The organism is Rhodococcus sp. NPDC057014 (assembly GCF_042673295.1).
Taxonomy (GTDB): domain Bacteria; phylum Actinomycetota; class Actinomycetes; order Mycobacteriales; family Mycobacteriaceae; genus Rhodococcus_F.
Genome location: NZ_JBHUSF010000027.1, coordinates 1 through 50752 on the forward strand (window position 1 = coordinate 1; position 50752 = coordinate 50752).

The 50752-nt window shown below is 69.1% G+C and carries 43 protein-coding genes and 1 tRNA gene; 21 read left to right on the forward strand and 23 right to left on the reverse strand.

The window, feature by feature from the left end; translation table 11 throughout:
* Positions 1-132: 132 nt before the first annotated feature.
* Positions 133-1752 (reverse strand): PucR family transcriptional regulator, encoded by a 1620-nt coding sequence (locus tag ACFTZB_RS08485; protein WP_378431049.1) that lies wholly within the window; start codon positions 1750-1752, stop codon positions 133-135.
* A gap of 141 nt (positions 1753-1893) precedes the next feature.
* Here ACFTZB_RS08485 and ACFTZB_RS08490 point away from each other — a divergent pair, with 141 nt between their 5' ends.
* Complete coding sequence (locus ACFTZB_RS08490; protein ID WP_072946961.1) at positions 1894-2268, forward strand: UBP-type zinc finger domain-containing protein; 375 nt, start codon at positions 1894-1896, stop codon at positions 2266-2268.
* Here the strand turns inward: ACFTZB_RS08490 and ACFTZB_RS08495 are convergent.
* Together ACFTZB_RS08495 and ACFTZB_RS08500 are read right to left on the reverse strand one after the other, a co-directional pair.
* Positions 2234-3007 carry an SWIM zinc finger family protein gene (locus ACFTZB_RS08495; protein ID WP_378431050.1) on the reverse strand — a complete coding sequence of 258 codons (774 nt, stop codon included), beginning with the start codon at positions 3005-3007 and terminating at the stop codon, positions 2234-2236. The two genes, ACFTZB_RS08490 and ACFTZB_RS08495, sit on opposite strands and share 35 nt — an antisense overlap.
* Positions 3004-5805 carry a DEAD/DEAH box helicase gene (locus ACFTZB_RS08500; RefSeq protein WP_378431051.1) on the reverse strand — a complete coding sequence of 934 codons (2802 nt, stop codon included), beginning with the start codon at positions 5803-5805 and terminating at the stop codon, positions 3004-3006. The genes ACFTZB_RS08495 and ACFTZB_RS08500 overlap by 4 nt, the downstream gene beginning before the upstream one ends.
* Positions 5806-5894: 89 nt before the next feature.
* Here ACFTZB_RS08500 and ACFTZB_RS08505 point away from each other — a divergent pair, with 89 nt between their 5' ends.
* Positions 5895-6677 (forward strand): TetR/AcrR family transcriptional regulator, encoded by a 783-nt coding sequence (locus ACFTZB_RS08505; RefSeq protein ID WP_378431052.1) that lies wholly within the window; start codon positions 5895-5897, stop codon positions 6675-6677.
* Here the strand turns inward: ACFTZB_RS08505 and ACFTZB_RS08510 are convergent.
* Positions 6624-8225, reverse strand: a complete 1602-nt coding sequence (locus ACFTZB_RS08510; RefSeq protein WP_378431054.1) for an adenylate/guanylate cyclase domain-containing protein — start codon at positions 8223-8225, stop codon at positions 6624-6626. The two genes, ACFTZB_RS08505 and ACFTZB_RS08510, sit on opposite strands and share 54 nt — an antisense overlap.
* A gap of 36 nt (positions 8226-8261) precedes the next feature.
* On the opposite strand from ACFTZB_RS08510, the gene nucS reads away from it, so the two are divergent.
* Together nucS and ACFTZB_RS08520 are read left to right on the forward strand one after the other, a co-directional pair.
* Positions 8262-8936 carry an endonuclease NucS gene (nucS, locus tag ACFTZB_RS08515; RefSeq protein ID WP_378431056.1) on the forward strand — a complete coding sequence of 225 codons (675 nt, stop codon included), beginning with the start codon at positions 8262-8264 and terminating at the stop codon, positions 8934-8936.
* A gap of 17 nt (positions 8937-8953) precedes the next feature.
* A complete protein-coding gene (locus tag ACFTZB_RS08520) occupies positions 8954-9274 on the forward strand; it encodes an ATP/GTP-binding protein (RefSeq protein ID WP_378431057.1) in 321 nt (106 codons plus the stop codon).
* Here ACFTZB_RS08520 and ACFTZB_RS08525 read toward each other — a convergent pair.
* On the reverse strand, positions 9271-10371 hold the full coding sequence (locus ACFTZB_RS08525) for a hypothetical protein (protein WP_378431059.1): 1101 nt from the start codon (positions 10369-10371) through the stop codon (positions 9271-9273). The two genes, ACFTZB_RS08520 and ACFTZB_RS08525, sit on opposite strands and share 4 nt — an antisense overlap.
* Positions 10372-10439: 68 nt before the next feature.
* Positions 10440-10913: a methylmalonyl-CoA epimerase gene (gene mce, locus ACFTZB_RS08530; protein ID WP_378431060.1), complete on the reverse strand. Its 474-nt coding sequence runs from the start codon at positions 10911-10913 to the stop codon at positions 10440-10442.
* A 94-nt stretch (positions 10914-11007) separates the two neighbouring features.
* Here mce and ACFTZB_RS08535 point away from each other — a divergent pair, with 94 nt between their 5' ends.
* The 3 genes from ACFTZB_RS08535 to ACFTZB_RS08545 all read left to right on the forward strand — a co-directional run bounded on the left by ACFTZB_RS08535 (position 11008) and on the right by ACFTZB_RS08545 (position 13672).
* The gene (locus ACFTZB_RS08535) at positions 11008-12201 is read left to right on the forward strand and encodes an acetyl-CoA C-acetyltransferase (RefSeq protein ID WP_378431061.1); all 1194 of its coding nucleotides are present in this window, start codon (positions 11008-11010) and stop codon (positions 12199-12201) included.
* Positions 12202-12264: 63 nt separating this feature from the next.
* Complete coding sequence (locus ACFTZB_RS08540) at positions 12265-12636, forward strand: DUF3817 domain-containing protein (RefSeq protein WP_378431062.1); 372 nt, start codon at positions 12265-12267, stop codon at positions 12634-12636.
* Positions 12637-12754: 118 nt separating this feature from the next.
* Complete coding sequence (locus ACFTZB_RS08545; protein ID WP_378431064.1) at positions 12755-13672, forward strand: tetratricopeptide repeat protein; 918 nt, start codon at positions 12755-12757, stop codon at positions 13670-13672.
* Between the two features lie 54 nt (positions 13673-13726).
* On the opposite strand, the gene ACFTZB_RS08550 is transcribed toward ACFTZB_RS08545, so the two are convergent.
* Genes ACFTZB_RS08550 through ACFTZB_RS08565 form a run of 4 tightly spaced genes read right to left on the reverse strand, consistent with a single transcriptional unit; the run spans position 13727 to position 17900 of the window.
* Positions 13727-15040, reverse strand: a complete 1314-nt coding sequence (locus ACFTZB_RS08550; RefSeq protein ID WP_378431065.1) for an MFS transporter — start codon at positions 15038-15040, stop codon at positions 13727-13729.
* 20 nt (positions 15041-15060) lie between these two features.
* A complete protein-coding gene (gene dgoD, locus ACFTZB_RS08555; protein WP_378431066.1) occupies positions 15061-16209 on the reverse strand; it encodes a galactonate dehydratase in 1149 nt (382 codons plus the stop codon).
* A gap of 54 nt (positions 16210-16263) precedes the next feature.
* Entirely contained in the window at positions 16264-16890 is a 627-nt protein-coding gene (locus tag ACFTZB_RS08560) for a 2-dehydro-3-deoxy-6-phosphogalactonate aldolase (protein ID WP_378431067.1), read from the reverse strand.
* The gene (locus tag ACFTZB_RS08565; RefSeq protein ID WP_378431068.1) at positions 16887-17900 is read right to left on the reverse strand and encodes a 2-dehydro-3-deoxygalactonokinase; all 1014 of its coding nucleotides are present in this window, start codon (positions 17898-17900) and stop codon (positions 16887-16889) included. The genes ACFTZB_RS08560 and ACFTZB_RS08565 overlap by 4 nt, the downstream gene beginning before the upstream one ends.
* A 51-nt stretch (positions 17901-17951) precedes the next feature.
* On the opposite strand from ACFTZB_RS08565, the gene ACFTZB_RS08570 reads away from it, so the two are divergent.
* Positions 17952-18743, forward strand: a complete 792-nt coding sequence (locus ACFTZB_RS08570; RefSeq protein ID WP_378431070.1) for an IclR family transcriptional regulator — start codon at positions 17952-17954, stop codon at positions 18741-18743.
* A gap of 12 nt (positions 18744-18755) precedes the next feature.
* Here ACFTZB_RS08570 and ACFTZB_RS08575 read toward each other — a convergent pair whose 3' ends face one another.
* Genes ACFTZB_RS08575 through ACFTZB_RS08585 form a run of 3 tightly spaced genes read right to left on the reverse strand, consistent with a single transcriptional unit; the run spans position 18756 to position 24440 of the window.
* Entirely contained in the window at positions 18756-20207 is a 1452-nt protein-coding gene (locus ACFTZB_RS08575) for a neutral zinc metallopeptidase (protein WP_378431099.1), read from the reverse strand.
* Between the two features lie 16 nt (positions 20208-20223).
* Entirely contained in the window at positions 20224-22422 is a 2199-nt protein-coding gene (glgB, locus tag ACFTZB_RS08580) for a 1,4-alpha-glucan branching protein GlgB (protein ID WP_378431071.1), read from the reverse strand.
* Positions 22422-24440, reverse strand: a complete 2019-nt coding sequence (locus tag ACFTZB_RS08585) for a maltotransferase domain-containing protein (protein WP_378431072.1) — start codon at positions 24438-24440, stop codon at positions 22422-22424. The genes glgB and ACFTZB_RS08585 overlap by 1 nt, the downstream gene beginning before the upstream one ends.
* 160 nt (positions 24441-24600) lie before the next feature.
* Between ACFTZB_RS08585 and glgP the strand changes: the two genes are divergently transcribed.
* Positions 24601-27198 (forward strand): alpha-glucan family phosphorylase, encoded by a 2598-nt coding sequence (gene glgP / locus ACFTZB_RS08590; protein WP_378431074.1) that lies wholly within the window; start codon positions 24601-24603, stop codon positions 27196-27198.
* A 40-nt stretch (positions 27199-27238) separates the two neighbouring features.
* Here glgP and ACFTZB_RS08595 read toward each other — a convergent pair whose 3' ends face one another.
* The 5 genes from ACFTZB_RS08595 to ACFTZB_RS08615 are packed head-to-tail and all read right to left on the reverse strand — an operon-like array spanning position 27239 to position 33870.
* A complete protein-coding gene (locus ACFTZB_RS08595; protein ID WP_378431075.1) occupies positions 27239-28831 on the reverse strand; it encodes an ABC transporter permease in 1593 nt (530 codons plus the stop codon).
* Entirely contained in the window at positions 28828-29748 is a 921-nt protein-coding gene (locus ACFTZB_RS08600) for an ATP-binding cassette domain-containing protein (RefSeq protein WP_378431076.1), read from the reverse strand. The genes ACFTZB_RS08595 and ACFTZB_RS08600 overlap by 4 nt, the downstream gene beginning before the upstream one ends.
* Positions 29749-29803: 55 nt before the next feature.
* On the reverse strand, positions 29804-31852 hold the full coding sequence (locus ACFTZB_RS08605; protein ID WP_378431077.1) for an ATP-dependent DNA helicase: 2049 nt from the start codon (positions 31850-31852) through the stop codon (positions 29804-29806).
* A 9-nt stretch (positions 31853-31861) separates the two neighbouring features.
* Positions 31862-32494 (reverse strand): nicotinamidase, encoded by a 633-nt coding sequence (locus ACFTZB_RS08610; RefSeq protein WP_378431079.1) that lies wholly within the window; start codon positions 32492-32494, stop codon positions 31862-31864.
* Positions 32491-33870 (reverse strand): nicotinate phosphoribosyltransferase, encoded by a 1380-nt coding sequence (locus ACFTZB_RS08615; RefSeq protein ID WP_378431080.1) that lies wholly within the window; start codon positions 33868-33870, stop codon positions 32491-32493. Before ACFTZB_RS08615 ends, ACFTZB_RS08610 begins: the two co-directional genes overlap by 4 nt.
* Here ACFTZB_RS08615 and clpS point away from each other — a divergent pair.
* The 11 genes from clpS to rdgB all read left to right on the forward strand — a co-directional run bounded on the left by clpS (position 33869) and on the right by rdgB (position 42045).
* Positions 33869-34207 (forward strand): ATP-dependent Clp protease adapter ClpS, encoded by a 339-nt coding sequence (clpS, locus tag ACFTZB_RS08620; protein WP_072947001.1) that lies wholly within the window; start codon positions 33869-33871, stop codon positions 34205-34207. The two genes, ACFTZB_RS08615 and clpS, sit on opposite strands and share 2 nt — an antisense overlap.
* A 36-nt stretch (positions 34208-34243) precedes the next feature.
* Entirely contained in the window at positions 34244-34831 is a 588-nt protein-coding gene (locus tag ACFTZB_RS08625; RefSeq protein ID WP_124390065.1) for a DUF2017 domain-containing protein, read from the forward strand.
* Positions 34828-35898 carry a P1 family peptidase gene (locus ACFTZB_RS08630; RefSeq protein WP_378431082.1) on the forward strand — a complete coding sequence of 357 codons (1071 nt, stop codon included), beginning with the start codon at positions 34828-34830 and terminating at the stop codon, positions 35896-35898. The genes ACFTZB_RS08625 and ACFTZB_RS08630 overlap by 4 nt, the downstream gene beginning before the upstream one ends.
* 41 nt (positions 35899-35939) lie before the next feature.
* A complete protein-coding gene (locus ACFTZB_RS08635) occupies positions 35940-36416 on the forward strand; it encodes a Mov34/MPN/PAD-1 family protein (RefSeq protein WP_148222438.1) in 477 nt (158 codons plus the stop codon).
* A gap of 61 nt (positions 36417-36477) precedes the next feature.
* Entirely contained in the window at positions 36478-36750 is a 273-nt protein-coding gene (locus tag ACFTZB_RS08640) for a MoaD family protein (RefSeq protein WP_378431084.1), read from the forward strand.
* An 8-nt stretch (positions 36751-36758) separates the two neighbouring features.
* A complete protein-coding gene (locus ACFTZB_RS08645; protein WP_378431086.1) occupies positions 36759-37721 on the forward strand; it encodes a PLP-dependent cysteine synthase family protein in 963 nt (320 codons plus the stop codon).
* Between the two features lie 19 nt (positions 37722-37740).
* Positions 37741-38415 (forward strand): rhomboid family intramembrane serine protease, encoded by a 675-nt coding sequence (locus tag ACFTZB_RS08650; RefSeq protein ID WP_378431088.1) that lies wholly within the window; start codon positions 37741-37743, stop codon positions 38413-38415.
* 344 nt (positions 38416-38759) lie between these two features.
* Positions 38760-39710, forward strand: coding sequence for a PLP-dependent cysteine synthase family protein (locus tag ACFTZB_RS08655; protein WP_378431089.1), 951 nt, complete (start codon positions 38760-38762; stop codon positions 39708-39710).
* Positions 39711-39832: 122 nt separating this feature from the next.
* A complete protein-coding gene (locus ACFTZB_RS08660; protein ID WP_378431091.1) occupies positions 39833-40591 on the forward strand; it encodes a cyclic nucleotide-degrading phosphodiesterase in 759 nt (252 codons plus the stop codon).
* A 43-nt stretch (positions 40592-40634) separates the two neighbouring features.
* On the forward strand, positions 40635-41423 hold the full coding sequence (gene rph / locus ACFTZB_RS08665) for a ribonuclease PH (RefSeq protein WP_072947017.1): 789 nt from the start codon (positions 40635-40637) through the stop codon (positions 41421-41423).
* A 4-nt stretch (positions 41424-41427) separates the two neighbouring features.
* On the forward strand, positions 41428-42045 hold the full coding sequence (gene rdgB / locus ACFTZB_RS08670) for an RdgB/HAM1 family non-canonical purine NTP pyrophosphatase (RefSeq protein ID WP_378431093.1): 618 nt from the start codon (positions 41428-41430) through the stop codon (positions 42043-42045).
* 65 nt (positions 42046-42110) lie between these two features.
* Here the strand turns inward: rdgB and ACFTZB_RS08675 are convergent, their stop codons facing one another.
* From ACFTZB_RS08675 to ACFTZB_RS08695, 5 genes are all read right to left on the reverse strand, one after another.
* A complete protein-coding gene (locus tag ACFTZB_RS08675) occupies positions 42111-42476 on the reverse strand; it encodes a DUF3817 domain-containing protein (protein WP_378431094.1) in 366 nt (121 codons plus the stop codon).
* Positions 42473-42874 carry a transcriptional regulator gene (locus ACFTZB_RS08680; RefSeq protein ID WP_378431095.1) on the reverse strand — a complete coding sequence of 134 codons (402 nt, stop codon included), beginning with the start codon at positions 42872-42874 and terminating at the stop codon, positions 42473-42475. The genes ACFTZB_RS08675 and ACFTZB_RS08680 overlap by 4 nt, the downstream gene beginning before the upstream one ends.
* 131 nt (positions 42875-43005) lie before the next feature.
* Positions 43006-43090, reverse strand: a tRNA-Leu gene (locus ACFTZB_RS08685).
* A 47-nt stretch (positions 43091-43137) separates the two neighbouring features.
* The gene (locus tag ACFTZB_RS08690; protein WP_378431096.1) at positions 43138-43620 is read right to left on the reverse strand and encodes an HNH endonuclease; all 483 of its coding nucleotides are present in this window, start codon (positions 43618-43620) and stop codon (positions 43138-43140) included.
* Positions 43617-44276 (reverse strand): hypothetical protein, encoded by a 660-nt coding sequence (locus tag ACFTZB_RS08695; RefSeq protein WP_378431097.1) that lies wholly within the window; start codon positions 44274-44276, stop codon positions 43617-43619. Before ACFTZB_RS08695 ends, ACFTZB_RS08690 begins: the two co-directional genes overlap by 4 nt.
* Positions 44277-44732: 456 nt before the next feature.
* Between ACFTZB_RS08695 and ACFTZB_RS08700 the strand changes: the two genes are divergently transcribed.
* Positions 44733-50752 (forward strand): fatty acid synthase subunit beta domain-containing protein (locus ACFTZB_RS08700; RefSeq protein ID WP_378431098.1); only part of this gene is annotated, 6020 nt, incomplete at its 3' end.

A 50752-nucleotide genomic window follows, 5' to 3' on the forward strand; every position in this document is an offset into this window, starting at 1 on the left:
GCACCCGACAGGGTGTGGGAGAGTAGGACACCGCCGAACATCCGTTACCGAAAGCCCCCCAACACTTGTTGGGGGGCTTTCGGCATTCCCGGAACAGTTCTGCCGACGGCAGCCGTTGCCGCGCATGCCGTTTCACCCCGGTGCACCGCCGGACAGGACCTGCAGTGCCCGCGACGCCAGATGAAGATTCAGGCGTGTGTCCACACTGCGGAGGTCACGGCCGGTCAGTTCGTGGATGCGGGACATGCGGTACCGCAGGGTGCTGCGGTGGATCCGAAGGGCCTGCGCGGTCTCGTCGTATTTGCCACCGCATTCGAGGTATTGGGCGAGGGTGGCCGTCATCGTGCTGCGGTGTTCCCGGTCGTAGTTGAGCAGGGGGCCCAGCCATTCCTGCACGAATGCCTCGACATCTCCGGTGCTGCTGTGTGAGTCGAGAATGCGGTAGACGCCGAGTTCGTCGAACAGTGCCACGCCGCGAGGGGAGTTCGACTGTTTCCGGATTTCGAGGGCGCGCACAGCGTGGGTGTAGGAGTCGGGGAGTGTGCTGGGAGAGGTGCATTCGGATCCGACCCCGACGACGCCGATCGCGGGGCCGAGTGACTTCTCCAGTGCTGCGAAGACTGTGTTCACGTCCGTCTTCGCGTCCATGACCGCGGCGAGGACACCGGTTCGGTGCTCGTTGCCGTGAACGAGGAGCGCCGACGAGTCGGTGGCCGTCAGGTGGCGACGGAACGCTTCCGTGACGGACTCGACCGATGTGTCCGAACCCCAGTGGACGACCAGGACGCGCTGCGGTGTGTGCAGGTCGTAGCCGAGAGCGTCGGCCCGCGAGTAGGCGCTGTCGTCGTCGGTGCCGGCAAGAAGGTCGGCTCCCAGGTCGCGGCTCAGCCGTGCCTCCGTCTCGGCGAGCGACCTGCGGTGTGCCATGTCGACGGCGAGCATCGTCGCGGCGTGCTCGAGTGCGACGGTGTCGAGATCGGTGGCGCGGTGATCCGGGTCGGACAGGTACAGGACACCGAGAAGTGTCCGGCCGGGCCGGACCACCTGCACGATCCGGTTGTCGTCCCGCAGCGGACGCCCCTCCATCGCGGCCCGGCGTAGGACGTCGACCCGGTTTCCACCGCCGACCTTGCGGTACCGCGGTGTCGGGCCCGACGTGTCCGGCCCCGACCGGACGCGAAGGTTGCCGAACGCGTCCTCGATCCCGACGGCGAGTCCGGTCACGTCGTGGAGGGTCTCGGCGATGGCGGTTTCGTCGGCGCCGCTCGCAGCGAGTCGCCCGAACGTGCGGTGGATCTTCGCCTCCTCCTCGAGTCGCGCGGCCCTCGTGCCGATCGCGGTGATCTCGTCCGTGACCTCGCGCAGTTGACGTTCCTGGGTGGCGGCCCGGGAGCGGAGCGACGCGGCGCGCAGGGCCGACCCCGTGTGCTGAATCAACAATTCGAGGAGCGTCGCCTGCACCGGCGTCGGCGGATAGTCGGCCCGCAGTGTCAGCGACACCGGCCGGGACCACGAATCGTCGAGCAGCACGCGGTGTCGCCAGACGTCGTCGTCGGGGACGTCGCCCGTCAGGACGGTCACGGGTTCGACCGAGAAGGGGCCGAGTTCGGGGAGGGCCTCGGCGAGCAGGGACAGGATCTCGTCCCGATTCCCGCAGTCGTGCATGTGTGCGGTGACGGCCAGCACCGCCGACAGGTTCGTGGCCCGCGGGGTGTGATCCACCCTCGGGTCTGGGGCTGCATCCAGATCCATGGCATGGAACTACCCCGTTTTGCGCCGTCGAAACCGGGACGCTGTCCGGTGGGGCCGGATTTCGGAGGATTCTTTCGTTCCGCCGTGACCATGTGGCGAGACGGATCAGCCGCCAATCTTGGTAACTGAGGGGTGGCACTTATGACCCAATCCAATAACTGGCACGATCCCGATCTGAACATGATTCGCGATGTCGTCGCGCACACGTCGGACGGGTGCGAGGGCTGTCTCGCACTCGGTACCCGCTGGGAGCACCTGATGTTGTGCCTGACGTGCGGCTATGTCGGATGCAGCGACGGATCACCGATGCGGCACGCGCGACATCACGCGGAACGCAGCGGTCATCCGATCGTCCAGTCGCTCCATGCGGGGGACAACTGGCGCTGGTGCTTCGTGCACGACGTCCAGATCTGCACGCCGTATCCGGCGACCGGGGCCCGGGTGGTCGCACCCAGCCTGGTGCCCGGGCCGGCGGACGACCTCAGACATGGTCTCCGTATCGCGAAATCGCAGTGACGATCGCTGACCAGACCGCGTCGGCCCGAACTTCGGCGGGAGCGTCGTCGAGCCAGCACGGCCGGATCGGTGTTCCGCCGGGGCACGGCGGCGCCGGAAGCGGTCCGGGCACTGCGGCGTAGGCGTCCGCCGCCGGCACGGGGACGCACGCGTCGTCGAAGGACGACAAGGACGTCTCCGGGTACGCGCCGTGCCTGCGTTGCAGAATCTCCTGTCCGTCGCGTCCGCGGAGCAGGAAGAAGAGAAGCGGGTCGTCGTCGAGAATCCATGCGGCCTGATACAGCACCGCGGCGGCGTGGCGGCACGGCACGTCCCACTCCTCGCAGGTGCACGTCGCGTCGGCGTCGAACATCGACGGAATCAGTGACACGTCGACGGCCGCAAGATCCTCGTCCAGTTCGCGGGGAAGAATCCCACTCGACAACTGGGCGACGTGACCGCTCCGCGCCGCGAGGGTCGCGAGCACCTCGCCCCACTGGCGCTCGTCCAATGGGGCAACCCGTATCCGCACGTGCAGGCTCTCGTCGTCGGTGTGCACGTCCGCGGACACGAGGCCCGGCGCGAACGTGAGCGGACCGACCAGTCCGCCACGGGCAAAGGCGCGTCCGCGTTTCAGCGTGTCCGAGTCGAGCGCGGCCTGCTCGACGTCGTCGACCCAGCGCTGCGCCCACCAGGTCCTGCCGCGGGTGCGGCGGCCCTTCTGCACGGGGAAGCGGGGATGCGTGACGGCGTCGGTCACAGGTCACCTCCGAAGTCGTAGTCGGGGCTCAGGGCCACCAGCCGGGCGAGTTCGCCGTCGGTCAGCTCGCTGAAGGCGTCGGCTCCGTGCGACAGGACCGAGTCGGCGAGTTGCCGCTTGGACGCGAGCATGGCGGCGATGCGTTCCTCGATGGTTCCCGCGGTGACGAGCCGGTGCACGACAACCGGGTGCGTCTGGCCGATGCGGTACGCACGATCGGTGGCTTGATCTTCGACCGCCGGGTTCCACCAGCGGTCGAAGTGGACGACGTGATCGGCCCGGGTGAGGTTCAACCCGGTGCCTGCGGCCTTGAGGGACAGGACGAGGACGGGGATGTCGCCGTTCTGGAAGCGTTCGACGAGATCCTCCCGGGCCGCGACGGATGTGCCCCCGTGCAGGAACTCGCACGCGACCCCGCGCGTCGTCAGGTGCCGACGGAGCAGTCGTCCCATCGTGGTGAAGTGGGTGAACACGAGCGAACGCCCGCCCTCCGACAGGTTGGTGTCGATCAGCTCGTCGAGCAGACCGATCTTGTGAGAACGGCCGCCGAGCGCGGCGTGCTCCTGGCCGAGGTACTGGGCGGGGTGATTGCAGATCTGCTTGAGACCGGTCAGCAGCGACACGATGCTGCCGCGCCTCCCGATGCCCTCGCTCGTCGCGATCCGCTCCATGGCCTCGCGGACGAGCGCCTCGTACATGCCGGCCTGCTCCGGGGTGAGGGTGACGTCGAGGTCGATCTCGGTCTTCGGTGGAAGCTCGGGTGCGATCCCCGGATCCGACTTTCTGCGCCGGAGGACGAAGGGTGAGATCAATGCCGCCAATTCCGCCGCGCGGTCGGGCCCGGCCATCTCGGACAAGCCGTCGTAGCGGCGCCGGAACTGCGCGTAGGGGCCGAGGAGACCAGGCGTGACACCGTCGAGGATCGACCAGAGGTCGCTGAGCCGGTTCTCCACCGGCGTGCCGGTGAGGGCGACGCGCGCCTGTCCCGGAATCGTCCGCAGCGCCAGCGTCACGGCAGCGGCCCGGTTCTTCAGATGCTGGGCCTCGTCTGCGACGACCAGACCCCACTTCGAACCGGCGAGAACTTCGCAGTCGAGCCGCATCGTCGCATATGTGGTGAGGACGACGGTGTCGCTGCCCTCCTCGACCGTCTCGGCGGGAGACCGGCGTCTCGGACCGTGGTGGACGAGGATACCGGTGCCCGGTGCGAAACGCTCGATCTCCCGCCGCCAGTTCCCCAGCAGGGACGCGGGACAGACCACGAGTGTGGGTCCTGCCGTGTCCGGGCCCTGCTGACGGTGCAGGTGAAGCGCGATGAGGGTCAACGTCTTTCCCAGTCCCATGTCGTCGGCGAGGCAGGCGCCCAGGCCCCGTGACGTGAGGCCGGCAAGCCAGCGGAAGCCGGCCAGCTGGTAGTCCCGCAACTGCGCGCGCAGGGCAGCGGGAACCGGCACGGCCTCCGGATTCCCGTCCGACAGCTCCCGCGCCACCGCCGCGGCCGCGCCGTAGGAGTCGACGCGGACGTCGTCCTCGCCGCGCCTGACCCGGCCGGTCAGCGCGGCCCGCAGAGCGTCGACTGCCGTCATGGTTCCGGTCCGCCGCAGGAGGGTCTTTCGAATCGTCTCCGAGTCCGCGACGACGTACCGGTTGCGCAATTTCACGACTGCCCGCTTCGCCGACGCGAGTTCTTCCATCTCCTCGCGCGTGAGCACGTCTTCGCCCACGGCGACGCGCCAGTCGAAGTGGAAGGCGCGGTCGCCGCCGAAAGTGGCTGCGCCCTCGCGGGATCCGGGGTCGCCGAGGATGATGCGGGTCGACGTCTGGGCGACGAGTTCGCGCGGCCAGTGGATCTGGACGCCGCGCTCGCGCAACCGGCGGCCGGGGTCCCCGGCGAGGGAGGCCAGGTCGTCGTCCTCGAGCCGGATGCGGTTCGGCGCTTCCACCCGCAACAGATCTTCGAGGGGAGCCCAGTCCTCGGCTGCCCGCCGGAGGGCGCCGAGAACCTCGATCCGAGGGTCGGAAGCGAACGCGGATTCGGCGAGCGCCGGATGCCGCCACAGGTCGACGGCGTCGCACACCACTCCGGGCCGCGCGACGCCGTGCACCTGGACCGTGGCGTCGAATTCGCTGTCCGAGAGATCCACCGCGCCGGGATCGACGGGGTCGATCCGCAACGACAGCGCGATCGCCTCGGGTGCCAGGGCGTCCGCCCACGCCTGCAGTTCGAGGGAGGGTTCGGCATCCCAGGCCAGGTAGGGTCCGGCATCGGTGGGCGAGCCGAGTCGCGGGACGGTGTCGACGACCGCGGTGAGGAAGGCGCGCAGGACGTCCGCGGCGGCGGGGAGACGAACTCCCTCGGCAGGCGGATGCTCGAGAGGGATAGCGCGCGCCTCCGGCGGAAGCGCGGCGGTCAGCTGACTCAGGTGCGATACGTCCTCGTCGTCGAGGGAGCCGAGCCGCCAGGCGTCGCGGCCGTTCGGTGTGACCGAGGGGAGGACCTTGCCCGCTCCGAGGTAGCCGAGGGCGGTGTGAGCGGCGGCGGCCCAGAATGCGACCGATCGGTGGGTCGTGTCGCCGGGTGCCGGCGAGAGCAGCATCGGCAAGGCATCGGCGAGGCGAACGTTCTGCGTCGGAACGCTGTTCACCGCTCTGCCGGTGAAGACCCGGGTGCGGGAATCGGCACTCGGGGGCAGCGGGCAGTCCGGCGAGTCGCTCCAGAACACCAGGCGGGAGTCGCGGGGAGGATCGGCGGGGACGAACGTGGCCGCGTGGCTGGCGAGTGTGGGCTCTACTGTCACTGCTGCGCCTTTCGCCTGATTTACGGTACGCCGTACGTCAACGAGGGATCGGCCGGAATTGTTCCCGGGTGCCGTGGGAAGATCTCGGCATGGGTACAAGCGCGACACCGGAGAGCGGCCCCGCCCGCACCATGGAGTTGCTGTGGGGTGGCGGCAGCACGCCGGTCTCGCGTCCCCGCAACGGCAAGCCCGGCCTGACACTCGACCGGATCGTCGAGGCCGCCGTCTCCGTCGCGGATACGGAAGGGCTGGATGCCGTCTCCATGCGCCGGCTGGCAGCCGAACTCGGCGTCGGCGCGATGTCGCTGTACACGCACGTTCCGGGGAAGACGGAACTGGTGGAGGTGATGCTCGACCGGGCGCTGTCCACACTCGACCCGGGCGACGACACGGACGCGGGGTGGCGGGAGCGTCTCACGGCCGCCGCGCACGACTACTTCCAACTGCTGTGCGCCCACCCGTGGATGCTCGGAGTCGTCGCGCTGAGCCGGCCGGTCCTCGGGCCCGGCGGGATGGCCAAGTACGAGCGGGAATTACGCGCGGTCGAGGGGCTGGGACTGCCGGACCTCGACATGGACTCCGTCGTCACACTCCTCGACAGTTTCGTCGCGGGCGCAGCGCGGGCGGCGGTGGACACGGCCGCGCTCGCCGCCCGGGGTGAGGCGGACAGCGAGTGGTGGCACAGCGTCGCGCCGCATTTCGAGAAGGTCTTCGACCCCGAGCGGTTTCCGCTCGCCGCCCGGGTCGGGGCTGCGGCAGGGGCGCATCACAACGCGGCGTTCTCTCCCGCCCACGCCTTTGAATTCGGGCTCGCCCGGCTACTCGACGGAGTCGGCGCCCTCATCGTCGGCGGCGGAACCGGCGGGGAGTAGTTCCGCGGGAACGGCGAGCGTGGTCGGCTCCAGGCGTCCGCGCAGGGTCACGGTGTCGGTGCATCGCCACCGCGCGCCTTCGTCCTCCGATGCCGCGTCGATCGCCCGCTCGGACGCGACGACGTGTCCGGGAACATTCTTGGCGAGCTCGGACAACCGCGCCGCCTCGTTGACCGGATCGCCGATCACCGTGTACTCGAAACGTTCGTGGGCGCCGATGTTTCCGGCCACGGCGCGACCGGCCGCCACCCCGATTCCCGCATCGCATTCCGGAACCTCGGAGGTGAGCCGTTCGCGGAGGACCCGGGCAGCGGACAGGGCCGCACCCGTGTGGTTCTCGAGCGGCATCGGTGCCCCGAAGATGGCCAGTGCGGCGTCGCCCTCGAATTTGTTGACGAACCCGCCCCGCCGGTCGACCTCGTCGACGACCACGTCGAAGAACCGGTTGAGCAGATCCACGACCTCGGCCGGTGACCGGGTGGCCGCGATCGTGGTGGACCCGATGATGTCGACGAACAGCACCGCCACGTCGCGTTCCTCCCCGCCGAGTTCGGGGTTGTGCCGAAGCGCCTGCGACGCCACGTCCTGCCCGACGTGCCGCCCGAAGAGGTCGCGGATCCGCTCGCGTTCGCGCAGTCCCTCGACCATCCGATTGAACCCGGTCTGCAGCGCGCCGAGTTCGGTGCCGTCGTACACGACGACCTCGGCATCGAGATCGCCGTCGGCCACCTTCGCCATGCCCTGCGCCACCGAGCGGATGGGCGCCTCGGTGGCGCGCACACTGATCACCACCAGAAGCAGACCGAACAGCAGGATCACACCACCGAGCGCGAGGATCGACACCGCGAGGCTGGTCGGGCTCGCCGGACGGATGAAACTGAAGATCCCGATGAGCATCAGGCCCAGCACCGGAACGCCCGTCCCGAGGATCCACGCCAGCGCCGTGCGGCCGGTGATGCCGAGCGTGCGGCGGGGTTGCGGTCCGTCGGATCCCAGGGCGCGGGCGGCGACGGGCCGGAGCGCGAACTCCGTCAGCAGGTAGCAGAACGCGCAGACCGTGATGCCGGCCATCGCGATCGTGAACGCGACCTTCGGGATGGTCTGGGGATCGATGAGGCCGTACAGCGTCGTGAAGAAGACCAATCCGATGCACCACAGCGCCGCCTGGACGCGAGTCAGGCGCCACGGGGCGCGGAACGCCGCCGACCGGTCGTGGTCGGTGGGCACGTCGTCCTCCGTCGCCCATCGCAGATCCGACACCAGTCGCTTGGTGCCCCAGGTCACGCCGATCAGCACCGCGCACAGCACGAACACCGGCACCGCCACGAAATTGGCGATCGCGAACTCGCCCGACCACACACTCGGCCCGGGCACGACGACGCTGATGAGCAGGCAGGTGATCACCGCACCGACGAGATTGGTGAACACCAGTGGGGCGGTCAGCAGCAACTGGACACGGATCCGGCGCCGGCGGGGACTCTCGTCCGGCGATCCGAGCAACCACGACCCCAGCGGGGCGACGGATCGGCGAGGGCTGCGCATAGTCATTCGAGACTAGTCGGCACGATCCCTTAGGGTGGGCGGGTGCGCCTAGTGATTGCCAGATGCCGAGTCGACTACGTAGGCCGTTTGACGGCACATCTGCCCACCGCTCGCCGCCTGTTGTTGATCAAGGCCGACGGTTCGGTGAGCATCCACGCCGACGACCGCGCCTACAAGCCGCTGAACTGGATGAGCCCGCCGTGCTGGCTCGTCGAGGACTCCGTCGAGGACGCCGAAGCCCTGTGGGTGGTGACGAACAAGGCCGGTGAGGAACTGCGGATCACCATCGAGGAGATCGAGCACGACTCCCGGCACGAACTCGGGGTCGACCCCGGGCTCGTCAAGGACGGCGTCGAAGCGCACCTGCAGGAGTTGCTCGCCGAACACGTGGAAACTCTCGGCAGCGGCTACACACTCGTCCGGCGGGAATACATGACGGCCATCGGTCCCGTCGACCTGCTGTGCCGGAACGCCGACGGCGCGTCCGTCGCCGTGGAGATCAAGCGCCGCGGCGACATCGACGGTGTCGAGCAACTCACGCGGTACCTCGAATTGCTCAACCGCGATCCGCTGCTCGCACCGGTGAGCGGCGTCTTCGCCGCCCAGCAGATCAAGCCGCAGGCCAAAACCCTTGCCACGGACCGCGGAATCCGGTGCCTGGTGCTCGACTACGAAGCGCTGCGCGGCACCGAGAGCACCGAGTTCCGGCTCTTCTGAAGGCCTAGGCTGAATCCGTGCCCCGTCGTAAACCGAAGAACACGCGCCGCAGTGCGCCCCAGGACAATTCCGAGGGCTCGCTGTTCGGTAGCGCGCTGATGCGTCAGGAATCCGGTCCCGCGGGCGACGCGGACGAGAGCTACATCGTCCGCACGATCCCCGGGGCCCGGGCGACCAAGTCGTACCGGTGCCCGGGCTGCGATCACGACATCCGGCCGGGTGTCGCCCACCTCGTCACCTGGCCCGCCGAGTACGGCGGGGCCGAGGACCGGCGGCACTGGCACACCGGGTGCTGGTCGGGACGCAGCACCCGGGGCCTCACCCGCAGGTGGTCCTAGCTTCCGGTCTTCACCGTTCGCTGACCCGCAGGCCGGTTCGCCGGGGTCTTCTCGACGGTGGAGAGTACCGCGGTGTCCTCGTCCGAGTTGTCCGTCTCGTCCTCGGACTTCTTCCCTGACGCGTTCGACCCGGACTCGCCCGACTGGGTCTTGCGGTCCGCTGCGCCGTTCGGTGCCGACTTGCTGTTCGGGTTCTCGTTCGGGCGCTTCTCGGACTTCTGCGCCGCGGTGTCGGGCTGGGCGTCGAGGAGTTCACTCTCCCGGTTGACCGACGCCAGCATGGCGGGAACCGAATCGAGCTGCCCCCGTATGCCCAAGAGCTGAGCCAGGATCCGGCCGCGGAGCACGCGAAGCTCTTCCGCGAGTTCCTTGGCGTGGGCGATCTTGCGCTCCGACTGGTCGGTGGCCGCCTGCAGTCTGCGCTCCGCCTCGTGCGTGGCGTCCGCGAGACGACGATGCGCCTCGGCCTTGCTGGTGGACTCGAGCTCGTTCACCGCCGTGATCGTCTTCTGGCGGCGCTCGGACATCGCGAGGTCGAAGTCCTCCTGCACCTGGGAGCGGCGCAGTTCGGCCTCGGCGGCGAGGCGGTCGCGCTCGGACTGCGCGGCCTCGACGATCTTCGCCGCCTCCGTGCGGGCCTTCGCCATGGTCTGCTCGTGCTGAATCTCGAGCGCGCTGCGGCGGTCTTCGAGTTCCGCGACCAGCGACTCGTACTGGCCGCGGAGCTGCGCGCCTTCCTGCTCGGCGACGGAGATCATCTCGGCGGCGTCGGCCTCGGCCTTCGCGCGCACCTCGGACGCCTCGTCCGACGCGAGCCGGAGCATGCGCGAGATGCGGTCGCTCATCCCCTCCGCGGTGGTCGGCGGAACCGACAGGCGGTCGACGTCCTTGCGGAGATCGTCGATCTCGTCCCGCGCGTCGTCGAGTTGCTTGGCGAGATCCCGCGCCTGCGCCGCCGCGGCGTCGCGGTCGGCGGCAGTGACGCGGAGCTCGGCGTCGAATCGCTCGAAGTAGTTGCGTACCTCGTCCCGGTCGAATCCCTTACGCACGGTGGAGAAGGGAAGGGGGATCGAACCACGGTCCTGCTCGTTTACCATGGCCGCCAATCTACCTGGGCAAAGTAGAACTTGTCTCTGCGCCTGGTACCCGGCGGCCGGTCACAGCTCTAGTGGGTCGCCGACGGCTCGACCAGCTCGACGAGAACTCCGCCCGCGTCCTTCGGGTGGACGAAGTTGATGCGCGAGTCGGCGGTTCCGCGGCGGGGTGCGTCGTACAGCAGCCGGACGCCGCGCTCGCGCAGCTGGGCGGAGATGGCGTCGATGTCGGTGACGCGGTACGCCAGCTGCTGGAGACCGGGACCGCTGCGATCGATGAACTTGGCGATGGTCGAGTTCTCGTTCAACGGCGCGAGAAGCTGCAGCGCGGTGCTGCCCGCGGGAGCGCCGACGACGCTCAGCATCGCTTCGCGCACGCCCTGCTCCTCGTTCACCTCTTCGTGTGTCGACACCATGCCGAGGTGCTCGGAGTACCACGCGATGGCGGCGTCGAGGTCGGGAACGGCGATGCCGATGTGGTCGATGGCGGTCACCAGATCCGAGGACAGCGGCGACGTGGGCTGGGTGGGGGAGGACTGTGTCATGGTCCCGACGTTAGCGCTACCGTTTCGGTAGTTCTCGTCGGGATGTGACTTCCGTCGCCCGGCACCCGCCCATTCGTCTCACGCGGAGGAAATCGTGACCAGTTCTGTGATCGTCGCCGGAGCCCGGACCCCGATGGGCCGGTTGCTGGGTTCGTTGAAGGATGTGTCGGGTTCCGATCTGGGTGGGGTGGCGATTCGCGGTGCGCTGGAGAAGGCGGGCGTCGCCCCCGAACAGGTCGAATACGTGATCATGGGCCAGGTGCTCACGGCGGGGGCCGGTCAGATCCCGGCGAGGCAGGCCGCCGTGGCCGCCGGGATCGGGATGGACGTGCCCGCGCTGACGATCAACAAGGTGTGCCTGTCGGGGATCGACGCGATCGCGTTGGCGGATCAGCTGATCCGGGCCGGCGAGTTCGACGTCGTCGTCGCCGGCGGCCAGGAGTCGATGTCGCGTGCCCCGCACCTGCTGGAGAAGTCGCGGGAGGGGTTCAAGTACGGCGACGTCACGATGCGCGACCACATGGCCTTCGACGGGTTGTATGACATCTTCACCGATCAGGCGATGGGCAGCCTGACGGAGGCGAAGAACGCGGAGGACGGGCAGCGGATCAGCCGGGAGGAGCAGGACGCGTTCGCGGCGTCGTCCCACCAGAAGGCGGCGCGCGCCTGGAAGGACGGCGTCTTCGACGACGAGGTGGTACCCGTTCCGGTGCCGCAGCGCAAGGGCGATCCCGTGCTCGTCGGCTCCGACGAGGGCGTGCGGGGCGACACGACCGCCGAGTCCCTGGCCCGGTTGCGGCCGGCGTTCAGCAAGGACGGCACCGTCACCGCCGGGTCGGCGTCGCAGATCTCGGACGGCGCGGCCGCCGTCGTCGTGATGAGCAAGGCGAAGGCTCAGGAGCTGGGGCTGTCGTGGATTGCGGAGATCGGCGCGCACGGGGTGGTGGCGGGACCGGATTCGACGCTGCAGTCACAGCCGGCGCGGGCCATCGCGAAGGCGTGCGCCAAGGAAGGGATCGACCCGAAGGACCTGGACCTGGTGGAGATCAACGAGGCCTTCGCGGCGGTCGGGATCGCGTCGACGCGGGAGCTGGGTCTGGATCCGGAAATCGTGAACGTCAACGGCGGCGCGATCGCGATGGGGCATCCGCTGGGGATGTCGGGTGCGCGGATCGCGCTGCATCTGGCTCTCGAGTTGCGCCGTCGCGGCGGCGGCGTGGGCGCGGCGGCGCTGTGCGGCGGAGGCGGTCAGGGTGACGCCCTGATCGTCCGCGTCCCCACGGCGTGACCTACGACGGTCCGTGGTGGTGTCCCTCACACCACTACGGACCGTCGTAGATGGTCGGGCACAATGGTCGGCATGGCGAACGTCTTCGATCTCAGCACCACGGCCAAGCGCTTCCGATTTGTCGCAATTCTGGAGGCATTCACCTGGCTCGGCCTCCTCATCGGCATGGCCTTCAAGTACCTGCCCGCCGACGGCAACGAGATCGGCGTGAAGATCTTCGGCCCCATCCACGGTGGCGTCTTCGTCCTGTACCTGCTCGTCTCGCTGTGGACCGCGCGCAAGCTGAGCTGGAACCTGGTCACCGTCTTCTGGGCGCTCGTCGCCAGCGTCCCGCCGTTCGGCACCGTCGTGTTCGAGCTCTGGGCGGTCCGCACCGGCCGCATGGCCGAACTGTCCCGGACCAGCGCGGCGAAGAGCGAACCGTCGCTCGTCTGACCGAGGCCGCTGTTGGCGCGGCCCGCATTCCGGCGCACGCTCGAATCGTGACAAACTGGTGGACGTGACTCGACCAGGTTCTCGTCCGTCAGCGCGTTCCTCAGCAGTGGCCGCAGCCATGAGCGGAGCAGTCGATCTCTCCGCCCTCAAGGAGCGTGCGGCCGCTCCGCCCCCGCCTGCGCCCGCACCCTCCGGGGACGGCGCCGCCCCGGCCGCCCCCGGCGGCACCGGCCTCGCACCCGTCATCGACGTCACCGAGGCGACGTTCGAGGCGGAGGTCCTCGTCCGGTCCCAGCAGGTCCCGGTCGTCGTGGACCTGTGGGCCACCTGGTGCGAGCCGTGCAAACAACTCTCACCCCTGCTCGAGAAGCTGGCACACGAGGCCGGTGGCACCTGGGTGCTCGCCAAGGTCGACGTCGACGCCAACCCGCGCATCGCGCAGGCCTTCGGCGTCCAGTCCGTCCCGACCGTCGTCGCCATCGCCGGCGGCCAACCACTCGCCGACTTCCAGGGCGCCCAGCCCGAACCGCAACTGCGTCAGTGGCTCGCCGCGGTCCAGCAGGCGACCGCCGGAAAGCTGTCCGGGCCGCCCGCCGGCAACGGCGACGCGGACGAGCCCGAGCCGGAGGACCCGCGATTCGTCGCGGCCGAGGCGGCGCTCGACGAGGGCGACCTGGCGGCGGCCGAGGCCGAGTTCCAGAAGATCCTCGACGAGGAACCGGCCAACGCGGAGGCGCAGGGCGCGATCCGTCAGGTCCGCTTCCTCGCCCGCGTGCAATCCGTCGACCCCGGTGCCGTCGCCGCGGCGGACGCCGCCCCGGCCGACATCGACGCCCAGCTGCAGGCCGCGGACGTCGAGCTCTACTCCCAGGCCCCCGACGCGGCGTTCGCCCGCCTCATCGGGGTCGTCGCCCGCAGCGCCGGTGACGACAAGACCCGGGTTCGGACCCGTCTGCTGGAGTTGTTCGAACTGTTCGACCCGGCCGAGCCGGTCGTCATGACCGCACGCCGGAAACTCGCCGCGGCCCTGTACTGACGAGCACACCGGGGTGGGTGCGTTCGGCGCTCACCCCGGTGTGCTCGACATCGATCAGCTGCGGACACGCTCCACCCGTCCGACCAGGAACACGTAGGACGCGATCCCGACCGCGGTCACCACGGTCATGTAGACGAATCCCGGAGCGAAGCTGTCGTCGGTGACGAGCAACCCGATGACGATGGGCGTGGCGATCGACGACAGGTTGCCGATGAAGTTGAACATTCCGCCGGTCAGTCCGAGCAGCCGTTCCGGTGCGAGTGCCGACACCAGCGACCACGTGATCGAGGCGAGTCCGTTGCCGAAGAAGGCGATGGACAGGAACACGATCACCATCGCGGTGGAGTCGGTGAAATTCGCGCCGATCATCGCGACAGTCAGCAGCAGTCCGACGATGATCGGACCCTTCCGGGCGACTCCGAGTGAAATCCCCTTGCGCAGCAAGAAGTCCGAGAACACCCCGGAGAACAGCACACCGACGAGCGCTGCGACGAACGGCAGCGAGGCGAGGAATCCGGACTTGATGTAGTCCATGCCCCGGTACTCGACGAGGTAGGTGGGGAACCAGGTGAGGAAGAACCACAGCGTCGACGCGAGGCAGAACTGCCCCAGGTAGATGCCCCACAGCTTGCGCCTGCCGAGGACCGTCGCGACGTCGTTGCGGGTCACGGCCGGGCGTTCCGGTTGCTGCTCGTCCACGAGGTCGACGAGTCCGCCGCCGTCGCGGATCAGGTCGATCTCGGCGTCGTTCGCGCGGGAGTCGCGCGGCTCGCGATAGAACGCGTACCAGATGGCGCCCCACACCGCTCCGACCGTTCCGGTCACGATGAACACCCAGTGCCAGGACAGCACGGACTGCAGCCAGGACAGGAACGGGGTGAGCAGGGCCAGTCCGATGAACTGTCCGGACGTGTAGAAGCCGATCACCGTCGCCCGTTCGCGCTCGGGGTACCAGGCCGTCGCGACGCGGTTGTTGATCGGATACGCGGGCGCCTCGAACACGCCGACCAGCAGTCGCAACGCGATGAGCGCCACGAATCCGCCGATGACACCCATGAATGCGGTCGCCACCGACCACAGGATGAGGCACGCGGGGTAGAGCACTCTCGGGGGTATCCGGTCGACGAGCCAGCCGCCGGGGATCTGCAGCGCCGCGTACGTCCAGCCGAACGCGGACAGCAACAGACCCTGCTGAGCCTTGGAGAGGTCCATCTCGTCCGCGATCGCGGGCATCGCGATCGACAGGTTCGCCCGGTCCATGTAGTTGATGACCACGGTCACGAACAGCATGACGGCGATGAGCACACGCGCCTTCGACGCCTGCGCCGCGACCGACGTGGAGCGGCCGATCTTCTGGGTCTGCACCATGTCCTTCACCACTCCTGCCCTCACCACTCCGCGAACGATCCGTCGCTGTGACGCCACACCGGGTTGCGCCAGCGGTGGCCCTCAGCCGCTCGTTCGATCACGTACTCCTCGTTCACCTCGATGCCCAGGCCCGGTCCGGTCGGGATGCGGACCTGACCGTCCGCGTAGGTGAACACCGACGGGTCGACGAGGTAGTCGAGGAGATCGTTCGACGTGTTGTAGTGGATGCCGAGGCTCTGCTCCTGGATGGTCGCGTTGTAGCAGCCCGCGTCGATCTGCAGGCACGTGGCCAGGGCGATCGGTCCGAGCGGACAGTGCAGGGCGAGCGCCACGTCGTACGCCTCGGCCATGTGCGCGATCTTCCGGGCCTCGGTGATGCCGCCGCAGTGCGACGGGTCGGGCTGGATGATGTCGACGGCCCCGGACGCGAGAACGGACTTGAAATCCCACCGGGAGAACAATCTCTCACCCAATGCGATCGGGATCGGCGACTGCCGGAGCACGTCGACGAAACCGTCCACGTGCTCGGAGAGCACGGGTTCCTCCACGAACATCAGCCGGAACGGTTCGAGTTCCTTCAGCAGCACCTTGGCCATCGGCTTGTGTACCCGGCCGTGGAAGTCGACGCCGATGCCGATGTTCGGGCCCACGGCGTCGCGCACCGCGGCGACGTTGGCGAGACACCGGTCCACCTTGTCCCAGGAGTCCAGGTACTGCAGTTCCTCCGTGCCGTTCATCTTCACCGCGGTGAAACCACGGTCGACGACCTCGCGCGCCGCCTTCGCGGTGTCGGCGGGACGGTCGCCGCCGATCCAGGAGTAGACCTTGATCCGGTCCCGGACCCGGCCGCCGAGAAGTTCGTACGCCGGCACGCCGAGTGCCTTGCCCTTGATGTCCCACAGGGCCTGGTCGATACCGGCGAGCGCGCTCATGTGGATACCGCCGCCGCGGTAGAACCCGGACCGGTACATGACCGTCCACAGATCCTCGATCTGCGTCGGATCCTGCCCGATCAGGTAGTCCGACAGTTCCTCCACCGCGGCGGCGACGGACGCCGCCCGGCCCTCGAGCACCGGCTCACCCCAGCCGACCACGCCGTCGTCCGTCTCGATCCGCAGGAACAGCCACCGTGGGGGCACGGCGTACGTGGTGAGTGACTTGATCTTCATGGAGTCCTCCTGTGCGGGGCCGTGGTGGTGGCCCCGGTCGTCGTCGGTGTCGGTTCAGGCGGCGTCGGCCGACCAGATGTTCATCAAGGTGTGGGCGCGGTCGCGGACGATGCCGGCGCTGTCGCCGGGCCGGTAGAGGCAGGTGCCGAGTCCCGCGCCGCCCGCGCCTGCGGCGGCCCACTCGGCGAGGTTGGTCCGGTCGACGCCGCCGACGGGCAGCAGTTCGACCTCCGCGGGGAGGACGGCCCGCCACGCCCGCATCCCCGCTGTCCCGACCGAGTCGGCGGGGAACAGTTTGATGCTGCGCGCGCCCGCACCCACCGCGCTGAACGCCTCGGTGGGGGTGGCCGCTCCCGGGTACGGGTGCAGGTTCCGGGCGACGGCAGCGCCGATGACCTCGACGTCGCTGTTGGGGGAGACGATGATCCGGGAGCCGGCCGCCTCGGAGCGGATCACGTCGTCGACGGTGAGGACGGTGCCGGCGCCCACGACGCAGACGTCGCCGACGGCCGTCGCCAACCGCTCGATCGACTCGAACGGCTGCGGGGAGTTCAGGGGGACCTCGATGGTCGTGAAACCGGCGTCGACGAGGGCGGAACCGACAGCGACGACCTCTTCCGGGGTGATGCCACGCAGAATGGCGATCAATCCGGTGGTCGTCGTGGTGGCAGAGGTACTCACAGGGTCTCCTTCTCGGGATTCGTGGATGGTTCCGGGTCGAGCAGTCCCGCGTCGATCGCCACGCGCCACAAACCCTGCGCGGCCGCCTCCTCGGCGACGATGTCGGCGGCCACGCCGTGGACGTGCAGTCCCGCCGCGTAGCGTCGGCAGAGGTCGGCGTTGCCGCACAGCAGGATTCGGTGTCCGGCGGCGGCGTGGAGGGGCAGGAGGTGCCGGACCTCGTCGGCGATGATCACGCCGGAGACGTAGTCGGGAAGCGACGCCGGATCGAGGAGTCCGTCGAGGACGAGCGCCCGTGCCCCGAACAGTTCCGCGGGCAATCCGCGCGACGGCACCGACGTTCCCGTTTCGAGGCCGCGACCGAACGCGGCGTCGTCTCGCACCCCGGTGGTTGCGGTGCGGCCGAGGATGCCGTGCTGCATCACCAGGCCGTACAACTCGCCGGACATCGCCGTGGCGAACGCGACGATCTTGTGGTCCTCGACGCGTGCCCACTTGCTGTGCGTTCCGGGGAGCACGATGGTCAGCGGACCGTCGGTGGCCGAGAGCATGCCCAGGGCCCCGATGATCTGCGTCTCCTCGCCCCTCATCACGTCGCCGGGCACAGAACCGTCGGCGGCGGAGGCGACGCGCAGTCCGGGCACGAGGTGCAGCACTCCGCGAGGGTGGGGGACCGTCGTCAGGTCGCCGGCGCCGATGGTGAGATCGGTCGGGGTCGTCAGGTAGCCGGCCTCACGCCAGCCCTGGGCGCTGCCCACCATGCCGCACGCGATCGCGGGGAGATCGGGGGCGGCCGCGATCCAGTCGCCGCAGGCCTCGTCGAACGCGGCCTCGTAGGCGCGGGTGCGCGATTCCGGGTCGTCTCCGGTGGTGCCGAGCAGTCCGAAGTCGGGTCTGCGAACGTCCAGAATGCGGCCGCCGTCGCCGAGGAGCCAGGCGCGCTGCGAAGACGTGCCCCAGTCGAGGGCGATCAGGCGCGGTGGTGAGGTGTCGGGGGTGTTCTGGATCACGCGAACTACTATCGGACTCGAATCCCATAATGACGAACATGGTCCCTATATGTGGGACAGTGGGGTGTGGCCGAACCGACGAACGACATTCCCCCCGGCACCCAGACGCTGGCCCGTGGGCTCGCAGTCATCCGTGCCGTCTCCGACGGCGCGCAGGATCTCCGCGCGGTCGTCGACCGCACCGGGCTGGGGCGCAGCACCGCGCACCGGCTCGTGCAGTTGCTGGTCCACGAGGGCTATCTGCGCAGCGGCAGCCGCGGGTACACCCTCGGCCCGACGCTGATCGAACTCGGTTTCAAGGCCCTCCACGGCAACCCGCTGCCCGTGGTCGCGCGCCCGATCCTCGAGGAGCTGTCGGCGCACGTGCACGACACCGTGCACCTGGCGGTCGAGGACGGTGGCTCGGTGCTGTACCTGGACAAGCTGCCCGGATCGCGCGGCGCCGAAATGCGCTCGCGCATCGGTCACCGCATGCCGCTGACCCGCGCAGGGGTCGGGAAGGCCCTGCTGCTCGACTCGGCCGAGCGCTGGGATGCGCTGTACGAGAGCGACGCCGCGCAGGCTCCGCGACCACCGGCGCGCGGACACGGCGGGCAGGCCGGCTTCCGCAAGCGGATGGAGGACTACGCGCGGATCGGGGCGGCCATGGACCTCGAGGACAACGAACCCGGAATCCGCTGCGTCGCGGCCCCGGTGCGGGACGCGTCGTGCGTGATCGTCGGCGCGATCAGTGTGTCGGCCACCAGTCCGTACATGCCCGACGAGCGGATGCGCGGCCTCGTGCCGGTGGTCTGCCGGGCCGCCGGGCGGATCTCCGCGGCCCTCGGCTATCGGGAGACCTGAGCCGGCGACCGGTCAGCGGTACCGGCCCTCGCAGGCCTGCTCGCCTCCGAGCACGCCGGTGCGGAAGGCGTCGACCCGGGAGAACCCGCTCGGCACGGTCTCCCCGTTCACGTCACTGGCGGCGAGTCCGTCGGTGAGCAGCCCCGAAACCGCCTCGTCGAGGTCGCCGGGGGACAACCACACGCTGCCCTCCTCCAGGGTGGCCGGACTGGCCGGGCTCAGCGCGCTGGTGACGACGCCGGACAGGCAGGCGGCCCGCAGCGCGGTCTGCGGTGAGTGCAGATCGTCGCCTCGGTCCCGTTGCAACGCCAGGGTGTACCGCGAGGCGAGCAGGACGTACGCGTTGTAGTCGCCGGTGAGCTTGGTCTGGAACAGTTCACGACGGCCCGGGCGCCCCGGTGTGCCGCGTTCGGCGAGGGCGTCGACACTGACCCCGATCGTGTTGGTTGCCGGGCAGTACGACACCGGTTCCGTCACGTCGGCGTCCGCGCAGTCGAGGTCGGCGCCGTCGAGTTGCAGCGTGGGCGGATCGCTGAGATCGAAGATCTGCTGGAACGACGTGAAGAACGCCTCGACGGACTCGTCGGTGACGGGAAGTTCGCCGTCGTCGCTGTCGTCGGCGAACCGCTGTGGCAGATCCGCGCGCCGCGAGTCGATCTCCTTCTCGTCGATGCGCGTGCAGGCTGCCGGGCCGTCGGTGAACCCGATCTGGGTGGCGGTGACCCGTTCGAACGCCGAGCCGTGCACGTTGTCCGGATCGTTGGGGTCGGTGTCACCGATCGCCACCGCCGATGCCAGGACCTTGTTCAGCCCGTCCGACGTGTTCAGCGTGAAATGGGGTGCCTTGTCCTCCGCGATGTGCCGCATGAACGCCCCCGCGAAACAGTCGGCCTGCTGTTCCCGCACGATGCCGCCGCCCACGTTCTCGTCGGCGATTCCCGCCTTCGTCTGGACGGCGTGCCCGTACTCGTGCGCCAGCACGAAGACGGCGGCGACGATGCCGAACTTCTCCACGACCTCCGGCAGCAGCAGCGCCCGGTCCCAGCCGATGGTGTGGTCGGTGCTGCAGTAGCCGGCGTTGAGGAGTTCCTCGGTGCTGTCTCCGCAGAACCGGGGGCCGTCGGAATCCCGCGGATCCCAGGAGATCAGCTCCTCCACCGGCTCGAACGTGCGCTGGAACAGCGCCGGGAACTCGGTACGCCAGTAACTCTCGATGTCGCTCACCGCGTTGGCGGCCATCGTGTCGATCTCACCGCCGTCGGTGCCGGTGACGGGGAGGTCGGCGTCGGGTGCGCCCTTGCGGGCACCGCTCGGACCCGACGTGGCATCGAGCCCCGCCACCTTGAACGGATCGTCGTAGATGGACGCGGCCTCACCGTCCACCGAACGCGCGCACCCCGACAGCACGACCGCGGTCGCGGCCAGAACACCCACGCTCGCAGCCCACAGCCGACGTCGGATCAGCAAGGCCGTGCCTTCATCAACGCTCCAGACTCATCCAGATCGCGCCGTTCGCGGGCAGTGCCACCTCTGCCGAGGCGGGACGGCCGTGCCACGGCTGCGAAGTTGCCGTCACCGCACCGAGATTTCCCCAACCCGACCCTGCGTAGACCTCGGCGTCGGTGTTGAGAATTTCACGCCATTCGCCCCGTTCTGGCAAGCCCACACGATAATTCGCGTGCGCGGAACCCGAGAAATTGAACAGGCACGCCAGAATCGACCCGTCGGTTCCGTAACGCAGGAAGCTCAGGACGTTGTTCGCGGTGTCGTTGGCGTCGATCCAGGAGAACCCGCCCGGTGAGGTGTCGAGCGTCCACAACGCCGGGTGCTCGCGGTACGTGGCGTTGAGGTCGTGGACGAGCCGGAGCAGACCACGGTGGAAGCCGCCGGTGTACGGGTCGTCGAGCTGATACCAGTCGAGTCCGCGTTCCTCGGACCACTCTGCGGTCTGCCCGAACTCCTGACCCATGAACAGCAGTTGCTTGCCGGGATGCGACCACATGTACGCCAGCAGGGCCCGCACGCCGGCGGCCTTCGACCAGTCGTCGCCGGGCATCCGCGTCCACAGCGTGCCCTTGCCGTGCACCACCTCGTCGTGGCTGATGGGGAGCAGATAGTTCTCGCTCCACGCGTACATCAGGGAGAACGTGATCTCGTGATGGTGATAGCTGCGGTGGACGGGATCGTGCGCCAGGAACCCGAGGGTGTCGTGCATCCACCCCATGTTCCATTTCATGTTGAAACCGAGACCGCCGACGTTGGTCGCGCGGGTGACACCCGGCCACGCCGTCGACTCCTCGGCGATGGTGACGACCCCGCGGTGCTGCTTGTGGACCGTGGCATTGGTCTCCTGCAGAAACGCGACCGCCTCCAGGTTCTCCCGGCCGCCGTGGATGTTCGGTGTCCAGCCGCCCTCCGGCCGCGAATAGTCGAGGTACAGCATCGACGCGACCGCGTCGACGCGCAGACCGTCCACGTGGAACTCGTCGAGCCAGAACAGCGCGTTGGCGACGAGGAAGTTGCGGACCTCGCGCCGCCCGAAATCGAACACGTACGTTCCCCAGTCGAGTTGCTCGCCGCGCTGGGGATCGCTGTGCTCGTAGAGCGGCGTGCCGTCGAACCGGGCCAGCGCCCACTCGTCCTTGGGGAAGTGGGCGGGCACCCAGTCGACGATGACGCCGATGCCCGCGGCGTGCAGGTGGTCGACGAACCACCGGAAGTCGTCGGGGGATCCGAACCGTGACGTGGGCGCGTAGTACGACGTCACCTGGTATCCCCAGGACCCGCCGAACGGGTGCTCGGCGACCGGCAGCAGTTCGACGTGTGTGAACCCCGTCTCCGTGACGTGGGCGGCGAGTTGCTCGGCCATCTCGCGGTAGTTCAGCCCGGGCCGCCACGAACCGAGGTGCACTTCGTACACGCTCATCGGGGACTGCGCGGGCTCGGTGGCGGCCCGCTGCGCCAGCCACTCGGCATCGTTCCATTCGTACGTGCTGACCGACACCCGGGACGCGGTCGCGGGCGGGACCTCCGTCGCGAAGGCCATGGGGTCGGCCTTGTCGCGCACACTGCCGTCGGGGCCGTGCACCCGGAACTTGTACAGGTCGCCGACCTCGATTCCGGGGACGAACAACTCCCACACCCCGGTCGACCCGAGCACGCGCATCGGGAAGTTCCGGCCACTCCACCCGTCGAAATCACCGATCACGCTCACCCCGCGGGCATTGGGAGCCCACACGGCGAACGACGTGCCGGTGACGGTGCCGTCGGGGGTGTCGTAGCGGCGTCGGTGCGCGCCGAGGATCTCCCACAGCCGCTCGTGCCTGCCCTCACCGAACAGGTGCAGGTCGAGTTCGCCGAGCGTGGGCAGGAATCGGTAGCCGTCGGCGGAGACGTCGTTGTGACCCCCCGGCCACGTCGTGGACAGCCGGTAGTCCATCAGGTCCCGGTACGGCACCAGCGCGCCCCACACACCGTGCGCGAGGTGTTCCAGCGAGAAACTCGTCCCGCCGATGACGGCGTCGACCGCCTCGGCGTAGGGGCGTAGCACGCGGATCACCGTTCCCTCGGGATGCGGGTGCGCGCCCAGGATCGAGTGCGGGTTGTGGTGCTCACCCCGGGCCAGCAGGTCGAGGTCGGCGGCGTCGGGTGCGATGGCGACAGGCGGTTCGACGGTCACTATGTACCTCCGCGGTAGGCCAGTTTCGTTCTGGCCGGATAGGGAATCGACGGTAATGCCAGGATATGGGCCACGGCCCGCCACGGTTCGAGGCGCACGAAGTTGGTCTGCCCCCAGTGATACTGCTCCCCGGTGACCTCGTCGAGCACAGTCAGGTGGTCGTGCCAGTCGCGGCCCAGCGCGGGCATGTCCAGCCACACGTTGCCCTGCTCGGCGCCGTACGGGTTGAGGTTGATCACCGTCAGCACGGCGTCGCCGGTGGTGGCGTCGAACTTGGAGTACGCGATCAGGGCGTCGTTGTCGACGTGATGGAAATGGATGTTGCGCAACTGCTGCAGCGCCGGATGCTGCCTGCGTATCCGGTTGAGCGCGGTGATCCACGGTTCCAGCGACTCGCCGCGGGCGGCCGCTCCCTCGAAGTCACGGGGGCGCAGCTGGTACTTCTCCGAGTCGAGGTACTCCTCACTGCCCGGACGCACCGGAACATGTTCGTACAGTTCGTAACCCGAGTACACGCCCCACGTGGGCGACAGGGTCGCCGCCAGTGCGGCGCGCAGCGCGAACATTCCCGGACCGCCGGTCTGCAGGCTCTCGTGCAGGATGTCCGGAGTGTTGACGAAGAGGTTGGGGCGCGCCTCGTCGGCCTTGGCGGCGATCTCCTTGCCGAACTCCGTCAACTCCCACTTGGCCGTCCGCCACGTGAAATACGTGTACGACTGCGTGAACCCGCGACGGGCCAGACCGTACAGTCGCGCCGGCCGGGTGAACGCCTCGGACAGGAACAGGACGTCCGGATCCGACTTCTTGACCTCGGCGATCAGCCACTCCCAGAAGTCCGCCGGTTTGGTGTGCGGGTTGTCGACCCGGAAGATCTTGACGCCCGCCGCAACCCAGTGGCGCACGACCCGCAGGACCTCCGCGTAGATGCCGTCGCGGTCGTCGTCGAAATTGACCGGGTAGATGTCCTGATACTTCTTCGGCGGGTTCTCGGCGTAGGCGATGGTGCCGTCGGGGAGGACGGTGAACCATTCCGGGTGCTTCTTCGCCCACGGATGGTCCGGTGCGGCCTGCAGGGCCAGGTCGATCGCCACCTCCAGGTTCAGCTTCCGGGCGGCGGCGATGAACGCCGTGAAATCGCGCATCGTCCCGAGTTCGGGATGAATCGCGTCGTGGCCACCCTCGTCCGAGCCGATCGCCCACGGCGACCCGACGTCCTCCGGGCCCGGGGTCAGCGTGTTGTTGGGGCCCTTCCGGTTGATCTTTCCCACCGGGTGGATGGGCGGCAGGTACACCACGTCGAAACCCATCGACGCGATCCGGGGAAGCGCCGCCGCGGACGTCGCGAACGTGCCGTGCCGGGGCTTGCCGTTCTCGTCCCGGCCGCCGGTGGAGCGCGGGAAGAACTCGTACCACGACCCGAACAGCGCCCGCGTGCGGTCGACGAGCACGGTGTGCGCCTCGCTCTTCGTGACCAGTTCGCGCAGCGGATGCGCGCGCAGCAGTTCGGTCACGTCCGATCCGAACGCCGGAGCCACCCGCTCGGAGAGGTGACGGTCGGAACGCAGCGACGCCGCGACCCCGGTCAGCCGTGAGCGGTCCGCGCGGGGGACGCCCTTCGCGGCCCGCTCGAACAACCGCGCCCCGATCTCGAGGTCGTTGGCCAGTTCGGCCGGACCCTGTCCCACCGCCAGCTTCGCCTCGACCGCGTGCCTCCACGTGGTGACCGGGTCGCTCCAGGCCTCGATACGGAACGTCCACAGACCCTCGCCGGTCGGCGTGAAGGAGCCGTCGACGGTGTCGGGCACCGGACCGCTGGTCATGGGAATCCGGAACGTCGCCGAACCGCCCGAAGAAGCGCTGCGCGGCCCCCGCACCGCAAGCGTGGCGGCCACGGCGTCGTGACCTTCGCGCCACACGGTTGCCCGGACGGGAAACACCTCACCCACAACGGCCTTGGCGGGAAAGCGGCCGCACCCGACGTTCGGTTCCACGTCGTCGATTCCGAGTCGACCTGTCACACTGGGCTCCGTTCCATAGCCGGAAGTTGCCGGCGGCTCGTGGGCTGGGCCGCCCGTTCAACCGTAATGGAGTCGACCGGTTCCTGTCCGTATTGGAGATCCGACGCCCACCCGGCCCGACACGGCGCGACGACGCCCGCAGTGCGTTATCGTTCGCGAGGTGAAAGCCTTGCGTCGGTTCACTGTCCGAGCCCACCTTCCGGAGCGGCTCGCAGCCCTCGGTCCGCTGTCCACCAATCTTCGCTGGTCGTGGCATCCGGCCACGCAGGAACTGTTCGGATTGCTGGACGAGGACCTGTGGCGGCAGGTGCAGTTCGACCCGGTCCGGATGCTCGGCGAGGTCGATCCCGCCCGCCTGGACGAACTGGCCGAGGACGTCGCGTTCCTGGCCCGGCTCGACGCCGCGTCCGCCGACCTCGACGACTACCTGTCCCGGCCCCGCTGGTATCAGAACCAGCAGGCCAAGGGAGTGTCGCTGGACGGCGGGATCGCATATTTCTCAATGGAGTTCGGGGTCAGCGAAGTGCTGCCCAACTACTCCGGCGGCCTCGGGATTCTCGCGGGCGATCACCTGAAGGCGGCATCCGATCTGGGTCTGCCGCTGATCGGTGTCGGGTTGCTGTACCGCTCGGGATACTTCCGGCAGTCGCTGACCGCGGACGGTTGGCAGGCCGAGCACTACCCGCCGCACGACCCGCAGGGCCTGCCATTGCGCCTGCTCACCGAGTCCGGGCCGCAGTCGTCCGACGGGGCGCCCGTCCTCGTGCACGTCGCGGTGCCCGGCGGCCGGGTGCTGCGCGCCCGCGTGTGGATCGCCCAGGTGGGGCGCGTCCCACTGCTGCTGCTCGACTCCGACATCGCGGAGAACGACGCCGAGATGCGGGGCGTCACCGACCGCCTGTACGGCGGCGACCAGGACCACCGCATCAAACAGGAGATCCTCGCCGGCATCGGCGGCGTCCGCGCGGTGCGCGCCTACACCCACGCGTACGGCCTGCCCGATCCCGCCGTCTTCCACATGAACGAAGGGCACGCCGGGTTCCTCGGCATCGAGCGGATCCGCGAACTGGTCACCACCGGCGGGCTCGACTTCGACGAGGCGCTGGCCGCGGTCCGCGCCGGCACCGTCTTCACGACCCACACCCCCGTTCCCGCGGGTATCGACCGGTTCCCCGCCGACCTCGTGCGGCACTACTTCGGCGGCGACAACGGCGCGAACGAATCGTCCCTGCTGCCGGGGCTGACGATCGACCGGATCCTCGGACTCGGCCGCGAACCGGATCCGTCCGTGTTCAACATGGCCCACATGGGCCTGCGTCTCGGGCAGCGAGCGAACGGCGTGTCCCAGCTGCACGGCATCGTCAGCCGGGAGATGTTCCAGCCGCTGTGGCAGGGCTTCGACGCCGGAGAGGTGCCGATCGGCTCGGTCACCAACGGTGTCCACGCGCCCACCTGGGCCGCGCCGGAGTGGATCGATCTCGCCACCCGCATCCTCGGCCCCGAACTGGTGGAGGAGGCCCGCGGCTGGGAGCGGCTGCAGGACCTGTCCGCCGAGGAGCTGTGGGCGACCCGCAATGCGCTGCGCGGGAAACTCGTCGAGGAGGTCCGCAGGCGGGTCCGGGCGTCCTGGATCGAACGCGGCGCGACGTCCGCGGAACTCGGCTGGACGAACGAGGTGTTCGACCCGAACGTGCTCACCGTCGGCTTCGCCCGGCGGGTGCCCACCTACAAGCGTCTGACGCTGATGCTGCGCGACCCCGAGCGGCTCCGGGCCCTGCTCCTCGACGAGGAGCGTCCGGTACAGCTCGTGGTCGCCGGGAAGAGCCACCCCGCGGACGACGGCGGGAAGGCGCTCATCCAGCAGGTCGTGCGGTTCGCCGACGCGGCCGACGTTCGGCATCGCATCACGTTCCTCCCCGACTACGACATGTCGATGGCGCGGTACCTGTACTGGGGTTGCGACGTGTGGCTCAACAACCCGCTGCGCCCGCTCGAGGCGTGCGGAACGTCGGGGATGAAGTCGGCCCTCAACGGCGGACTGAACCTGTCGATCCGCGACGGCTGGTGGGACGAGATGTTCGACGGCGAGAACGGCTGGGCCATCCCGACCGCGGACGGCGTCGTCGACGAGACCCGGCGCGACGACCTCGAGGCCAGCGCACTGTACGAACTGCTCGAGCGCGCCGTCCTGCCGAGGTTCTACGACCGCGCGGACGGACTGCCGGTGCGCTGGGTGGAGATGGTGCGTCACACGCTGCAGCACCTCGGGCCCAAGGTGCTGGCGTCGCGGATGGTGCGTGACTACGCCGTCCAGTACTACGCGCCGGCCGCCGCATCGGCCCGGACGGTGGTGGCGGAGAACTTCGCCGGCGCCCGCGAACTTGCCGCGTTCCGTCGACGCGTCGAGGCCGCGTGGCCTGCGGTGACGGTGCTGCAGGTCGACGGCGCGGGGCTGCCCGACACTCCCGAGATCGGAGCGAATCTGGTACTGCGTGCCCGTATCCGCCTCGGTGAACTGTCCGTCGACGACGTCACCGTGCAGGCCGTGATCGGCAAGGCCGGACCGGACGAGGAGCTCACCGACCTCGTCACGGTCCCGATGACGCACTCGGCGTCGGACGAATCGGGGGAGTTGTTCGTCGCCGACCTGGCCCTGCCGCTGTCCGGCTCGGTCGGGTACACGGTGCGGGTGCTCCCGCACCACGATCTGCTCGTCGATCCGTCGGAACTGGGCCTGGTGACGGTGCCGAACCCCTGACCGGCACCACCGAGCCGGCCCGGGTTCGTCCCGGCACGGTTCACGGGCCGACGTCCCGGCGCCGGAAGCCGGCGACGGCGGCGAGGAACAGGGCCGCCGCCAGCAGCAGCAGGACGACGAGGGGAGCGGCCGCGAAGCCTTCGGCGGGCAGCGCCGGCGTGTAGTGGAAGGGGGAGAGAATCCCGAACCAGTCCGGGAGGACCTCCCCGAACATTCCGGCGACGAGAACGTAGCCCACGAACGCCCACAGTGCGGGCAGCGCGCGAGGGATCAGGCCGTACACGGCCGCGCACACCCCGACGATCACGAGCACCGCCGGGACGGTGTTCAGGGCCGCGCCGGTCAACCGCCCGAGCGCGCCCGCGTCGGACAGCGTGAAGGCCGCGGTGATCCCCATTCCGATTCCCGCGGCCACCGCGATCGCGCCGGCGGCACCCGCGATCACGACCAGTTGGCCACCGAGCCACCGCGCCCGCGACACGGGGGTGGCCAGGGCCTCCTCGGCGCGACCCGCCGATTCCTCCGAGCGGATCGACACGACGGCACCGACGGCGTACATCGCGGCCATCACCGCCAGGAACACCAGATACAGGGCGAACGCACCGTCGGCGGCCGCCGCGGCGCCACCCGGCAGCAGCTGTGCGAGATCGGGATCCTGTTCGATGAAATCGCTGATCTGCCTGCCGAGGGAACCGATGGGCAGCGACAGCGCGAACACGCCGACACCCCAGGCGAGGATCTGGCCGCGCTGCTGACGCGCCGCGAGCGCGGTGACTCCGGTCAGGTGGGGGGACGCCTCGGCGCGCCCGCCCCGCGGCGGGAGGAGTCCCGCCCCGACGTCCCGGCGACCGATGGCCGCATACGCGCACACGACGGTCAGTGCCGCCGCGACGACGCCGATCAACAGCGGCCACCAGCGTTCGTCGACGTACGCGCGGGTGGCCTGCGACCAGCCGATCGGCGACACCCACGTCAGCAGGCTCCCGCTGCGTCCCTGCTGCACATCGCCCACCGCCCGAAGCAGGTACGCGACGACGACCGCGCAGATTCCGGCACCGCTTGCCGCGCGGGCGTGTTCGGTGAGCTGCGACGCCAGCGCCGACAGCGCCGTGAACACCAGACCCACGACCAGCACACCCGCCGACATGTTCAGCGAACCCACCGGAGGCAGACCCACGGCGAGCAACCCGATGACGAGCAGCAGCGCGACGAACACAGTGGCGAGGGCCGCCGAGATCAGTCCCGCCGTGATTCCCGCGTACCTCCCGACGACGCCGGCGCGTACCAACTCTGCACGCCCGGTCTCCTCCTCGGTCCGCAGATGCCGCGTCACCAGCAGCACCGACATGATCGCCACGGCCACCATCGTCATGCCGGCGATCTCGTTCGCGACCATCGCACCCAGCGTGTAGTCGTCCAGGCCGTAGCCCGGCCCGGCAAGGGCGGTGGCGGCCGGGGACGAGATGAGTTCGGCACGGGCCTGCCGGGATTCGGCGGTCGGGTAAATGGTGGAGTAACTCGACGCGAGCAGGACGGTGAGGCCCGCCACCGCGACCGTCCACACCGGAATCCGGACCCGGTCGGTGCGCACTGCCAGTTCGGCGAGCGCACCGGTTCCGCTCAACTGACTCACTGCGGCCGTCCGATCCCGAGCGCCTCGACCTCGTCGCGGTACTCGCGGAGGAACAAGTCCTCCAGGGTCGGCGGGTTGGCGGTGATCGAGACGATGCCCAGCCCCGTCAATGTGGTCATGACCGGGTCGATCTGATCGGAATCGACGTCGAATGTCACCGTGTTCGCGTCCTCACCCTTCTGCAGGTTGTGCACACCGGGTACGTTCCCGATCGGATTGGGCTTGATCCGGGTGGTCGCCGTCACCGTGGTCCGGGTGAGATGCCGCAGCTCGGACAGCGTTCCCGCCTGCACCGTCCTCCCCGCCCGGATGATGGTCACGGCGTGGCACAGCGCATCCACCTCGGCGAGGATGTGACTCGACAGCAGCACCGTGCGCCCGCCGCGCGCGAATTCGGTGATGCATTCCTGAAACACCGCCTCCATCAACGGGTCCAGGCCCGACGTCGGTTCGTCGAGGATGAGGAGTTCGGTGTCGGCGGCGAGCGCGGCCACGAGCGCGACCTTCTGCCGGTTGCCTTTCGAATAGGTGCGGCCCTTCCGGGTGGGGTCGAGTTCGAACCGCTCGATCAGCGACGCGCGCCGGACCGGATCGAGTCCGCCTCGCAGTCGCCCGAGAAGGTCGATCGCCTCGCCGCCGGACAGGTTGGGCCACAGGTTCACTTCGCCCGGCACATAGGCGAGCCGCCGATGCACGGGCACGGAATCACGCCACGGATCGGCACCGAGAACGGACGCCGAACCCCCGTCGGCGCGCAGCAGACCGAGGAGCACCCGGATGGTCGTGGACTTGCCCGCGCCGTTGGGCCCGAGGAACCCGTGCACCTCGCCCGACTTCACCTCCAGGTCGAGGCCGTCGAGGGCGAGCACTTCACCGAACTTCTTGGTGAGTCCGCGGACTGAGATCGCAAGGTCCATCGGTCGAGCATAGGTGCGCACCGATCCGGTGTCCGACTCAGTGCGGAACAGCGTTTCAGGGGCGTGAGTCGCGGATCCGTCCCAGTGCCTTGCGCACGACCTCAGGATCCGACGTCTCCCAGAACGGCGGCAGCGATGCCCGCAGATACCCGGCATAGCGGGCGGTGGCGAGCCGCGGATCGAGAACCGCCACCACACCCTTGTCGTCGACGCTCCGCAGCAGGCGTCCGACACCCTGCGCGAGCAGCAGCGCCGCGTGATTGGCTGCGACGGAAAGGAACCCGTTGCCGCCGCGCGACTCCACCGCCTTCTGCCGGGCGACCAGCAACGGGTCGTCGGGGCGGGGGAACGGGATGCGGTCGAGGATCACCAGGCTCAGGGACGGACCCGGCACGTCGACGCCCTGCCACAGCGACAACGTGCCGAACAGCGACGTCGGCTCGTCACCGGCGAACGCCCGGACGAGGGCGCCCGTCGAGTCGTCGCCCTGGCACAGGATCGGGGTTTCGAGCCGGTCGCGCATCGCCTCCGACGCGGCCTTCGCCGCCCGCATCGACGAGAACAATCCCAGCGTCCGCCCACCGGCGGCCTCGACGAGTTCGGCGATCTCGTCGAGATACGCGGGGGACAGGCCGTCCCGGCCCGGCGGCGGCAGTTGCTTCGCGATGTAGATGATCCCGGCGCGGGCGTGGTCGAACGGCGACCCGACGTCGAGGGCGTTCCATTTGAGCGTGCCCGCATCGGACGGCGCCTCGGACCCGGTGGCCGTCGCCGGATCGATCACGACGGACGACTCGGCGGGAAGTCCCCAGTTGACGGCGAGGCCGTCGAAGGACCCGCCGACCGTCAGGGTGGCGGACGTGAGGACCACCGTCGATTCCGCGAACAGCCGGGAACGCAGCAGCCCGCCGACCGACAGCGGTGCCATCCGCACCACCCGGCGGATCGAACCACGGTTGTCGTCGGCGGCCAGCCACACCACGTCGTGACGCTTCGCCGGATCCGGCTCGTCGAAGGCGCTGAGAACGCGGACGGCGCTGTCGTGAACCTCCTCGACCGACGCGAGCGCGGTGTTGCGGGCGGCGGCCGCCTCCGGGTCGCTCAACGCCATGCCGGGACGGGACGGGCCGATGGCCGTGCGCAGCGCCCAGGCGGCGTCGCGGACGGCGGCGAGCGCGGGCGCCGCGCCGGGCGGCAACGCCTCCCACCGCTCGGGCCGCAACTCCTCGAGCAGCGCCGCCCAGCCCTCACCCGCCGCCTCGAGGCGATCGGCGTCCTGCTCCTCGACGAGCTTCGCGCAGCGCCTGGCCGCGGCACTGATCGTCGACGCGGCCAACTCCGCGGTGGCGACATTGGTGACGCGGTCGACCAGTTCGTGCGCCTCGTCGATGACCACGACGTCGTGTTCGGGAAGGATCGCGATCCCGGTGATGGCGTCGATGGCGAGCAGGGCGTGGTTGGTGACGACGACGTCGACCTGCGATGCCTCCGCGCGGGCCCGCTCCGCGAAGCAGTCCTCGCCGACCGGGCAGCGGGACTTGCCGAGGCACTCCCGGGCCGTGACGCTGACCTGGCGCCACGCCTTGTCGCTGACACCGGGGGCCAGATCGTCGCGGTCGCCGGTCTCGGTGTCCGAGGACCACTCGGTGAGGCGCTGCACCTCACGGCCGAGCCGGGACACCGCGAACGGATCGAACAGCTCGTCGGCCGGCGGTTCCTCCGCGGTCCCGGTGTGGATCTTGTTCATGCACAGATAATTGTTGCGGCCCTTCAGGATCGCGAAGTGCGGCCTGCGGCCGAGCGAACCCTCGAGCGCGTCCGCGAGCCGCGGCATGTCGCGGTCGATCAGCTGACGCTGCAGTGCGATGGTCGCCGTCGAGACGATGACCGTCTTGCCGCTCTGCACCGCGTGCCGGACGCTCGGCACGAGGTAGGCGAGCGACTTACCGGTACCCGTTCCGGCCTGGACGGCCAGATGCTCCCCGGTGTCGATCGAATGCGCGACGGCGGAAGCCATGGTCAGCTGGTTGGACCGCTCGGCACCGCCCAGCGACCGCACCGCCGTGCGCAACAGCTCGGGGACGTTGGGGAGGTTTTCAGGCACCCGAGCAGGTTACTCGGCACCTACGTCAGAAATCGTCACGCGGTCCGAGGGAACGTCCGAGTCGCGCCCCACGAGGCGCACCCCGGCGGCGCGCATCGCGGTGATCGCGGCCTCGACGGTCGTAGGAGCCACGCCCGCGGTGAGGGGGAGGAGCACGCGTGTCGGGAAGCCGGCCGCCACGGCGTCGAGTGCCGTCGCGACCACGCAGTGATCGGTGGCGATGCCCACGATGTCGACCTCGGTGACCCCGGCCGCACGCAGCCATTTCTCCAGGCTCTCGCCGTCGGAATTCCTGCCCTCGAAGCCCGAGTAGGCCGCGGAGTACTCGCCCTTGGAGAACACCGACTCGATGCCACTGCGATCGAGGTCCGGGTGGAACTCCGCGCCGTGGGTTCCCGATTTGCAGTGCACCGGCCACGTGTCGACGTAATCCGGCTCTTCGGAGAAGTGGCGGCCCGGATCGATGTGGTGGTCGATGGTGGCGGCGACCGCGTCGTACTCGGCCTCCGCCAGGAATCGGCTGATCGCCGCCGCGACCGCGGAACCACCCTCGACCGCGAGGGAGCCGCCCTCGCAGAAGTCGTTCTGAACGTCGACCACGAGCAGTGCCCGCCGGACGTCGGTGCCTCCGATGTCGATCACGGTGCCCTCCTGGGTTCGGGTTCGGCGAAGCGCACGGGGATCGCGGGCTCGCCGTGGGAGAGCTTCAAGCCCTCCCACGGCAGACTGACGAGGCCCGCCGCCAGGAGGGATCTGCTGTCCTCCAGAGTAGTCGCCTCGCAGGCGGTCTCACCGCCCCGCACCAGCGGGACCAGCAGTTCCGTCGCCGCGAGGCCTGCCGCGTCCGGTGCGTCGGAGTGAGCCGGGTACACGACCTCCTCCACCAGGGTTCCGGTGTCGCGGGCGAACCGCACCGCCTTCTTGGTTCCGCCCCGCGACGCCTTGTTGCTGCTCCGCTTCTCGACGGGGATTCCGTCCACCTCGACGAGTTTGTAGACCATTCCCGCCGTCGGCGCACCCGATCCGACGACGACGGACGTGCCGACCCCGTAGACGTCGACCGGTTCGGCCCGCAACGCAGCGATGGCGTACTCGTCGAGGTCGCCGGACACCACGATCTTCGTCCCCGTCGCCCCGAGGCCGTCGAGTTGCCCGCGCACCTGCCGGGCGAGAACACCCAGATCGCCCGAGTCGATCCGGACACCTCCGAGTCCGGGGCCCGCGACCTCGACCGCCGTCTCGACGCCCGCGGTGATGTCGTACGTGTCGACGAGGAGCGTGGTTCCGACTCCGAGCGCCGCGACCTGCGCGCGGAACGCCGCCGTCTCGTCCGGTCCGTCCGGGGTGGTGTGCAACAGGGTGAACGCGTGCGCGCTGGTGCCCGCACCGGGCACACCGTGCCTGCGGACCGCCTCCAGATTCGACGTGGCCGTGAAACCCGCCAGGTACGCGGCGCGCGAGGCTGCCACCGCCGATTCCTCGTGGGTGCGCCGTGAACCCATTTCGATCATGGGGCGGCCGTCCGCGGCGCTGACCATACGTGCGGCGGCGGACGCGATCGCGCTGTCGTGGTTGAGGATCGACAGGATCAGCGTCTCGAGCAGCACGCACTCGGCGAACGTTCCGCGCACGGACAGGATCGGGGAGCCGGGAAAGTAGAAGTCGCCCTCTCGGTAACCGTCGATGTCGCCGCCGAACCGATAGTCACGCAGCCAAGCGACGGTGGTGGCGTCGAGGAAACGGGAGACGATCTCGAGTTCCGATTCGCCGAAGCGGAAGTTCGACAGCGCCGCGACCAGGCGGGCCGTGCCGGCGACGACGCCGTAGCGGCGACCGTCCGGGAGGCGGCGGGCGAACACCTCGAAGCTGCAGCGACGGTGCGCGGAACCGTCGGCGAGGGCCGCCGACAGCATCGTCAACTCGTACTGGTCGGTGAACAAGGCGGTGCTGTCTCTGGACACCCGGCCACTGTAAGCCGCGGTGTCGCCCAGCGGAGGAGCGTCGTACCCTTGTGTCATGGCTCATTGCTCGACGACAGCTCCATTCGTGGATGCCATGCCGGCATCGCCGCAGGTCACCCCTGCAGAGTCGGAGGTCGTCGAGGTCGATGAAGCCAATGATCGTCCCTGGGTCACCGTCGTGTGGGACGATCCGGTGAATTTGATGCACTACGTCACCTACATTTTCCAGAAGCTCTTCGGGTACAGCAAGGCGAAGGCGACCGAATTGATGATGCAGGTGCATTCCGAGGGGAAGGCCGTGGTGTCGAGCGGCTCCCGCGACAAGGTCGAAAACGATGTACGCAAGCTGCACGCGGCGGGCCTGTGGGCCACGATGCAGCGGGACAGCAGCTAACTTTCCGTTCGGACAGTAAGGAACTCGGTACACGACGTGCGGATGTGGAGCAGGAAGAACTCGCTCGGGGGCATGAAGCTGCGCTCGGAGATGGACGAGCACGAGGCGACGGTGCTGCGATCGCTGGTCGCCTCCGTCCTCGGCCTCCTCGAGGAGCGGGCGGCGTCGGCGCCGGCCGACGAACTCGCCGCGCTCACCGGGATGCGGACGGGCAACACGACGGCACCCGACGAGGAAGTCCTCGCCCGGCTGCTGCCCGACTTCCACCGCCCCGACATGGACGCGCCGGACGACGACGAGATCCGCGCCGAGTCGAAGGCCGACGTCAACGGTGCGCTGCGCGGACTCCACGAACCGGAGATCATCGACGCCAAGCTGGCCGCGGGCTCGGTCATCCTTCACACCGTCCCGGAGAACGGCGGCAAGGTTCTGCTCACACCGGAACAGGCCGACGCCTGGCTCAGCGGTCTCAACGACGTCCGGCTGGCGCTGGGGACCAACCTGGGCATCGACGCCGACACGCCCGACGAACTCGATCCGAATGATCCCCGCGCACCGCATCTCGACATCTACCACTGGCTGACCTGGATGCAGGACTCGCTCGTTCAGGCACTGGCACCGTGACGGGCACGACGCCGGGCCGCACCGATTCGCTCGTCGATGTGGTCGGCCTGAGCGTCGGGCACCACCACCGACTCGATCCGGCCGCCACACTCGGCAGCGGTGCCGCCACCGGATGCACCGTCGTCCTCGCGCCACACGGCGCGACCGGTGCGGTCGACGTCCGAGGCGGCGGGCCGGGCACCCGCGAAACCGACCTCCTCGACCCCAGTCACAGCGTCCGGAAGGTGCACGCGATCGTCCTCACCGGCGGCAGCGCATATGGGCTCGCCGCCGCGGACGGCGTCATGCGGTGGCTGGAGGAGCACGGTCACGGAATCGGTATGGGGGAGCCCGATCAGGTGGTCCCGATCGTCCCCGCCGCCGTGATCTTCGATCTGCCGGTCGGCGACTGGCGCACTCGTCCCACCGCCGAATTCGGTTACCGGGCAGCAGATTCCGCGTCGCACACGGTGCTCTCCGGTTCGGTGGGCGCCGGGGTCGGGGCGCGCGCGGGGGCGATCAAGGGCGGGGTCGGAACGGCGAGCGTCGTCATCACGGACGGTCCGGCGAAGGGCATCACCGTGTCCGCGCTGATGGTGGCCAATCCCGTCGGAACCGTGTTCGATCCGGCGACCGGACTGCCGTGGGGCGTCGCCACCGTGGGCGCAGCCGCGTTCGGGCTCCGGCCGCCGGTCGCCGCCGAGGTGTCGGCGGCACGCGAACTGATGGCCAAGAGCACCGTTCTCAACACGACCATCGGGGTCGTCGCGACCGACGCCGCCCTCGGCAAGGCAGCGATGCGCCGCGTCGCCGTGGCCGGACACGACGGGCTCGCCCGCGCGATCCGGCCCGCGCATTCGCCGCTCGACGGCGACACGATCTTCGCGCTCGCCACCGGCATCCACCCGGTGCACCACCCGGCCGGCGTGCCCGACGCGTTCCCACCCGATCTGCCCGTCGTCGACGCCGTCTGCACGGCGGCCGCCGAAGTGGTCGAGAAGGCCATCGTCGACGCCGTCCTCAGCGCCACTCCGGTCGCGGGAATTCCCACGTACCGCGAGCTGTTCCCCTCGGCACTGCGTTCCTGACGCGGTCTGTTCGGTGGCCGAGTCGACGGTCCGCACCTAGGATGGCGCTCACGGAGGTGGATGACGTGCTGGTGATTCGATCGGACTTCGTCGAGGCGATGGTCGCGCACGCGCGGGCCGACCACCCGGACGAAGCGTGCGGGGTCATCGCCGGGCCCGAGGGCTCCGACCGCCCCGAACGGCACATCCCGATGATCAACGCTGAACGTTCGCCGACGTTCTACCGATTCGACTCCGGTGAGCAGTTGAAGGTGTGGCGGGCGATGGACGACGCCGACGAGGTGCCCGTCGTGATCTATCACTCGCACACCGCCACCGAGGCGTATCCCAGCCGGACCGACATCTCCTTCGCATCCGAACCGGACGCCCACTACGTGCTCATCTCCACCCGCGACCCCGACGCCCACGAACTGCGCAGCTACCGCATCGTCGACGGCGTCGTCACCGAGGAACCCGTCGACGTGGTGCAGAGTTACAAGTTCGCCCACACCTCGGTGGCGGACGTCCCCGACAAGTGACGACGCCGTCCCTCGCGACGGTCCCGCGGCAGGAAGACACCCACATCCCGAGGAGCCGACCATGGCTGTCACAGTTTCGATCCCCACCATCCTGCGTTCCCACACCGGCGGCGAAAAGCGAGTGGAGGCAACAGGTCCCACGCTTTCGGCCGTCATCGACGATCTCGAGGGCAATTACGGTGGCATCAAGGACCGCCTGATCGACGGCGGCCGCCTGCACCGGTTCGTCAACGTGTACGTCAACGACGAGGACGTCCGATTCTCGGGCGGACTCGACACGGAGGTGGCCGACGGGGATTCCGTGACGATCCTGCCCGCCGTCGCCGGAGGCTGATCGCGGCCGTGGCGCGGTTCGATTCGCTCATCGATACCCTCGGCGACACACCCCTCGTCGGGCTGCCGCGGCTGTCGCCGAGCTGGACCGGCACCTCACCGGTCCGTCTGTGGGCGAAACTCGAGGACCGCAATCCCACCGGTTCGGTGAAGGACCGGCCCGCCCTCCGCATGATCGAACAGGCCGAGAACGACGGCACCCTGACACCCGGCGCCACGATCCTCGAACCGACCAGCGGCAACACCGGCATCTCTCTGGCGATGGCCGCGAAACTCAAGGGCTACCACCTCATCTGCGTGATGCCCGAGAACACGTCCGTCGAACGCAGGCAACTGCTGACGATGTTCGGCGCCGAGATCATCGACTCACCGGCGCGCGGCGGCTCGAATCAGGCTGTGGCCGTGGCCAAGGAGCTGTCCGCGGACCATCCCGACTGGGTGATGCTGTACCAGTACGGCAATCCCGCGAACGCGCTGGCGCACTACGAGACGACGGGGCCGGAGATCCTGCGGGACCTGCCCGAGATCACCCACTTCGTGGCCGGCCTCGGCACCACCGGAACCCTGATGGGCGTGGGTCGCTACCTCCGCGAACACGTCGACGGCATCGAGATCGTCGCGGCGGAACCCCGCTACGGGGAACTCGTGTACGGCCTCCGCAACATCGACGAGGGCTTCGTTCCCGAACTGTACGACGAATCCGTCCTCACCTCGCGGTTCTCCGTCGGTCCCGCCGACGCCGTCCGCCGCACCCGGCAACTGATCGACAACGAAGGCATCTTCGCGGGCATCTCCACCGGCGCGATTCTCCACGCCGCGCTGGGGGTCGCGCGCAAAGCGGTCAAGGCCGAGCGCGCCGCCGACATCGCGTTCATCGTCGCCGACGGCGGATGGAAATATCTGTCGACCGGTGCCTACGGCGGTACGGTCGAAGAAGCGGAAGAAGCACTGGAAGGGCAGCTGTGGGCATGACGACAAGGGTGTGCGGATCATGACTTCGCCGTTCGACTCCTCCCGATTCGGCTCGCCGGCGCCGAGGGGTGGCGCGTCGCCGGCACCCGCGCGCACGTCGAAGCCGCTGTGGTTGCAGTCCGCGATCGTCGTCGGCGCGTTCACGATGTTGCTGTACGTCATCGAGGTCGCCGACGTGGCGTCCGACGAGCGACTCGAAGACAACGGCGTCCAGCCGCGCACGATCGACGGGCTGTGGGGAATTCTGTTCGCCCCGGTCCTCCACGACGACTGGGCGCACCTGTTCGCGAACACGGTCCCGCTGCTGGTCCTCGGGTTCCTCGTGCTGCTGTCGGGCATCGCCCGCGGCCTCGCCGCCACCGGGATCGTCTGGGTGGTCGGAGGTCTGGGCACCTGGTTGACCGGCGGATCCTATTCCAACCACATCGGCGCTTCCGTCCTGATCTTCGGCTGGCTCGCCTACCTTCTGGTCCGGGGAGTCTTCGCCCGCAACCTCGGCCAGATCCTCGTCGGCGTGGTGGTGTTCGTCGTGTACGGCAGTCTGCTGTGGGGTGTGCTGCCGAGCGCGCCCGGTGTGTCCTGGCAGGGGCATCTGTTCGGCGCCGTCGGCGGTGTCCTCGCCGCGTGGCTGCTCTCCGCCGACGCCAGGAAGCAGCGCGCCCGGAAAGCGGTAGGGCCGCACTCGTTCGGATGAGTGGCCCGCCGCGGCGAACAGGTAGTCGACCGGCGTGTACGCCGCTTCCGGCGGCCGAGCGTATGCCCTGCTGGTAGGCTCCTCGCGAGATCCGGGCACACCACAACTGCGTAGTTCAGGCCATCGACAGTGTCGTCACGGAGAGCCGGTCGAGGGGGTCGAGCTCGCGGATTCGCGCACACGCCGTGTCGCCGATGTCCGGGCGCGTCCCCAGCGGCGGACCTCCGTCGCCGCACCCCACCGCACCCTCAGGAGTTGATCATGGCTGTCACAGATTCGACCCCCGACGTCGACAGCGAGTGTCCGTTCGTACGCCGTGTAGTCACGGAAGGCTGATCGCTGACGTGGCAAGGTTCGATTCGTACATCGACACTCTCGGGAACACTCCACTCGTCGGCCTGCCCCGGCTGTCGCCGCGCTGGAACGGCAGCAATCCGGTGCGGTTGTGGGCCAAGCTCGAAGATCACAACCCCACCGGTTCGATCAAGGATCGCCCGGCGCTGCGGATGATCGAGCAGGCCGAACGGGACGGCCGACTGACCCCGGGGTCGACGATCCTCGAATCGACCAGCGGAAACACCGGCATCTCCCTGGCCATGGCCGCCAAATTGAAGGGCTACCAGCTGATCTGCGTGATGCCCGAGAACACGTCGATGGAACGTCGCCAGCTCCTGACGATGTTCGGCGCCCGGATCATCGATTCCCCGGCCGCCGGTGGTTCCAACGAGGCGGTCGCCGTCGCGATGCGCCTGTCGGACGAAAATCCGGACTGGGTACTGCTCTACCAGTACGGCAACCCGGCCAACGCGATGGCGCACTACGAGACGACGGGCCCGGAGATCCTGCGGGACCTGCCCGAGATCACCCATTTCGTGGCGGGGCTCGGCACCACCGGAACCCTGATGGGGACGGGCCGGTTCCTCCGCGAACACGTCGACGGAGTCGAGATCGTGGCCGCGGAACCGCGCTTCGGGGAGATGGTCTGCGGTCTCCGCAACATCGAAGAGGGATTCGTCCCGGAGTTGTACGACGAGTCGGTGCTCACCCGCCGATTCCGGGTGCGTCACGCCGAGGCGATCCAGCGCACCCGCGAGTTGATCGACGTCGAGGGAATCTTCGCAGGCACGTCCACCGGCGCCAATCTCCATGCCGCACTCGACGTGGCGTGGTCCGCAGTCGAGGCGGGGCATCGCGCCGACATCGCCTTCGTGGTCGCCGACGGCGGATGGAAGTATCTGTCCACCGGAACCTACGACCCACAGGTCCAGGTCCTCGAAGAGGCCTGGGAACGGTAACGGGGCCGGATCCACGGTCGATCAGCATGGTCAGGTCACATTTCCCCATCGGTTGTGAGGTCGACGCGCCAATTCCGTCGGAAGCTTTTTCCGAAACGGGTCGTCGTGGCAGCATGGCGGGTATGCGCATTACCGTCCTGGGATGTTCAGGGAGCGTCTCCGGACCAGACTCACCTGCATCGGGTTATCTGTTGACCGCGCCGGACACACCGCCGCTCGTACTCGACTTCGGACCCGGTGTCCTCGGTGCGCTCCAGCGGTTCGCCGATCCCGGCGAGGTGTCCGTTCTCCTCAGCCATCTGCACGCGGACCACTGCCTGGACCTCCCCGGACTCCTCGTCTGGCGTCGCTATCATCCGAACCCGCCGAAGGGACGCGCCCTCGTCTACGGCCCGTCCGACACCGCCCGCCGGATCGGCGTCGCGTCCGCCGAGTGCGGCGGCGACATCGACGACATCTCCGACACGATCGATCTGCACCACTGGGCCGACGGCGAACCGGTCACGATCGGCGATCTCACGATCACGGCGCGGCGGGTCAACCACCCGCCCGAGGCCTACGGGTTCCGCTTGACCAACGGCGCCGGACGGACCCTCGTCTACACCGGCGACACCGGGATGTGCGAGGAAGTGATCGAACTCGCCCGCGACGCCGATGTGCTGCTGGCGGAGGCGTCGTGGACACACAGCCCGGACCGGCCCGAAGGAATCCACCTCTCGGGCACCGAGGCCGGCCAGGTCGCACACCGCGCCGGTGTCGCCGAACTGCTGCTCACCCACATTCCGCCGTGGACGTCCCGCGAGGACGTCATCGCCGAGGCCAAGGCCGAATTCTCCGGTCCAGTGCACGCAGTGTCCGCGGGCGGCGTCTACACCGTCTGACGCCGTGTCCGCGCCCCACCGGGAGACGACTAGGCTCTCCGCTGTGACCACACGAGAAGACGGCAGGGCGGACGACGAACTCCGCGAGGTCAAGATCACCCGAGGCTTCACCACTCATCCCGCGGGATCGGTGCTGGTGGAATTCGGAAACACCCGGGTGATGTGCACCGCCAGCGTCGAGGACGGCGTTCCCCGCTGGCGTCAGGGATCCGGGCTCGGATGGCTGACCGCCGAATACGCCATGCTGCCCGCCGCCACCCACACCCGCAGCGGTCGAGAGTCCGTCAAGGGCAAGGTCGGGGGACGCACCCAGGAGATCAGCCGTCTCGTCGGACGCTCCCTCCGCGCGTGCATCGATCTCGCCGCCATCGGTGAGAACACCATCGCCCTCGACTGCGACGTCCTGCAGGCCGACGGCGGAACCCGCACCGCCGCCATCACCGGCGCCTACGTGGCCCTCGTCGACGCGGTGACCTACCTCCGTGCCGCCGGCCGCCTCGCCGACCCTCAGCCCATCTCCTGCGGCATTGCCGCGGTCAGCGTGGGCGTCGTCGACGGCCGTGTGCGCCTCGACCTGCCGTACGAGGAGGACTCGCGCGCCGAGGTCGACATGAACGTGGTGGCCACCGACACCGGTACTCTCGTCGAAATCCAGGGCACCGGTGAAGGCGCGACGTTCCCGCGGAGCACGCTCGACAAACTGCTGGATTCCGCACTCGCAGGCTGCGAGCAGTTGTTCGAGATCCAGAAGGCGGCACTCGAACTGCCCTACCCCGGTGAGCTTCCCGAGCCGAAGGTCCCGGAGACGTCGAAGAAGAAGTTCGGGAGTTAGACCGGTGCCGGAAACCACACGGGTGCTGGTGGCCAGCCGCAACGCGAAGAAGCTCCGGGAGCTGCATCGCGTGCTCGCGGCGGCCGGTGTCGACGGGATCGAACTGGTGGGGCTCGACGCCGTGCCCGAGTACCCCGAGGCCCCCGAAACCGGTGCGACGTTCGAGGAGAACGCCCTGGCGAAAGCGCGCGACGGCGCCGCCGCCACCGGATTGCCCTGCGTCGCAGACGATTCCGGAATCGAGGTGGACGCGCTGAACGGTATGCCCGGAATCCTGTCCGCCCGGTGGTCGGGCACGCACGGCAACGATCCCGCGAACACGGCACTGGTCCTGGCCCAGCTCGCCGACGTGCCCGAAGACCGCAGGGGAGCGGCGTTCGTCTCGGCGTGCGCGCTCGTGCTACCCGGCGGCGGGGAAACGGTGGTCCGGGGCGAATGGCGGGGCAGCGTCGCCCAGGAACCCGTCGGCGACGGCGGATTCGGCTACGACCCGGTATTCGTGCCCGAAGGGGACACCCGATCCGCCGCCGAGCTCTCACCCGAGGAGAAGGACGCGTCCTCGCATCGAGGGCGGGCGCTCGTCCAACTCGTCCCCGCCCTGGCGGCGCTCACCGGACGCTGACACTCGCTACGCTGCACTTGCACACCGGTCAGCCGGTCGTCATGTGACGGACCCGAGCGGTTCGATCAGAGTGCGAAGTCGCGGCGGACCTGCTTGGTCCGCTGATGCTCCACATAGAACGACAGGAACGGGATTGTGCCCGCGAGGAGTGTGCCGACCGTCCGGCCCGCGGGCCAGCGCACCTTGACCGCCAGGTCGAGCGTCACCAGCAGGTAGACGAAGTACACCCAGCCGTGAACCACCGCGATCCAGGTGGGCAGGTTGTCGACCTTGAAGATGTACTTGGCGACCATCTCTGCGGTGAGGACCAGCAGCCACACACCGGTGGCGTAGGCGAGGACGCGGTAGCGCAGGAGCGCGGGGGCGATCTTCTTCTGCTTCGCGGTATCTGCGACCGAATCGGCAGTCGTCTCGTCTTGGCCCGTGCTCACGTGGTGCTCCTATCGGTCTCGCGAGCGGACAGCTCGGCGAGGTACTGGTTGTACTGCGAAATCTGCAGGCTCTCGAGGTCGTCCGGATCGTCGTCCTCGGCCGCCGCGGGGCGCGGGGGCAAGACGTCGGCCGGGATTTCCCGCAGTTCGGCGGGCGCGGCCGGGACGTCCGTGGTGTCTGCCGGCTCGGCGTCCTCGAGCTGCACGAAGCGCCGGTAGGCGTAGACGAGGAACGCCGCGAACAGCGGCCACTGGAATGCGTACCCGAGATTCTGGCCCGTTCCGCCCACCGCTTCGAACCGTGTCCACTGCCACCAGCCGAGTGCGAGGCACCCGACAGCCCCGACGACCACCAACAGGATCAGCGCGGGGCGGCGTTGCTTACGGTTTCCGGACACGTAACGACGGTACCTGAATCGCCGAATGCGCTGCTAGGAGAGGTTGCCGCTATGGCGGCGGTCACAGGCTCGCTCGCGACGGTCGAGCTGCCCGGGGCATATTGCGATCGAATCGGCACAAAGCCGAAAAGTGCGCGAGGGGGGACTCGAACCCCCACGTCCTTTCGGACACCAGGACCTAAACCTGACGCGGCTGCCAAATTACGCCACTCGCGCGCGAAGCACAGACTACGCCATGGGCGCGACACTCCGGCGCACGCACGTCAGCCGGTGCGTTCGCCTCCGTTCCCAATATTTCGCCCCGCCCACGTTGCAGTCTGGCTGTGGCAATTGGGGCACAGGAAGCGAACTTCCTCCAACCGGGAATCGGACGGGTCGCCCCGTATGTGGTCCACGTGCAGGATCAGTGGGAGTCCGCACCAGTCATCACCGAGTCCGCAGAGAACGCATTTATACTCGACGCCGGCCTCGATCAGGGCGCGGCGCAGCAAATGTGGCTTCACGCGTGCGCTTCCCGGTGGCCTTTCGACGAGGATCTCCTCCCATGACATGCGATTGCGGGCAGGCTTGCCCTTGGTGTGCGCCTGGCCCGTGAAGTGCGTCGTATCGATTCCGAGCTTCTTGATCTGACGAGTCAGGTGGGCTTGCATTCCTCCGGACTGGCGCCGGCCGAGGTAGCGAATTACGCCCGCGTAGCTCGTCGACTCCGCGACCGCCTGTTCGAGGACTTCCCGCGTGTACTTCACCTCGCACCTGCCGCGCGTTGCTGCCGGCGCTGGTATCGCCAGATGGCGTGGGTGAAGGTCGTGGCGGTGACCTCGAGGCGCGCTGCCGCGGCGGCGACGAGGTCTTCCGCCTGTGGTGTGGTTGCGGGTGATTCGAGATCGAGTGCCTCGGCGATGAAGTCACACACCACTGCGCGGGACGCGGTTGTGGGCACGCCGAGTTGCATGGCGAAGCATTCCCAGGTGGCGGCTCCGAATCCGGGCACGGCGACGACGGCGCTCCGCTGCGCGTCGTCGTCGCGGAGATCTGCGGACGTGGTGCAGCCCAGTTCGGTGAGCGAGCGTGCCGCCGTGGCGACGGCCTCGGCCTTGGTGGTGTAGTTCCCCGGTACCCGCTGCCGGTTGTTCAGGACCGTCAGGAGGCCTTCGGGTTCGTCGGCGTCCGCGGCGAGTGCGGTGAGGTCGTCGAGTGGTGCGGCGCGGTGATCGCGCCAACGGGTGATGACGGCGCGGACCCCGGTGGTAGGCGTGCCGTACGTCGCGCGGGCGGAGAAGGCCGCGTCGAGCAGAGCGGCTTCGATCTCCTGCGGCCAGCCCTCCGTCCAGTGCGGCCACGACTCTCGCGGCAGTTCGGCGTCGATGTGATCGAGTAGGGCGCGGATGTGGGCTGTGCTCATTTCTTCCCCCCGGAGAATGGCTGTCGGGTGTTCCTGGAATCGAACATTAGTGCGAGGGTCCGACAGGTTCGGTTTCTTCGTGCTCCGGGGGCGGTTTCGAGGACGCATACCTGCATGAACCTGGGACTTCGTCAAGGTGGTAACGAATTGATAACGATTAATGTGAGGCTTTCCTCAGGTTCTTGGACGTCCTTGCACCGCCCACGTGCAGCGGAGACGTGATCTACCCGTCGGTCACTTCGCGGTAGGTCTGTGAGGGACATCACGCGATATTTCTCCGATGCACGGCTGTGACACCCCGACGGCTCGTGAACGTGAGGAAATCCTCATGATTCTGTGTCAACCTTGAGCAGCCCGGAAGAGCTGATCAGAGCCGATACAGCAGGCACACGATGCCGAGGGCAGCAGACAGCAATCCCCACCTCCCCCCAGAGGGGAACAGGAGAGGACATACGCGTGACGATTGACGACACGACACCCGCAGGAAACGGAAGCAACTCGAAGGGTTCGCGGCGCATCGGCGTAGACCGGGACGACACTCGGTCGTCGAGCAAGGGCACCCTGGTGGATCGTCTGCTCGGAGGTGAGCCGTACGCGCTCGCCTTCGGTGGTCAGGGCGCACCCTGGCTGAGCTCGCTCGAGGAACTGAGCCGCGACAACGGACTCGAGCCGGCACTCACCACCCTCGTCAACGACGCGGCCGACTACCTCGCCCCCGTGGCGCAGGAGCTGCTCGTCGTGCGCCCGGTCGGATTCGACCCCATCGCATGGATCCTCGAGCAGGAACTCGCCGACGAAGAGGACGACGCCCAGGCGTCCGGACCTTCCGCGGCAGCGCTCACCTCGGCGGCGGTGTCCCTCCCCGGCGTCTTCCTCACCCAGATCGCAGCGCTGCGTGCGCTGGCGGCTCAGGGCCTCGATCCCGCGGTTACGGCTCCCGTGTCGGTGATCGGCCACTCCCAGGGACTCCTCGCCGCGGAGGCCGTCGCCTCCTCCGGTCGGAAGGACGGCGAACTCCTCGCCCTCGCTCAGCTCATCGGTGCGGCCGCCGGTCTGGTCGGCCGTCGTCGCGGAGTGATCTCCGCCGCCGACTCCACCCCGATGCTTGCTGTCTCCAACGTCGACCCGGAACGGCTCCGTCAGATCGTCGAGGAGCTCGCCGAAGGCCTCGAGCCCGAACGCGCAGCGGTCCTCGGCATCCGCAACGCCCGTCGCCGCGTCGTTCTGTCCGGCCCGCCCGCCCAGCTGGCACGCGTCCAGCAGCGGTGCGAGCAGATCGAGGCCGACGAGGCCCGTGAGCGCGACGCCAAGAAGCGTGGCGGCTCCATCTTCGCGCCCGTCTTCGAGCCCCTCGCGGTCGAGATCGGCTTCCACCACCCCGCACTCGCGGAGACGATCGACATCGTCGGCCAGTGGGCCGTGCGCTGCGGTCTCGACGAGGAGAAGGCCCGCGCCCTCACGAGCGCCTGCCTCGTCGACCCCGTCGACTGGGTCGAGGCCGTCGACGGCACCATCGAAGCCGGTGCCGCATGGATCCTCGATCTCGGACCCGGTGACCTCCTCACTCGCATGACGTCGGCCAGTGTCCGCGGCCAGGGCGTCGGCATCGTCGCCGCCGCGACCCGTGGCGGTCACCGCAACCTGCTCACCCCGGGCGCGACCCCCGAGGTTCCCGCCGCCTGGACCGAGTTCCTCCCGAAGCCGGTGTCGCTGCCGGGCGGACGCATCGGCGTCGAGACCGCCTTCACGAAGCTGACCGGTCGTTCGCCGATCCTGCTCGCGGGCATGACCCCGACCACGGTCGACCCGAAGATCGTCGCCGCGGCCGCCAACGCAGGCCACTGGGCCGAGCTCGCCGGCGGTGGCCAGGTCACCGAGCAGATTTTCGCCGACAACGTCGAGAAGCTCACCGGGCTGCTCGAGCCGGGCCGCGCCGTGCAGTTCAACTCGATGTTCCTCGACCCCTACCTGTGGAAGCTCCACGTCGGTGGCAAGCGCCTCGTCCCGAAGGCCCGCGCCGCGGGTGCTCCCTTCGACGGCGTCGTCGTCACCGCAGGCATCCCCGAGCTCGAGGACGCCGTCTCGATCATCGAGGACCTCGTCGAGGGCGGATTCAGCTACGTCGCGTTCAAGCCGGGCACGGTCGCGCAGATCCGCTCCGTCATCCGCATCGCCAACGAGGTTCCCTCGTTCCCCGTCATCGCCCACATCGAGGGCGGCCGCGCCGGTGGCCACCACTCGTGGGAAGACCTGGACGACCTGCTCCTCGACACCTACGCCGAGCTGCGTACCCGGCCGAACCTGGTCCTGTGCGTCGGTGGCGGCATCGGCACGCCCGAGCAGGCTGCCGACTACCTGACCGGCCGCTGGTCCGTCGCGCACGGTTTCCCGGCGATGCCGCTGGACGGCATCCTGGTCGGCACCGCCGCCATGGCCACCCTCGAGGCGACCACGTCTCCCGAGGTCAAGCAGCTCCTCGTCGACACCCCCGGCACCCCGGACTGGGTCGGTGCGGGCACCGCCGAGGGCGGCATGGCCTCCGGCCGTAGCCAGCTCGGCGCCGACATCCACGAGATCGACAACGCCGCGTCCCGCACCGGGCGCCTGCTCGACGAGGTCGCCGGCGACGCCGACGCCGTCGCCGAGCGTCGCGACGAGATCATCGAGGCCCTGAACGTCACGGCGAAGCCGTTCTTCGGCGACGTCGCGACGATGACGTACGAGCAGTGGCTGCGCCGCTACCTCGAACTGGCCGTCGGCATCGACGCGGCGAAGGCATTCGACTGCGGCACCGATCTCCAGGACGCCATCATCGAGGCCACCGAGAGCCCGTGGCTCGACATCACCTGGCGTGCGCGCTTCGGTGAGATGCTGCAGCGCACCGAGTCGCGTCTGCACCCGGTCGACCGCGGACCCATCCCCACCTTGTTCGCCGACGAGGCGATCCTCGAGCGTCCCGAAGCGGCCATCTGCGCCCTGCAGGCCCAGTACCCCGACTACGCGACCACGGTTCTGCACCCCGCCGACGTCTCGTTCTTCGTCTCGCTGTGCAAGACCCCCGGCAAGCCGGTCAACTTCGTGCCCGTCGTCGACGGTGACGTCCGCCGCTGGTGGCGTTCCGACTCGCTGTGGCAGGCGCACGATCCCCGCTACACCGCGGACCAGGTCTGCGTCATCCCCGGCACCGTCGCCGTCGCAGGCATCACGCGTGCCGACGAGCCCGTCGGCGAGCTGCTGGACCGCTTCGAGAAGGCCACCTACGACGAGCTGGTCACCGCCGGCGCCGCGCCGCAGTCGCTGCTCGCCCGTCGTCACGCGGACGTCGCCCGCGGCGTCCTCGACACCGTTCTGTCGGCTCCCGACATCCAGTGGGCCTCGCGCCTGACGCTGAACCCGGTTCGCCGGCTCGGTGACCTCGACAAGTGGTCGGTCGAGTCCGACACCCGCGCGGTCCACGAGACCACCGGTGCCGAGCTGTCCGTCATCGAGGACCGCCAGGTGCTCCTCACGGTCCCGCTGGTGGCAGGCAAGTCGGTCGAGATCACCATCACCGTTCCCGCATCCGTCGTCGACGGTGGCGCCCCCGTGGTCACCGAGGCCGACGCCGAGCAGTCCATGACGGCTCTCCTCGCGGTTGCGGCCGGTCAGGAACTGCCCGCCGTCAAGAACGGTGTCGCACGGCTCAACCTGGCGTGGACGCCCGACCTGGTCGCCGACCACGCCGGTGTCACCGGTTCGGGTCTGCCCACGACGCTGAGCGTGAGCGGCAAGGCCGTTCCGGACGTGGTCGTCGGCGCCTGCTGGCCGGCCGTGTTCGCCGTCCTCGGTGCCGCCAAGACCGAAGACTCGCTCTCCGTCATCGAGGGCATGCTCGACCTGGTCCACCTGGACCACAGCGTCGACTTCGTCGGCGAACTGCCCTCGGAGACCAGCATTCTCGTCGTCAAGGCCGAGGTCGCCTCGGTTCTCGACACCGACCTGGGCCGCGTCGTCGAGGTCAAGGTCGAGGTTGGCGCCATGCTCGGCGAGGGCCTGGACGCGCCTGCCGTCGTCACCCTGTCGGAGCGCTTCGCGATCCGCGGCCGCACCGGCAAGGGCGAACTGTCCGACCCGGCCCGCGCCGGTGGCTCGCTCAGTGACGCGGCCGTCGACACCCCGCGTCGTCGTCGCCGCGACACCACGATCGTGGCTCCCCGCAACATGGGCTCCTTCGCCCAGGTGTCGGGCGACCACAACCCGATCCACACCTCCGACAACGCGGCACTGCTCGCCGGCCTCGGCAGCCCGATCGTGCACGGCATGTGGCTCTCCGCCGCCGCCCAGCAGGTCGTCACCGCCGTGGACCCGGCCGAGACCAAGACGCCGCCGCGTCGCCTCACCGCGTGGACCGCACGCTTCCTCGGCATGGTCCGCCCCGGCGCCGAGATCGACGTCCGCGTCGACCGCATCGCCACGGACCGCGGTGCCGAGATCGTCGAGGTCGGCTGCCGCATCGACGGTGACCTCGTGATGGTCGCCACCGGTCGCACCGCCGCCCCGAAGACCGTCTACGCGTTCCCCGGACAGGGCATCCAGCGTCCGGGCATGGGCCTCGACGCTCGCGCCCGCTCCAAGGCCGCCCGCGAGATCTGGGACCGCGCCGACAAGCACACCCGCAAGGCCCTCGGCTTCTCGATCCTCGCCGTGGTCCGCGACAACCCGACGGTCGTCAAGGCCCGTGGTGTCGAGCACAAGCACCCGGACGGTGTCCTGCACCTGACCCAGTTCACCCAGGTCGCGATGGCGACTCTCGGTGTGGCTCAGGTCGCCGAGCTCCGCGAGTCCGGCGCGTTCGTCGAGGGTGCCCTGCTCGCAGGCCACTCGGTCGGTGAGTACAACGCTCTCGCCGCCGTCGCCGGTGTGCTGCCCCTGGAAGCCGTTCTCGAGGTGGTCTTCCAGCGTGGCTCCGCGATGCACGCACTCGTTCCCCGCGACGAGGCCGGCCGCTCCGACTACCGGATGGCCGCCATCCGCCCGTCGCAGATCGGTCTGGCCGACGACGACGTCGAGGCGTTCGTCGCCGGTGTCGCCGAGGAGACCGGTGAGTTCCTGCAGATCGTGAACCTGAACCTGCGTGGCTCGCAGTACGCCATCGCGGGCACGGTCGCCGGGCTCAACGCGCTGGAGACGCAGATCGACATCCGCCGTGAGGCTTTCGGTGGCAAGCGCGCGTACATCATGGTCCCCGGCATCGACGTCCCGTTCCACTCGACGGTGCTGCGTGGCGGCGTCGACGACTTCCGTGGACGTCTCGAGGAACTGCTTCCGCAGGACATCGACCCGGCCATCCTGATCGGGCGCTACATCCCGAACCTGGTGCCCAAGCCGTTCTCCCTGGAGAAGGAGTTCGTGCAGGAGATCGCCGACCTGGTGCCGTCGAAGCCCCTCGACAAGGTGCTGAAGGACTTCGACTCCTGGGCGAAGAAGCCGGTTCAGCTCACCCGCGTGGTCCTCACCGAGCTCCTGGCCTGGCAGTTCGCCAGCCCGGTGCGCTGGATCGAGACGCAGGACCTGCTGTTCGCCGACGAGTCCGAGGGTGGACTGGGTGTCGAGCGGTTCGTCGAGATCGGTCTGGGCTCGGTCCCGACCGTCGCGAACCTCGCGTCGCAGACCCTCAAGCTGCCGGGCCGCTTCGGTTACCCGGTCGAGGTCCTCAACATCGAGCGTGAAGCCGCGATCGTGTACTCCACCGACGTCGATCCGGCGCCGGTCGAGGACGACGAGCCGGCCGCACCCGCAGCCGAGGCTCCCGCCGCATCGGCCGCACCCGCCGCGGCTCCGGCCCCGGCTGCCGCACCGTCCGGTGGACCGCGTCCCGACGACATCGCGTTCAAGGCCGCCGACGCCACCAAGGTCCTGATCAGCCTGTGGACGAAGCTCCGCCCCGACCAGGTCGGCCCCGTCGACACGATCGAGGCGCTGTGCGACGGCGTGTCCTCGCGGCGTAACCAGCTGCTCGTCGACCTCGGCTCCGAGCTCTCGCTCGGCGCGATCGACGGTGCCGCGGACGCCGACATGGGTTCGCTCGCCGGCACGGTCGACTCCCTGGCCCGCACGTACAAGCCGTTCGGCCCGGTGCTGTCCGATTCGATCAACGACCACCTCCGCAAGGTCTTCGGCCCCTCGGGTCGTCGTCCGGCGGCCATCGCAGACCGTGTGAAGAAGGTCTGGGAACTCGGCGACGGCTGGGCGTACCACGTCACCGCCGAGGTGGCGCTCGGAACCCGCGACGGTTCCAGCATCCGTGGTGGTGACCTCGGCGGCCTGGCCGGCGGCGGTCTCGCCGACGGTGCCGCAGTGGACGCCGTCATCGACAGCGCAGTGGCCGCAGTGGCCTCGCGCCGCGGAATCAGCGTCTCCCTCCCGTCCTCGGGCGGCGGAGCCGGTGGCACCGTCGACGCAGCGGCGCTGGGTGAGTTCACCGAGCACATCACGGG

Excerpts from the sequence above, each read along its gene's own strand:
- ACFTZB_RS08485 (WP_378431049.1), bottom strand. The coding sequence starts at position 1,752 with ATGGATCTGGATGCAGCCCCAGACCCGAGGGTGGATCACACCCCGCGG.
- ACFTZB_RS08490 (WP_072946961.1), top strand. The coding sequence starts at position 1,894 with ATGACCCAATCCAATAACTGGCACGATCCCGATCTGAACATGATTCGC.
- ACFTZB_RS08505 (WP_378431052.1), top strand. The coding sequence starts at position 5,895 with ATGGGTACAAGCGCGACACCGGAGAGCGGCCCCGCCCGCACCATGGAG.
- ACFTZB_RS08510 (WP_378431054.1), bottom strand. The coding sequence starts at position 8,225 with ATGACTATGCGCAGCCCTCGCCGATCCGTCGCCCCGCTGGGGTCGTGG.
- ACFTZB_RS08525 (WP_378431059.1), bottom strand. The coding sequence starts at position 10,371 with ATGGTAAACGAGCAGGACCGTGGTTCGATCCCCCTTCCCTTCTCCACC.
- mce (WP_378431060.1), bottom strand. The coding sequence starts at position 10,913 with ATGACACAGTCCTCCCCCACCCAGCCCACGTCGCCGCTGTCCTCGGAT.
- ACFTZB_RS08540 (WP_378431062.1), top strand. The coding sequence starts at position 12,265 with ATGGTCGGCATGGCGAACGTCTTCGATCTCAGCACCACGGCCAAGCGC.
- ACFTZB_RS08545 (WP_378431064.1), top strand. The coding sequence starts at position 12,755 with ATGAGCGGAGCAGTCGATCTCTCCGCCCTCAAGGAGCGTGCGGCCGCT.
- ACFTZB_RS08550 (WP_378431065.1), bottom strand. The coding sequence starts at position 15,040 with ATGGTGCAGACCCAGAAGATCGGCCGCTCCACGTCGGTCGCGGCGCAG.
- dgoD (WP_378431066.1), bottom strand. The coding sequence starts at position 16,209 with ATGAAGATCAAGTCACTCACCACGTACGCCGTGCCCCCACGGTGGCTG.
- ACFTZB_RS08600 (WP_378431076.1), bottom strand. The coding sequence starts at position 29,748 with ATGGACCTTGCGATCTCAGTCCGCGGACTCACCAAGAAGTTCGGTGAA.
- clpS (WP_072947001.1), top strand. The coding sequence starts at position 33,869 with ATGGCTCATTGCTCGACGACAGCTCCATTCGTGGATGCCATGCCGGCA.
- ACFTZB_RS08615 (WP_378431080.1), bottom strand. The coding sequence starts at position 33,870 with ATGACACAAGGGTACGACGCTCCTCCGCTGGGCGACACCGCGGCTTAC.
- ACFTZB_RS08635 (WP_148222438.1), top strand. The coding sequence starts at position 35,940 with ATGGCGCTCACGGAGGTGGATGACGTGCTGGTGATTCGATCGGACTTC.
- ACFTZB_RS08640 (WP_378431084.1), top strand. The coding sequence starts at position 36,478 with ATGGCTGTCACAGTTTCGATCCCCACCATCCTGCGTTCCCACACCGGC.
- ACFTZB_RS08650 (WP_378431088.1), top strand. The coding sequence starts at position 37,741 with ATGACTTCGCCGTTCGACTCCTCCCGATTCGGCTCGCCGGCGCCGAGG.
- ACFTZB_RS08660 (WP_378431091.1), top strand. The coding sequence starts at position 39,833 with ATGCGCATTACCGTCCTGGGATGTTCAGGGAGCGTCTCCGGACCAGAC.
- ACFTZB_RS08695 (WP_378431097.1), bottom strand. The coding sequence starts at position 44,276 with ATGAGCACAGCCCACATCCGCGCCCTACTCGATCACATCGACGCCGAA.